59 protein-coding genes and 1 riboswitch (2 of these 60 running past the window's edge) are annotated in these 56,738 nt (G+C 61.3%); of the genes, 3 read left to right on the forward strand and 56 right to left on the reverse strand.

The window, feature by feature from the left end; all coding sequences use genetic code 11:
• The 24 genes from ffh to GTO89_RS10905 all read right to left on the reverse strand — a co-directional run.
• Positions 1–695, reverse strand: the 5' portion of a protein-coding gene (ffh, locus tag GTO89_RS10790; protein WP_161262162.1) for a signal recognition particle protein. It extends 670 nt beyond the left edge of the window; the window shows 695 of its 1,365 coding nt (coding positions 1–695); the start codon lies at positions 693–695; the stop codon falls past the left edge of the window.
• A complete protein-coding gene (gene ylxM / locus GTO89_RS10795; protein ID WP_235920404.1) occupies positions 688–1,071 on the reverse strand; it encodes a YlxM family DNA-binding protein in 384 nt (127 codons plus the stop codon). The genes ffh and ylxM overlap by 8 nt, the downstream gene beginning before the upstream one ends.
• A 209-nt stretch (positions 1,072–1,280) precedes the next feature.
• Positions 1,281–2,549 (reverse strand): GGDEF domain-containing protein, encoded by a 1,269-nt coding sequence (locus GTO89_RS10800; RefSeq protein WP_161262089.1) that lies wholly within the window; start codon positions 2,547–2,549, stop codon positions 1,281–1,283.
• 73 nt (positions 2,550–2,622) lie between these two features.
• Complete coding sequence (locus tag GTO89_RS10805) at positions 2,623–3,936, reverse strand: amidohydrolase (protein ID WP_161262090.1); 1,314 nt, start codon at positions 3,934–3,936, stop codon at positions 2,623–2,625.
• Between the two features lie 55 nt (positions 3,937–3,991).
• Positions 3,992–5,029, reverse strand: a complete 1,038-nt coding sequence (gene mtnA, locus GTO89_RS10810) for an S-methyl-5-thioribose-1-phosphate isomerase (RefSeq protein WP_161262091.1) — start codon at positions 5,027–5,029, stop codon at positions 3,992–3,994.
• A 17-nt stretch (positions 5,030–5,046) separates the two neighbouring features.
• Complete coding sequence (mtnP, locus tag GTO89_RS10815; RefSeq protein WP_161262092.1) at positions 5,047–5,844, reverse strand: S-methyl-5'-thioadenosine phosphorylase; 798 nt, start codon at positions 5,842–5,844, stop codon at positions 5,047–5,049.
• Positions 5,841–6,041: a tautomerase family protein gene (locus GTO89_RS10820; RefSeq protein ID WP_161262093.1), complete on the reverse strand. Its 201-nt coding sequence runs from the start codon at positions 6,039–6,041 to the stop codon at positions 5,841–5,843. The genes mtnP and GTO89_RS10820 overlap by 4 nt, the downstream gene beginning before the upstream one ends.
• A gap of 105 nt (positions 6,042–6,146) precedes the next feature.
• Entirely contained in the window at positions 6,147–7,058 is a 912-nt protein-coding gene (ftsY, locus tag GTO89_RS10825) for a signal recognition particle-docking protein FtsY (RefSeq protein ID WP_328793905.1), read from the reverse strand.
• Positions 7,059–7,154: 96 nt separating this feature from the next.
• Positions 7,155–10,727, reverse strand: coding sequence for a chromosome segregation protein SMC (gene smc, locus GTO89_RS10830; protein ID WP_161262095.1), 3,573 nt, complete (start codon positions 10,725–10,727; stop codon positions 7,155–7,157).
• A gap of 145 nt (positions 10,728–10,872) precedes the next feature.
• Positions 10,873–11,133, reverse strand: a complete 261-nt coding sequence (locus GTO89_RS10835) for a stage V sporulation protein S (protein WP_012283228.1) — start codon at positions 11,131–11,133, stop codon at positions 10,873–10,875.
• A gap of 481 nt (positions 11,134–11,614) precedes the next feature.
• A complete protein-coding gene (locus tag GTO89_RS10840; protein ID WP_161262096.1) occupies positions 11,615–12,736 on the reverse strand; it encodes an elongator complex protein 3 in 1,122 nt (373 codons plus the stop codon).
• Between the two features lie 4 nt (positions 12,737–12,740).
• Positions 12,741–13,448: a ribonuclease III gene (rnc, locus tag GTO89_RS10845; RefSeq protein ID WP_161262097.1), complete on the reverse strand. Its 708-nt coding sequence runs from the start codon at positions 13,446–13,448 to the stop codon at positions 12,741–12,743.
• A gap of 99 nt (positions 13,449–13,547) precedes the next feature.
• Positions 13,548–14,795: a beta-ketoacyl-ACP synthase II gene (gene fabF, locus GTO89_RS10850; protein WP_161262098.1), complete on the reverse strand. Its 1,248-nt coding sequence runs from the start codon at positions 14,793–14,795 to the stop codon at positions 13,548–13,550.
• Between the two features lie 18 nt (positions 14,796–14,813).
• Positions 14,814–15,758 carry an NAD(P)H-dependent flavin oxidoreductase gene (locus GTO89_RS10855; RefSeq protein ID WP_161262099.1) on the reverse strand — a complete coding sequence of 315 codons (945 nt, stop codon included), beginning with the start codon at positions 15,756–15,758 and terminating at the stop codon, positions 14,814–14,816.
• Between the two features lie 148 nt (positions 15,759–15,906).
• Positions 15,907–16,137, reverse strand: coding sequence for an acyl carrier protein (gene acpP, locus GTO89_RS10860; RefSeq protein ID WP_161262100.1), 231 nt, complete (start codon positions 16,135–16,137; stop codon positions 15,907–15,909).
• A gap of 21 nt (positions 16,138–16,158) precedes the next feature.
• A complete protein-coding gene (fabG, locus tag GTO89_RS10865; RefSeq protein ID WP_161262101.1) occupies positions 16,159–16,905 on the reverse strand; it encodes a 3-oxoacyl-[acyl-carrier-protein] reductase in 747 nt (248 codons plus the stop codon).
• Positions 16,906–16,953: 48 nt separating this feature from the next.
• Entirely contained in the window at positions 16,954–17,865 is a 912-nt protein-coding gene (fabD, locus tag GTO89_RS10870) for an ACP S-malonyltransferase (protein ID WP_161262102.1), read from the reverse strand.
• Entirely contained in the window at positions 17,866–18,765 is a 900-nt protein-coding gene (fabK, locus tag GTO89_RS10875; RefSeq protein ID WP_235920413.1) for an enoyl-[acyl-carrier-protein] reductase FabK, read from the reverse strand.
• Positions 18,766–18,875: 110 nt separating this feature from the next.
• A complete protein-coding gene (locus tag GTO89_RS10880; RefSeq protein ID WP_170294477.1) occupies positions 18,876–19,871 on the reverse strand; it encodes a beta-ketoacyl-ACP synthase III in 996 nt (331 codons plus the stop codon).
• A complete protein-coding gene (gene plsX, locus GTO89_RS10885; RefSeq protein ID WP_204758216.1) occupies positions 19,865–20,872 on the reverse strand; it encodes a phosphate acyltransferase PlsX in 1,008 nt (335 codons plus the stop codon). Before plsX ends, GTO89_RS10880 begins: the two co-directional genes overlap by 7 nt.
• Positions 20,873–20,885: 13 nt before the next feature.
• Complete coding sequence (gene fapR, locus GTO89_RS10890; RefSeq protein ID WP_161262105.1) at positions 20,886–21,458, reverse strand: transcription factor FapR; 573 nt, start codon at positions 21,456–21,458, stop codon at positions 20,886–20,888.
• Positions 21,459–21,638: 180 nt separating this feature from the next.
• A complete protein-coding gene (gene rpmF / locus GTO89_RS10895) occupies positions 21,639–21,818 on the reverse strand; it encodes a 50S ribosomal protein L32 (protein ID WP_161262106.1) in 180 nt (59 codons plus the stop codon).
• Between the two features lie 15 nt (positions 21,819–21,833).
• Positions 21,834–22,379 (reverse strand): YceD family protein, encoded by a 546-nt coding sequence (locus GTO89_RS17685; protein WP_161262107.1) that lies wholly within the window; start codon positions 22,377–22,379, stop codon positions 21,834–21,836.
• Between the two features lie 79 nt (positions 22,380–22,458).
• The gene (locus GTO89_RS10905) at positions 22,459–23,649 is read right to left on the reverse strand and encodes an acetate/propionate family kinase (RefSeq protein WP_161262108.1); all 1,191 of its coding nucleotides are present in this window, start codon (positions 23,647–23,649) and stop codon (positions 22,459–22,461) included.
• Positions 23,650–23,787: 138 nt separating this feature from the next.
• Between GTO89_RS10905 and GTO89_RS10910 the strand changes: the two genes are divergently transcribed.
• Positions 23,788–24,972 (forward strand): nucleoside recognition domain-containing protein, encoded by a 1,185-nt coding sequence (locus GTO89_RS10910; RefSeq protein WP_161262109.1) that lies wholly within the window; start codon positions 23,788–23,790, stop codon positions 24,970–24,972.
• 72 nt (positions 24,973–25,044) lie between these two features.
• On the opposite strand, the gene GTO89_RS10915 is transcribed toward GTO89_RS10910, so the two are convergent.
• The 3 genes from GTO89_RS10915 to rsmD are packed head-to-tail and all read right to left on the reverse strand — an operon-like array spanning position 25,045 to position 26,677.
• Entirely contained in the window at positions 25,045–25,563 is a 519-nt protein-coding gene (locus GTO89_RS10915) for an ATPase (protein ID WP_161262110.1), read from the reverse strand.
• Positions 25,564–25,580: 17 nt separating this feature from the next.
• Entirely contained in the window at positions 25,581–26,087 is a 507-nt protein-coding gene (gene coaD / locus GTO89_RS10920) for a pantetheine-phosphate adenylyltransferase (protein ID WP_161262111.1), read from the reverse strand.
• The gene (gene rsmD, locus GTO89_RS10925; RefSeq protein WP_161262112.1) at positions 26,084–26,677 is read right to left on the reverse strand and encodes a 16S rRNA (guanine(966)-N(2))-methyltransferase RsmD; all 594 of its coding nucleotides are present in this window, start codon (positions 26,675–26,677) and stop codon (positions 26,084–26,086) included. The genes coaD and rsmD overlap by 4 nt, the downstream gene beginning before the upstream one ends.
• 124 nt (positions 26,678–26,801) lie before the next feature.
• On the opposite strand from rsmD, the gene gpr reads away from it, so the two are divergent.
• Positions 26,802–27,791, forward strand: coding sequence for a GPR endopeptidase (gene gpr, locus GTO89_RS10930; RefSeq protein ID WP_161262113.1), 990 nt, complete (start codon positions 26,802–26,804; stop codon positions 27,789–27,791).
• 102 nt (positions 27,792–27,893) lie between these two features.
• Here the strand turns inward: gpr and GTO89_RS10935 are convergent, their stop codons facing one another.
• The 5 genes from GTO89_RS10935 to GTO89_RS10955 are packed head-to-tail and all read right to left on the reverse strand — an operon-like array spanning position 27,894 to position 32,852.
• Entirely contained in the window at positions 27,894–28,034 is a 141-nt protein-coding gene (locus GTO89_RS10935; RefSeq protein WP_161262114.1) for a small, acid-soluble spore protein, alpha/beta type, read from the reverse strand.
• A 33-nt stretch (positions 28,035–28,067) separates the two neighbouring features.
• Positions 28,068–30,587 carry an ATP-dependent DNA helicase RecG gene (gene recG / locus GTO89_RS10940; protein ID WP_161262115.1) on the reverse strand — a complete coding sequence of 840 codons (2,520 nt, stop codon included), beginning with the start codon at positions 30,585–30,587 and terminating at the stop codon, positions 28,068–28,070.
• A 4-nt stretch (positions 30,588–30,591) separates the two neighbouring features.
• The gene (locus GTO89_RS10945) at positions 30,592–32,271 is read right to left on the reverse strand and encodes a DAK2 domain-containing protein (RefSeq protein WP_161262116.1); all 1,680 of its coding nucleotides are present in this window, start codon (positions 32,269–32,271) and stop codon (positions 30,592–30,594) included.
• Entirely contained in the window at positions 32,249–32,608 is a 360-nt protein-coding gene (locus tag GTO89_RS10950; RefSeq protein ID WP_161262117.1) for an Asp23/Gls24 family envelope stress response protein, read from the reverse strand. Before GTO89_RS10950 ends, GTO89_RS10945 begins: the two co-directional genes overlap by 23 nt.
• Positions 32,609–32,642: 34 nt before the next feature.
• The gene (locus GTO89_RS10955; RefSeq protein WP_235920405.1) at positions 32,643–32,852 is read right to left on the reverse strand and encodes a DUF1858 domain-containing protein; all 210 of its coding nucleotides are present in this window, start codon (positions 32,850–32,852) and stop codon (positions 32,643–32,645) included.
• Positions 32,853–33,004: 152 nt separating this feature from the next.
• Here GTO89_RS10955 and rpmB point away from each other — a divergent pair, with 152 nt between their 5' ends.
• Positions 33,005–33,196 carry a 50S ribosomal protein L28 gene (rpmB, locus tag GTO89_RS10960; protein WP_161262118.1) on the forward strand — a complete coding sequence of 64 codons (192 nt, stop codon included), beginning with the start codon at positions 33,005–33,007 and terminating at the stop codon, positions 33,194–33,196.
• A 135-nt stretch (positions 33,197–33,331) separates the two neighbouring features.
• Here the strand turns inward: rpmB and hslO are convergent, their stop codons facing one another.
• The 24 genes from hslO to dapF form a co-directional block, all read right to left on the reverse strand.
• The gene (hslO, locus tag GTO89_RS10965; RefSeq protein WP_161262119.1) at positions 33,332–34,237 is read right to left on the reverse strand and encodes an Hsp33 family molecular chaperone HslO; all 906 of its coding nucleotides are present in this window, start codon (positions 34,235–34,237) and stop codon (positions 33,332–33,334) included.
• A 36-nt stretch (positions 34,238–34,273) separates the two neighbouring features.
• Positions 34,274–35,209 carry a bifunctional hydroxymethylpyrimidine kinase/phosphomethylpyrimidine kinase gene (locus GTO89_RS10970; RefSeq protein ID WP_161262120.1) on the reverse strand — a complete coding sequence of 312 codons (936 nt, stop codon included), beginning with the start codon at positions 35,207–35,209 and terminating at the stop codon, positions 34,274–34,276.
• A 4-nt stretch (positions 35,210–35,213) separates the two neighbouring features.
• Positions 35,214–35,684 carry a 6,7-dimethyl-8-ribityllumazine synthase gene (gene ribH, locus GTO89_RS10975; protein ID WP_161262121.1) on the reverse strand — a complete coding sequence of 157 codons (471 nt, stop codon included), beginning with the start codon at positions 35,682–35,684 and terminating at the stop codon, positions 35,214–35,216.
• Between the two features lie 49 nt (positions 35,685–35,733).
• A complete protein-coding gene (locus GTO89_RS10980; RefSeq protein ID WP_161262122.1) occupies positions 35,734–36,927 on the reverse strand; it encodes a bifunctional 3,4-dihydroxy-2-butanone-4-phosphate synthase/GTP cyclohydrolase II in 1,194 nt (397 codons plus the stop codon).
• A 12-nt stretch (positions 36,928–36,939) separates the two neighbouring features.
• The gene (locus GTO89_RS10985; RefSeq protein ID WP_161262123.1) at positions 36,940–37,614 is read right to left on the reverse strand and encodes a riboflavin synthase; all 675 of its coding nucleotides are present in this window, start codon (positions 37,612–37,614) and stop codon (positions 36,940–36,942) included.
• Complete coding sequence (gene ribD / locus GTO89_RS10990) at positions 37,596–38,774, reverse strand: bifunctional diaminohydroxyphosphoribosylaminopyrimidine deaminase/5-amino-6-(5-phosphoribosylamino)uracil reductase RibD (RefSeq protein ID WP_328793906.1); 1,179 nt, start codon at positions 38,772–38,774, stop codon at positions 37,596–37,598. The genes GTO89_RS10985 and ribD overlap by 19 nt, the downstream gene beginning before the upstream one ends.
• A gap of 134 nt (positions 38,775–38,908) precedes the next feature.
• Positions 38,909–39,024: riboswitch (FMN riboswitch) on the reverse strand.
• Between the two features lie 57 nt (positions 39,025–39,081).
• Complete coding sequence (gene rpe, locus GTO89_RS10995) at positions 39,082–39,744, reverse strand: ribulose-phosphate 3-epimerase (RefSeq protein ID WP_161262124.1); 663 nt, start codon at positions 39,742–39,744, stop codon at positions 39,082–39,084.
• Positions 39,741–40,652, reverse strand: a complete 912-nt coding sequence (gene rsgA, locus GTO89_RS11000) for a ribosome small subunit-dependent GTPase A (protein ID WP_161262125.1) — start codon at positions 40,650–40,652, stop codon at positions 39,741–39,743. The genes rpe and rsgA overlap by 4 nt, the downstream gene beginning before the upstream one ends.
• Before the next feature lie 73 nt (positions 40,653–40,725).
• The gene (gene pknB, locus GTO89_RS11005) at positions 40,726–42,639 is read right to left on the reverse strand and encodes a Stk1 family PASTA domain-containing Ser/Thr kinase (protein ID WP_235920416.1); all 1,914 of its coding nucleotides are present in this window, start codon (positions 42,637–42,639) and stop codon (positions 40,726–40,728) included.
• Complete coding sequence (locus tag GTO89_RS11010; RefSeq protein ID WP_161262127.1) at positions 42,636–43,391, reverse strand: Stp1/IreP family PP2C-type Ser/Thr phosphatase; 756 nt, start codon at positions 43,389–43,391, stop codon at positions 42,636–42,638. Before GTO89_RS11010 ends, pknB begins: the two co-directional genes overlap by 4 nt.
• Entirely contained in the window at positions 43,388–44,494 is a 1,107-nt protein-coding gene (gene rlmN / locus GTO89_RS11015; protein WP_161262128.1) for a 23S rRNA (adenine(2503)-C(2))-methyltransferase RlmN, read from the reverse strand. The genes GTO89_RS11010 and rlmN overlap by 4 nt, the downstream gene beginning before the upstream one ends.
• Positions 44,491–45,849, reverse strand: coding sequence for a 16S rRNA (cytosine(967)-C(5))-methyltransferase RsmB (rsmB, locus tag GTO89_RS11020; protein WP_161262129.1), 1,359 nt, complete (start codon positions 45,847–45,849; stop codon positions 44,491–44,493). Before rsmB ends, rlmN begins: the two co-directional genes overlap by 4 nt.
• Positions 45,849–46,682, reverse strand: coding sequence for a DUF116 domain-containing protein (locus GTO89_RS11025; protein WP_161262130.1), 834 nt, complete (start codon positions 46,680–46,682; stop codon positions 45,849–45,851). Before GTO89_RS11025 ends, rsmB begins: the two co-directional genes overlap by 1 nt.
• A gap of 31 nt (positions 46,683–46,713) precedes the next feature.
• Positions 46,714–47,655 carry a methionyl-tRNA formyltransferase gene (fmt, locus tag GTO89_RS11030; RefSeq protein WP_161262131.1) on the reverse strand — a complete coding sequence of 314 codons (942 nt, stop codon included), beginning with the start codon at positions 47,653–47,655 and terminating at the stop codon, positions 46,714–46,716.
• A 4-nt stretch (positions 47,656–47,659) separates the two neighbouring features.
• Complete coding sequence (gene def, locus GTO89_RS11035; protein ID WP_161262132.1) at positions 47,660–48,118, reverse strand: peptide deformylase; 459 nt, start codon at positions 48,116–48,118, stop codon at positions 47,660–47,662.
• 156 nt (positions 48,119–48,274) lie between these two features.
• The gene (gene priA, locus GTO89_RS11040; RefSeq protein WP_161262133.1) at positions 48,275–50,671 is read right to left on the reverse strand and encodes a replication restart helicase PriA; all 2,397 of its coding nucleotides are present in this window, start codon (positions 50,669–50,671) and stop codon (positions 48,275–48,277) included.
• Between the two features lie 130 nt (positions 50,672–50,801).
• Entirely contained in the window at positions 50,802–51,995 is a 1,194-nt protein-coding gene (metK, locus tag GTO89_RS11045) for a methionine adenosyltransferase (RefSeq protein WP_161262134.1), read from the reverse strand.
• Positions 51,996–52,107: 112 nt separating this feature from the next.
• A complete protein-coding gene (gene coaBC / locus GTO89_RS11050; protein WP_328793907.1) occupies positions 52,108–53,514 on the reverse strand; it encodes a bifunctional phosphopantothenoylcysteine decarboxylase/phosphopantothenate--cysteine ligase CoaBC in 1,407 nt (468 codons plus the stop codon).
• Positions 53,511–53,720 carry a DNA-directed RNA polymerase subunit omega gene (gene rpoZ, locus GTO89_RS11055; RefSeq protein ID WP_161262135.1) on the reverse strand — a complete coding sequence of 70 codons (210 nt, stop codon included), beginning with the start codon at positions 53,718–53,720 and terminating at the stop codon, positions 53,511–53,513. Before rpoZ ends, coaBC begins: the two co-directional genes overlap by 4 nt.
• Positions 53,721–53,761: 41 nt before the next feature.
• Entirely contained in the window at positions 53,762–54,343 is a 582-nt protein-coding gene (gene gmk / locus GTO89_RS11060) for a guanylate kinase (RefSeq protein ID WP_161262167.1), read from the reverse strand.
• Between the two features lie 34 nt (positions 54,344–54,377).
• A complete protein-coding gene (gene remA / locus GTO89_RS11065; RefSeq protein ID WP_161262136.1) occupies positions 54,378–54,653 on the reverse strand; it encodes an extracellular matrix/biofilm regulator RemA in 276 nt (91 codons plus the stop codon).
• Between the two features lie 13 nt (positions 54,654–54,666).
• Positions 54,667–54,975: an integration host factor, actinobacterial type gene (mihF, locus tag GTO89_RS11070; protein WP_161262137.1), complete on the reverse strand. Its 309-nt coding sequence runs from the start codon at positions 54,973–54,975 to the stop codon at positions 54,667–54,669.
• 30 nt (positions 54,976–55,005) lie between these two features.
• On the reverse strand, positions 55,006–55,884 hold the full coding sequence (locus GTO89_RS11075) for a YicC/YloC family endoribonuclease (RefSeq protein ID WP_161262138.1): 879 nt from the start codon (positions 55,882–55,884) through the stop codon (positions 55,006–55,008).
• Between the two features lie 296 nt (positions 55,885–56,180).
• Positions 56,181–56,738: the 3' portion of a diaminopimelate epimerase gene (dapF, locus tag GTO89_RS11080; RefSeq protein WP_161262139.1), read on the reverse strand. It continues 288 nt past the right edge of the window; the window shows 558 of its 846 coding nt (coding positions 289–846); its start codon lies beyond the right edge, outside the window; the stop codon is at positions 56,181–56,183.

Here is a 56,738-nt window from a genome sequence, read left to right on the forward strand (position 1 = left end):
GCCACATTGACGGCATCCTGACCGGTCATGGCGTCGACGACGAGAAGGATCTCATGAGGCCGCACAGAGGACTTGATCGACTTCAGTTCATCCATCAACTCTTCATTGATGTGCAAACGGCCGGCTGTGTCCAGCAGGACGATGTCTCGGCCATGGGCCACCGCATGCTCCACAGCGCCTTTGGCGATATCGACGGGGCTGATTCCCGTGCCCATCGAGAAAACCGGCAGGTCCAACTGGTTGCCGAGAACCTGCAGCTGTTTGACCGCCGCCGGGCGGTAGATGTCACAGGCCGCCAGGAGGGGACGCCGCCCCTGCTTGCGCAAAAAAAGACCCAGTTTGGACACGGTCGTCGTCTTACCGGCGCCTTGCAGGCCGACGAGCATGACCACGGTTGGCGGTTTCGGCGACAAGGTCAACTTGGACGTGGTGCCTCCCATCAGGGAGACCAGTTCCTCATAGACCACCTTGACGACCTGCTGTCCCGGCGTCAGGCTCTCCAGCACTTCCTGGCCGATCGCCCGTTCCTTGACGCGGGCCACAAAATCCTTGACCACTTTTAGACTGACGTCCGCCGCCAAGAGGGCCATGCGGACCTCACGCATCGCCTCGGCCACATCGGCCTCAGACACCTTCCCCTTGCCACGCAGCTTTTTGAAGGTGTTTTGCAGTTTTTCCGCCAGCCCCTCAAACATGGCCATCGGTGGCTCCCCCGCTTTCATCGAGCATTTCCTTCAGACGGAGGATGGCCGCTTCCAACCGTCCCCAATCGCCGCCATCATGGCAGCGCTCCAGTTGCGTCAATATTTCCGACAGTTGGAACCGTTCCTCCTGCCATCGCTTAACCAATCCCAGTTTCTCTTCATAGCCCAGCAGGATTTTTTCGGCCCGCTTGAGCAGGTCAAAAACAGCTTGGCGTGTGACAGAGAACTCCTCGGCGATCTCCGCCAGGGAAAAATTATCCTCATAATAAAGGGACAGAACCTGCCGCTGACGTTCTGTCAGCAATTGACCGTAGAAGTCATGGAGCAGGGCCATCCGCGTCAGCTTTTCCAGCGGTCTTTCTTCCATCACAAAACCCTTCTGTAAAGGGAGGAGACTTGACACTTTCTAGATTCTACTATACCGGCGGCAGCCCTGTCAAGGTCTTTTCCTTCACGCAACGAAAGGAAGGCGACAGCCTTCCTTTCGTTCATCTCTCGATCGCTTTTATGGGCCGGCGTCCCGGTTTCGCCAGAAAACTGCAGCGCTTGTCAGCAGGGATTCTGCTTGACGCCGGCTCACCCGGCCTCCTCGGTTATCTCCGATTCGAAGGCCGCACAGACGCGGTTGCGTCCCTGCCCCTTCGCCCGGTAGAGCGCGCGGTCGGCCGCTTCAATCAACTGCGATTTTCCCCAGCCCGTCAGCTTTTCGGCGGCGCCGATGCTGACGGTCATGTTCAGGCAGAGGGTCCGGTCGGGGTTTTGAAAACAAAAGTTCGCCACAGCCAGCCGGATCTGTTCTCCCCGTTCCATCCCCCGATGGAGATCCATCGCCGGAAGGATCACGGCAAATTCCTCACCGCCATACCGTGCGGCCACCTCCTGCGGTCCCAGGTGCCCCCGCAGGATGCTGGCGATCTGGCGGAGGATCTCGTCACCACAAGGATGTCCATAGGTATCGTTGCATCGTTTGAAATGATCGATGTCCAGGAGCAACAGCGTGAGCGGCCTTTCCTGGGCCACGCTTTCCTCCAACAGTTCCTGCAGACGCTGTTGAAAAAAGCGGTGATTGTGCAAGCCTGTCAAACCGTCTGTCACAGCCTGTTTGGCGAAGTATTCGTTCTGCCGTCTCAGTTGGTGGTACATGCTGGCGTTTTTCAAGGCCAACGCCGCCTGACCGCCCAGGATCTGCAGGATCTCCGCCTTCGAAGGGGTGAGCAGGTAACGAGGCCCCATCGAGTGGATATTGATGCACCCGATAACCTCCTTGATGAAGGTCAGCGGGATCGATGCCACATAGTGAGTCAGCGACGGTTGGTACCGGCGGTATTCCGCGGGGTCGTTGTGGATAAAGGGCTGACCGGACGTGAGCACCTGCCAGGCAATGCTGTCGCGAAAACCCTCGGGCGGGCGTTCAGGGAGGCATGCCGTTCCGTCACCGAAACCGCAGTGGCTGACGATCCGCAGATCCTCCTCTTCAAAAAGGATGATCGAGGCCGATTCGGCGCCGGTCAGCGTCACCATCGCCTGCAAGATGATGGTGACGATCTCTCCCTCATCGACGGTGGTGTTGATGGCTCGGTTGATCTCATGGAGGATGTAATTCTGGCGCGTCAACTCGTCCAGTTCTTCCTGAGCCATTCGCTGAGACTCAATAGTCCGCAGGGCGTCATCCCGCTCGGTTGTCAGAGTGGCGACCTGCCCTTCCAGAACGGCAAGCCGTTGTTCCAACGACGCAGTCTGTTGTCGTCTATCCATGGGATGTACCGATTGTCGCCGCCCCTCAAGCCACTGGTAGGTCAAAAAAAGAAGGAGGACGGCGCTCGTTCCGATGATGAAGTATTCCATCGCCTGGCTCCTTCCAAAAGGAGTAAGAACCCCATGAGGGTTATATTCTCCTTTCAGAGCAGGATTCCTGCTGTTACGACTGCGGCGTCGTCAAACGAATTGCCCGGGCGCGCGCTTCCTCCATGATTTGCTTTTCATTCAATTGGGTCAATTTACCCTCTTGCACGAGGATCTTGCCGTCGACAAGCACCGTTTCCACATCAGAACCGCGCGCCGAGTAGACCAGGTGGGCTACGGGGTCAAAGTCGGGACACAGGTGCGGCTGATCCATGTTGACAATGACAATGTCAGCCCGCTTGCCGGTCTCCAGGGAACCGATGGCGTCGTCCCATCCCAGCGCGCGGGCGCCGCCGATGGTGGCCATCTCCAGCACAGCATAGGCTGGCATGGCCGTGGGATCAAAGAGGTTGACCTTCTGCAAGAAGGCGGCCTGGCGCATCTCCTCGATCAGATCCAGGTTGTTATTGCTCGACGCGCCATCGGTGCCCAGACCGATCACCGCCTGCCGCCGGCGCAGGCTCTCGATGGGCGCGATGCCGGAGGCGAGCTTCATGTTGCTCTCCGGGTTGTGGGCGACGCCGACTTTTTTGGCGACCAGGATCTCCTCTTCCGCCTCGCTCAGGTGAACACAGTGGGCCGCCAGGACGGGGCGCTCGAAGAACCCGATGCTGTCCATCAGTTCGATGGGCGATTTGCCGTACTGCTTCTTCATATCCTCCACTTCGGTCCGTGTTTCCGCCAAGTGGATGTGCAAGCCGGTCCCCAGCCGGTCAGCCAGGGCCATCACCTTTTTCAGGTAATCAGGATTGCAGGTGTAAGGGGCATGGGGACCGAGCCAGACACGGACCCGTCCGCCGGCGCCATTGTTCCAGTCAGAAAAGAGGGCTTCCGATTCGGTCATGCCCTTGTTGCCGTTGGCCTCGCCGGCCACGCTGATCATGCCCCGGCTGAGATGGCCCCGCATGCCGCTTTCAGCAACAGCTTCAGCAACGCGGTCCATGAAAAAGTACATATCGGCAAAGACAGTCGTGCCTGACTTCAACATCTCGGCGGCAGCCAGCAGGGTGCCCCAGTAGACGTCATCACCGGTCAGGTTCGCTTCCGCCGGCCAGATTTTTTCATTGAGCCAGCGCATCAAGGGCAGGTCGTCGGCATAACTGCGGAAGAGGGTCATGGCCGCATGGGTATGGGCATTGACCAAACCCGGCAATACCGCCTTGTTGCGGGCGTCGATCACCTGCAGATCAGGCCCCTGGATCGATTCAGGAGCGCCTCCCGGGAAAATGCCGGCGATGATGCCGTCTTCCACATAGACATCGCCTCGCCCGATCGCCGAACGAGAGGTCATCGGCAGCACGACGCCGCCTTGGATCAGGATTCTGGTCACAAACATCCTCCCTCTTCATGCCACGTTGCCGCAGGGGGCAACGGAAACCATCGTGTTACTTCGTTTCCACCATCGCCCGGAGCGACTCCAGGTAGGGGGGACGGAAAACGCCGCGGTCGGTGATAAAAGCCGTCACCAGTTCAGCCGGAGTGACGTCGAAGGCCGGGTTGTAGACAGGCACGCCCGGCGGCGCAGTGATCGACTCGCCGACACGGCGAACCTCTTCGGCGTCGCGCTCCTCGATGGGGATCTCCTGACCCGTGGCGAGACTCAGGTCAAAGGTAGAGGCAGGCGCCGCCACATAAAAGGGGATGCCATGGGCTTTCGCCGCCAAGGCCACCCCGTAGGTGCCGATTTTATTGGCCACATCGCCGTTGGCGGTGATCCGGTCGGCGCCGACGATGACCAGGTCGACCAGTTTCTGTTTCATCACATAGGCGGCCATGGAATCGGTGATCAGGGTGACGGAAATTCCGTCCTGCATCAGTTCCCAGGCGGTCAAGCGCGCCCCTTGCAGGAGGGGCCGCGTCTCGTCAGCGAAGACGGAGATCTCCTTGCCGGCATGGTGAGCCGCCCGGATGACGCCCAGCGCTGTGCCATATCCGGCCGTCGCCAGGGCGCCGGCGTTGCAGTGGGTCAAGATGCCCGCGCTCTCCGGAATCAACTCAAGGCCATACTGACCCATCTGCTCATTCATGGCGCGGTCTTCATCGAAGATCGCCTTGGCCTCGGCCAGGAGGCGCTCCTGTTGTTGCTTGACGCTGTATGTTCGAATGTCTGCGAGGACGGCGGCCATGCGCCGCAAAGCCCAGAAGAGGTTGACCGCCGTCGGGCGCGTCTTCCCCAGATCGATGATGGCCTGTTTTACCTCAGCCTCAAACTCGCCCGGGTCCTCGCCGGTGTAGTTGAGGGCCGCCAGGGCGACGCCGAAGGCGGCGGCAGCGCCGATGGCCGGGGCGCCGCGAACCTTCAGTTTTTTGATGGCGTCACAGAGGATGATGTGATCCCAGCATTCGATATATTCTTCCACGAGAGGGAGTTTGGTCTGATCCAGAAGCAGCAGGTGATCGTCCTGCCAGCGCATCGTATCCAACGGTGATCCCCTTCCCCTTACAGTTTGAATCCGCCGAATTCAGCCAGCGCATGCTGGCACTCGCAGTCGGCTTCCGGTTCCAACATGGCGATGGTCCGCATGGTCATCCGCTTGATGTTCTCGATGTTCGCCTTCATGGCGTCGAGGACTTCCATATGGGTCAGCACCTGCGGCGAGATGCCGGCGGCGAAGTTCGTCACCATGCAGACGGTGGCGTAGCACATCTCCGCTTCCCGGGCCAACACGGCTTCGGGAACGCTCGTCATGCCCACCAGATCGCCGCCCAGGAGCTTGTACATGCGAATCTCGGCGGGCGTTTCAAAGCGCGGTCCGTCGGTGCAGACGTAGACGCCGCCGTCATGGGCGCTCAATTGCTCCGCCTTGGCCGCCTCCAGCATCGCCTGCCGGATCCGCCCGCAGTAGGGGTGGGTCACGTCGGTGTGAATCACGCCGGCGGCGCCGCCCTCAAAAAAGGTGCTCGGCCGCGCCTTCGTGAAGTCGAGGAACTGATCGATGACGACCAGGCTGTTCGTCCCCATCGACTCGTTGAGCGAACCGACGGCGGCTGTGGCGATGATCTGCCGCACGCCAAGCCGCTTCAGCGCCAAAATATTGGCCCGGTAGTTGACGAGATGGGGAGGGACGGAGTGTCCCTCCTCATGGCGATTCATAAAGACGATATCTCTGCCGGCGTAGCTGCCCACTTTGACGGACACCGTCCCATAGGGCGTTTCCACTTTGACATCACGGGGATCGTTCAACATGGACGGATCATAGACACCCGTCCCGCCAATGATGGCGATCGAAGCCTTCAACCGGGATTCCTCCTTCTATCGCTGACAAGCATGCCGTTCATATACACATTGGTCGTGGGCACATCGACAATGGTGATGACCACGTTTTCTGTTTTGGCGCCGCAGTGTTGGACGAGAGCCTCCTTGATGGCCTCCGTGGCTGCGCGCTTCTGATCTTCTGTGCGGCCTTCGAGCATGGTGATGTTGACAATGGGCATGATGACTCCTCCTTCATCGGTTGTCTTTTCATTGGCACGGCCTCTGTTTGGCCCGTTGATCCAATCCGCCGGCGCGCCGGCCGGTCCTTGCCTCCAGGTTCTTCGCTAACCGAACAACGCGCGGGCAAATTCAGGGGGATCAAAGTCGCGCAGGTCGTCCATCTTTTCGCCGATGCCGATGAATTTCACAGGCGCCTGCATCTCCGCCGCAATGGCCAGGATGACACCGCCCTTGGCCGTGCCGTCCAACTTGGTCAAGACCAGACCGGTCAGGCCCACGGCCTCGCTGAAGAGGCGCGCCTGGCTGACGGCGTTCTGTCCCGTCGTCGCGTCGAGGACCAGCAGGGTTTCATGAGGCGCGCCAGGCAAGGCGCGGTCGAGGACCCGGTTGATCTTGCTCAGTTCGTTCATCAGGTGGGATTTGTTGTGCAGGCGGCCGGCTGTGTCGATGATCAACAGGTCGACACCGCGGCTCTTGGCGGCCTGGACAGCATCAAAGGCGACAGCGCTCGGGTCGGCCCCCTCCTGGTGGCGGATGACCTCCACGCCGACACGCTGGCCCCAGATCTCCAACTGATCGATCGCCGCCGCCCGGAAAGTGTCGCCGGCGGCCAGGAGCACCTTGCGGCCTTCCTGCTTCCACCGGTGGGCCAGTTTGGCGATGGTCGTTGTCTTGCCCACGCCGTTGACACCGACGATGAGGACAACCGTGGGCTGATGATCGAGGGCGACTGTCTGAGCCTGGTCACCGAGGATGCGGGCGACCTCTTCCTGGAGCAGATCCTTGATCCGCGACGGATCGCTGATCTTCTGTTCCTTCACCGTCCGGCGCAACCGTTCCACCAGATCAAGGGACGTCTCAGCGCCCACATCAGCGCTGATCAGCGCCTCTTCCAACTCCTCAAAGAGTTCTTCATCGATCTTGGGCCGGCCCGTTACGAGGGCCTCCACTTTATCGACCAGGTTTTGCCGCGTTCGAGTGAGACCTTCTTTCAATCGGCTGAAAAAACCGGTCACCGTTCCACCTCCGTCGAAATCACAAGTAGTATCCGAAATCATCCAATATTTATCCTTAGGTCCGAATCCCTATCCTTTTCGGACGAGGCGACACCCTTAGGCGCTGTTTTCGTCGGGCCGCGTCATGCGCACCGATACCAACTTGGAAACGCCGGCCTCTTGCATTGTCACGCCGTAGAGGTAGTCGGCGCTTTCCATCGTCCCTTTGCGGTGGGAGATGACGATAAACTGACTCTTCTCGGAGAGACTCTGAAGGTACCGGCCGAAGCGGGCCACATTGGCTTCGTCCAGGGCCGCTTCGATCTCATCGAGGACGCAGAAAGGGCTTGGCCGGACTTGGAGCAGCGCAAAGAGCAGAGCGATGGCCGTCAGCGCCCGTTCGCCGCCGGAAAGGAGGGACAGGTTGACCAGTTTTTTTCCGGGCGGCTGGGCGAGGATGTCCACACCGGTGGTCAACAGATCTTCCGGATGGGTGAGCACCAACTCCGCCCTGCCTCCTTGGAAGAGGTCGACAAAAACATCGCCGAAGCGGCTGTTGATTTCCGTAAACGCCTGTCCGAAGCGGCGCACCATGATCCCTTCGATCTCGCCGATCACCTGCTCCAGCGTGGCTTTCGCCGCCATGAGGTCCTCATGCTGTCGGGAGAGGAACTGAGCGCGCTCTTGCAACCGCTCCTCCTCTTCGATGGCCAGGAGGTTGACGGGCCCCATCTCCTTTTGCTGTGCCCGCAGGTGGTTCAACTGCTTTTGGGCCGCCCGGCGGTCTTCAGGCCGGCGCGCCTGCTCGCGCGCCTCTTCAGGCGTCAGTTCCCACTGTTCCGCCAGGCGTTGGGTGAGGGTGACCGTCTCTGCCTCAAAACGAGCCTGTTTCACCTCTTGCTGGTGAACCGTTTCCCACAGGGGTTGCACCTCGGCGGCCACCGCTTTGCGCTGTTCCACCGTCTCTTTATGGCGTCGATCCGCTTCAGCCTGCTCCGCCTGACGCAATCGCACCTGCTCCGAGGCCTCCGCCTCATCGGCGATACGCAGGGCCAGCTCCTTCTGTAACTGTCCCTGGTCGGCGACGGAAGCGGCCATTTCCTCGTTCGCCGTCCGGCAGCGTTGTTCCTTCTCGGCGATTTCTTTTTCGTTCTTGCCGATCTCCATGCGCAGAGCGGCCAGGGACTGGTCCACGCCCCGGATCTCCTCTTCCAGACGGGCGAGGGACAACTGCCACTGGGTCAGGTCGTCGCGGTCCTCTTCCCCCGCTGCGCGCAGGCGAGTCAACTCGCTCTGACGGTCATTCATGGCGGCCTCAAGGGTTCCCCCTTCCGTCTCGCCGGAAAGGAGTTCCCCTTGCAAACGAGCCTTCGCTGCGAGCTGTTGGGTCAGTTCATCGCCCAGGAGGGCCAGTTCCCCCTCGACACCGCGGATCTGGCGCTCTTCCTGGTCGACACTCCGCTGCAAACGGGCGAGTTCAGCCGTATTGGCGGCCTTTTCGGCATCCAAAAGAGCAAGCGCCTTTTCCCGTTCCTGGATCTGCCCTTTGATACGCCCGATCTGCTCAGCCGCTTCCTCCCGCTGCTGTTTGAGATCGCTGACAGCCAAACCTAGGGTCTGTTCCTCCTCGGCCAGGAGCGCCAACTCACGGCGACGCAGAAAGGTCTGACCGCCTCGCTGGCTCTGACTGCCGCCGGTCACACTGCCACCCGGCTGCAAGAGGTCTCCTTCCAGGGTGACGATCCGCCACTGGTGGCGCGTCTGCCGGGCGAATTGAAGAGCCCCTTGCAGGTTTTCCATCACCAGGGTTCTGCCCAAGAGGAATCGCACGGCCGGCATGTGGGCCGCCTCGCAACGGACGAGGTCGGCGGCGCAACCGACCACCCCCGGTTGCTGGAGCACCTCCCGGCTCGGCCCCCCGTATACCTGGAGACTTTTTAAGGGAAGAAAAGTGGCCCGCCCCTTGCGTGTCGCTTTCAGATGCTCAATCGCGCCGCGGGCCCCTTGATCGTCTTCGGTGACGATGTTCTGCATCCCGCCCCCCAAGGCCACTTCCATGGCCGTTTCCAGGCCGGGCGGTACGTCGATCAGATCGCTGAAGACGCCGAGAATCCCTTTCATTTTCGGATTGCCAGCCTTTACCTGAGCCAGCACCTCACGAACGCCGTAGGCAAAGCCCTCATAGGATTTCTCCATGGCTTCGAGGGCTTTGTGACGAGCCGAGACCTCCTGCCAACGCCGCATCGTCTGGCTCAGTTGGTGTTCCAACTCATTCGACTGGCCTTTCCACTGGGCGATCCGGGCGGCGTCAGCGTCCACCTCGGCCTGTCGTTCCGCTCGCTCCTTCGCCCGTCCATCGGCTTCGCGGAGCAGCCGCTCCGCTTCCCCCTTCAATTCGGCGATACGGCCATGGGAACGCTCCCGCTCCTCTTCCAGCCGTCGAACCTGCGCCTCCTGACGGGCAGCGCGCAAGTCCGCCTCGTGCAACTGCGTTCGCAGCCGCGCCAGACCTTGGGCCGAATCAAAGAGCTTACGACGCAGGGCGTCGATCTCCTTTTCCACCGTCGCGACGGCGTCCCGGGCAGCGGCGTTGCGGGTGAGCCGCGCGTCCACCTCCCGCCGGGCGCCGGCCAATTGCTCGGCCACCTGTTCCCGCCGCCCCCGCTGTTCCTCTTCCCGGCGGCGCAGGTCGGCCAGGGCCAACCTCGATTGTTCCGTTTCCCTCATCAACAACTGTTGCTGCGTCTCCAGCCCCTTGATCCGTTCCTGGACCACGTTCAATCGTCCTTGCAACGTGATCACCTGTTCCGAACGGCGGTGGGCCTCCTGCCTGACCGCCATCAGCGCCTCTTCCGACTGCCGGGCGGTCAGGGCAGCGTCGGCCTCTGCGCCTTCCAGCGTAGCCAACTGGGCTTCTTTTTCCCAGAGGAGCGCCGAAAAGCGGTCTAATTCCAGGCGCGTCTGTTCCATCGTCGCCGTCATCTCTTCGAAATCGACGACGAGCAGCCCCAGTTCAACCTCTTTCCGCTCCACCTCAACGGCCTGGTAGCGGCGGGCCAGTTCCGCCTGGCTGCTGATGGCCGCCAACTGCTGTTCCAACTCGGCGATGATATCGCCGAGGCGGATCAGGTGCTGTTGGGTCTCCTCCAGCTTTTTGACGGCCTCCCGCTTGCGGTTGCGGTAGCGGACGATGCCGGCCGCCTCCTCGATCAGGGCGCGCCGATCCTCGGGACGGGACGACAAGACCTCGTCAACCCGCCCCTGACCGATGATCGAGATGCCCTCCCGGCCCAGGCCCGTATCGGAAAAAAGATCCTGCAGGTCCCGCAGGCGGCAGGGACTCCGGTTTAAAAGGTAGTCGCTGTCACCGGAGCGAAAGACGCGCCGCGTCACCGTCACCTCGCGGAAGTCGACTGGGAGCATCCCTTTTTCATTGTCCAAGGTGAGGGAAACCTCAGCCATCCCGACCGGCTTTCGCCGGTCCGAACCGGCGAAGATGACATCTTCCATCTTCGAGCCCCGGAGGGACCGGGGGCTCTGTTCCCCGAGGACCCAGCGAATGGCGTCGGCCACATTCGATTTCCCGGACCCATTGGGGCCGACAACAACGGTCAAGCCGGGGGAAAGCAGGATTTCCGTTTTATCCGCAAAAGATTTAAAACCGTTCAATTCGATGCGTTTTAGAACCAATTCCCGATTCCTCCCGAAAAATTCCTCTTCATTGTAGCATAGGCCTTTAGGGGGAACAAGAAAGGGGCAAAAAAGAAAAACTGCCCGTTGCCGGACAGCCTCTTTGATCTATAGAGCAGCTATGCGGTTTTATGTAGGTTCATGCTTACCGAGGCTCAACGATGAATTTGATGGCCGTCCGTTCTTCCCCGTCGATGGCGATCTCCACAAAGGCAGGGATGGTGATCAGATTGATGCCATTGGGAGCGACAAACCCCCGGGCAATGGCGATGGCCTTGATCGCCTGGTTAACCGCGCCGGCCCCCACCGCTTGAATCTCAGCTCGACCTTTCTCACGGAGGATGGCGGCCAATGCTCCTGCTACCGATTTGGGATTTGATTGTGCCGATACCTTTAGCCCTTCCATTTAGACAGTTCCCTCCTAGCCATGTTCGTTATCTTCGTCCTATGGGTCCAAGGTGTGGGGTTGCCTTTTGCTGGCTTGACTTGCCATCGCTTAACTCTTTTCTCTATAGGCAAGGAAATATCCTGCATTTTCCTTCCACATTGCCTATACATTTTTCAAGCATTTCTTTTCCTTGGAATTCCACTTTGTCGACGCTTGTCCGAGGAGATCGATAAATTTAGCCAAATAACTTACTTTTTTCGGATTTATCTTTCGCAGTTAAACAGTCAGGTCGATATTATCATCAACATGAAACATATTATGTCGAAAGAGACTGTCACATTTAATCGATTTTCACGGAACAATGTCGATAAGTAGATTTTAGATCAAGCACAACAGGCTACATAACGCCTTTCGGTAGCAGAAAAAGCAAAGACTCCCGCCCTTTTCTCGATCGGCGAGAGTCTTTCGGCTGTAAGGGCTTTCAGCCCCGCCTCTTCATTCAATCGTATTCGCCCACGCAAAACCGGCGAATAAACTCCTTTTGCGCTAACCGGCATGCTGTTCGTCCATCGCAGGCCAACTGCCAATCGCCATGAAAGGGGGGCTCCCCGCCCGTCTGGACCGTTGAAGCGACGGTCACACCCGAAATCGGCAAGGGGGCGGCGGCATTCACCTGACGCAGCAACCACTGCCGGTGACCGGTGACAAGGGAACGCGCCTGCACGGGAACGATCAACTCATAGGCCGCCGCCTCGGCACTGGCCGGCCTTTCCCTGTGATGGGCGAGAAAACGGCTGATCAACGCCAGGCTATAGCGGTAGGCGAGATACCGGCTGACCCACTCACCGAGACTGGGCGACAGAGGTCCGGCCAGGGTCGATTGGTCACATTGCTCTCCCGGCATCAACCCCCAGCGGATCACAGGAACGCCATGGAAGGCGCAGAGAGCCGCCATGCGCGACAAGAGTCGCAATGTCCGCCCCCATCCCCAGGGTTGATACTTCCCCTTCATCCACAGTTGCGCCAGTGGGCTGTCTTTGAGCACAAGGGTGGGATGGATGCGCAAGAAGTCAGCCTTTACCCAGAGACACTCCTGCAACGACGACAAGGCGCCCCGTTCATCATCCCCCGGCAAGCCGGTCATCAGATGGATGCCGACACGCAGACCGGCTTGCTTCAAGAGCCGGACAGCCCGAACCGTATTGCCGGGTCCATGCCGCCTGCCGGCTTTCTCCAGAACCGACGGATCCATCGACTGTGCCCCCACCTCGACGATGGACACGCCATACCGGAGCAAGCGTTCCACCGTGGCATCATCAATGCCGTCCGGCCGGGTGGACAGCCGCAGATGGCTGACGCCCTCCTTGCCGATCCAACGCCCGGCTGCCGCCAGCAAGCGCTCCTGGGCATCATAAGGGAGCATAGTAAAGGAGCCGCCGTAAAAAGCGATTTCATGCTCGGCTTCTCTCATCACCCCCTTCCGGCTGCTTAGATACCGGCGAACCGTATCGTCGACAGCCTCCGGCTCCGGCAGTCCCTGTTCCCCTGTCAACCCCTCCTGGTTGCAGTAGAGGCAGCGACCGGGACAGCCCAACTGGGGGATAAAAATAGGGATGATCATGCCATCATCCCTTTCTTCCGGCCCATTCCCGCATCGCCCGGCCTGCCGCTTGTTGTTCCGCTTCTTTTTTCGTGCGACCTTGGCCGTCAGCGATCACAGTGCCGTTGACCATGACTGCCGCCACAAAACGCTTGTCATGATCAGGGCCGCTCTCGTCAAGGATGCAGTAGCGAATGTCGGCAGGGCCGCTGCGCTGCACCCACTCCTGAAAGGCCGTCTTGTTGTCGCCGCTGACCAGGTTCTGGGGATTCTCCAGAGCGTCGCCGAAGAGGTCCAGGATGAAGCGTCGAGCCGCCTCGATGCCGCCGGCCAGGAAGAGCGCGCCGATCACCGCCTCCAGGGCGTCCGCCAGGATCGATGGCTTCTCCCGCCCGCCGCTGGTCTCCTCGCCCCGGCCGAGTTTCAGCCAAGCGCCGAGGCCCAGCCGTCGCGCCCCCTCGGCCAGGTTGGCCTCACAGACGACAGCCGCCCGGCGGCGAGACAGTTCTCCCTCTGTCCAGTTGGGATAGCGGGCGAACAACCGCTCTCCGATCACCAACCCCAGCACGGCGTCGCCCAAGAACTCCAACCGCTGGTTGTGCTCCTGCGGCGCCTGGGGGTTCTCATAGGCGAAGGAGGGATGAGTCAGGGCCATCTCCAATGTAGTCAGGTGTTCTCCGGCGATGCCGATCCGCCGGGCAAATTCGGACGGGTGATTGGGTGCTTTTTTCATGAGTTCACCTCAGACAAAAGATCCCCGTGGCCATACGGACACGGGGAGTCTCGAAAAAATCTTCCGCATAACACAGAGCGGATAAGGGCGCAGGTTACTTTACTCCCCGGGGCGGTACTTGCGAATCGCCATGGTGGCGTTGTGACCGCCAAATCCAAAGGTGTTGGAGATGGCCGTGTTCACAACTATTTTGCGCGCCTCGTGGGGAACATAATCAAGATCACAGCCCTCACCTGGGTTATCCAGGTTGATCGTCGGGGGAATGATGTCGTCATGGACAGCCAAGGCGGAGGCGATCAACTCGATCCCGCCGGCGGCGCCGAGCAGGTGGCCGGTCATGGACTTGGTCGAGCTGATGGCCACTTTGTGGGCCGCATCGCCAAAAACCGACTTGATGGCCAGCGTTTCGTAGTAATCGTTTTTCTCCGTCGCCGTGCCATGGGCGTTGATGTAGCTGATATCCTCCGGCTTCAGGCCCGCATCGTTCAATGCAGCCTGCATCGAACGGGCGGCGCCTTCGCCGTTCGGCGCCGGGTCAGTGATGTGGTAGGCGTCACAGGAAGAACCGTAGCCGACCACTTCCGCATAGATGCGAGCGCCGCGGGCGAGGGCGTGTTCCAGTTCCTCAAAGACGAGAATGCCCGAGCCTTCGCCCATGACGAAACCGCTGCGGTCACGATCAAAGGGGCGGCTGGCTTTGGCCGGCTCGTCGTTGAGCGTCGACATGGCCTTCATGGAACAGAAGCCGGCAAAGGCGAGCCGGACGATGGACGCCTCGGTCCCACCGGTCAACACGGCCTTGCAGTCGCCACGCTGGACGAGCCGGAAAGCGCTGCCACAAGCGTTTGTCGCCGAGGCGCAGGCCGTCACCACCGTCTCGCTCGGTCCGCGCAGGTTCAAATGCATGGAGATATAACCGGCGGCCATGTTGGAAATCATCATGGGCACGAAGAAGGGGCTGATCCGGCCGACGCCTTTTTGCATCATCACCTTGGCCTGGTCCTCAAAGGTTTCCATGCCGCCGATGCCACAACCGAGAACGACGCCGAAACGGTCCCGGTCCACCGTATCGAGATCAAAACCGGCATCCTCGATGGCCATCTTGGCCGCGGCGACGCCAAATTGAGAGAAACGATCCATCCGCCGCGCTTCCTTGCGGTCGAGAAACTGAGTGGGTTCAAAATCTTTTACTTCACCGGCAACCTGAGTCGGAAGATCGCTGGCGTCAAAACGGGTGACAGGGCCGATGCCGGATACGCCGTTGGTCAGAGCAGACCAGAACTTCTCCTTGCCTGTCCCTACGGGCGATACCACGCCGACACCCGTGATGACTACGCGCTTGTTCATGATGTGTGCACACACTCCTTAATACGCTTCCACTTCCTGCAAGAGGTTCTGAATGATCTGGCGAACGGGCAGGATCTCCTTGATCCGCTCCACATGCTCGCCCGAAAAAACAAGACCTGTCTCCATATCGCCTTTTTGGGCCTTGTCGAGGGCGTCAACAATACAGAACCATCTCGAACAGTGCTTTAAGCACCCCACGCAGTTTTTCGGCGAAACATCCACACCGTCCGTCAGCTTGTGCCAGAAGGGATTTTTCAGTCCCCTGCCCGGCAATCCAACAGGACTGTCGATCAGAACCACATCGTCATGGTTGGAACGCAGGTACAGTTCTTTAAATTCCGGCGCGGCTGCCGATTCCTCGCTGGCAGCGAAACGGGTGCCCATCTGGACACCGCTGGCGCCCATTTTTAGGACCTCGACGATGTCATGCCCGTCGATAACACCGCCGGCAGCGATGACCGGGATGGTAACGGCCTCCACCACTTCCGGCAGTATCTTTTTCATCGGTTCATCGGTGCCCAAGTGCCCGCCGGCTTCCTTGCCTTCGACAACGACAGCGGCGGCGCCTAGTTTTTGAGCCATTCTCGCCAAACGGGCCGAGGAAACGATGGGGACGATCGGTGTGCCCGATTCCTTCCCCCACTGGAACATATCGCGGGAAAATCCAGCTCCGGATACGACAAGATCGATACCTTCATCGATCGCCGTCTTCACCAGACTGGGAAACTCGCGTGCTGCAAAGAGACAGTTGATGCCAATGATCCCTTTGGTCCGTCTCCGGGCCTCTCGGATCTCTTCCCTCAGTTCCTCCAGCGACATGCCTGTCACTGCGATGAGGCCGATCCCGCCTTCATTGGCAACGGCCGCCGCCAGGGGCGCCGTCGATATACGAATGGCCATACCGCCTTGCATGATGGGCAACTTGGCCACGTGATGGCCGATCTTCAACTCCGGAAGCTTCACCGATTATACTCCCCCAAAATGTCCTTTGGTCTGCGCCAAGGATAAATCGCTGCATATGTTGCGAAGAAAAGGGGCCTATCCTCTATAGGCAGGAAGCCCCGTAACGATACGGGACTTCCGAATTGCACTTTGTTTTATCGGTTTTTGCTTACTGATTTTCCTTGATGTAATCGACAGCCGCCCCAATGGTCTTGATCTTCTCCGCATCCTCGTCGGGAATCTCGATATCGAATTCTTCTTCCAACGCCATAACCAGTTCAACAATATCCAAAGAGTCAGCGTTCAGATCCTCAAAAGAAGTCTCCATGGTGACTTCTTCATCTTCAACTCCTAATTGTTCCACCACGATGGCTTTGACCTTTTCTAAAATGGATGACACGTCTTTCACCTCCTTTAAATACTAGGCCATGACCAATCCGCCGTCGACGTTGATCGTCTGGCCGGTGATGTATGCCGCATCTTCAGAAGCCAGGAAAGTGACCACTTTCGCGACATCTTCCGGTTGCCCCATCCGCCCCAAGGGAATGGACTGGACAAAGGTTTCCCGCACCTCAGCTGACAATTTTTCTGTCATGTCTGTCTGGATGTAGCCAGGGGCCACAGCGTTGACCGTGACGTTGCGGGAGCCCACTTCTTTCGCGACCGTCTTTGTAAAAGCGATCACGCCGGCTTTGGCAGCGGCGTAGTTGGCTTGACCGGCATTGCCCGTCTGACCCACAACGGAAGTAATGTTGACAATGCGCCCATATCGCTGTTTGATCATCGTTTTGATGACAGCCTTGGTGCAAAGATAGACGCCTTTTAAATTGGTGTCCAAAACCTTGTCCCAATCGTCTTCTTTCAGGCGCATTAACAGATTATCCCGGGTGATGCCCGCGTTATTCACCAGCACATCGAGCCGTCCGAAGGCGTCCAGCGCCTTCTGAATCATGGCGTCCACCTGATCCGGCTGGGATACGTCTGCCTGTACGGCAAAGGCCTTGCCTCCCGCCGCAATGATCTCGTCGACAACAGCATTCGCCTTGTCGGCGCTCCCGGCATAGTTGACGGCGACGGCATAGCCCTTGGCCGCCAGTTGGAGGGCGATGGCTCGTCCGATCCCGCGCGATCCGCCGGTGATCAAGGCCGCCCGCATGTCTACACCCATTTTATCCACTCTCCCCCTAAGATGCAAGAACCTTTTGGCAGGCCCATCCTAGGCCTGGATATCGCCTGCCGATAGGACATCGGCGCCTTTGATGATCTTGCGGGCCAGCCCGGCGAGCACCTTCCCCGGACCGACTTCGACAAAGCGGGCGACGCCCTGATCGGCCAAGAACCGGATCGATTGCTCCCACCGGACGGGATGGTCCACCTGGAGGATCAGGTTTTCCCGCACGGCCTCTTTGTCGCGAACAGGCGCCGCCGTCACGTTGGCCACCAGGGGGACTACCGGATCGGCGATGGCCGCCGCCCGGAGCACCTCAGCCATCCGCTCCGCCGCCGGCTCCATAAGGGAGCAGTGAAAGGGGGCGCTCACATTCAAGGGAATGGCGCGCTTGGCGCCAGCCGCTTTGGCCAGTTCCATCGCCTTCTCCACCGCCAGGTTGTCACCAGCGATGACCACCTGGCCGGCGCCGTTGAAGTTGGCCGGTTCGACGACAGCCGACGCAGCGGATGACGCCTGACGGCAAACAGCCTCGACGGCATCCGCCTCTAAACCCATGATGGCCGCCATGGTTCCGCGACCGGCGGGCACCGCCTCCTGCATGAAGAGCCCCCGCTGGCGCACGAGACGCAACCCCTCGGCCAGGGTCAGGCTGCCTGCCGCCACGAGCGCCGAATACTCGCCCAGGCTGTGGCCGGCCATCCAGTCAGCTGTCATCCCCTTCGCCGCCGCCACGCGGTAATAGGCGATCGACGTGGCCAGGAGGGCCGGCTGGGTGTTCGCCGTCAGGCGAAGTTCCTCTTCCGGGCCTTCAAAGCAGAGTTTGCTGAGGGAAAAACCGAGCGTGTCGTCGGCTTCGGCGAAAACCTCCCGGGCTTCCGCATAATCGCGAACCAGATCGGCGCCCATGCCGACAAACTGGGAGCCCTGCCCGGGAAACATAAACAATGTCTGTGCCATTTACGCCTCCTGTGTTCCTGCCGCCAGGCCGCCCATGCGGGCGAGCACCTTTTGGGTTTCGGCCATAATTTCCTCGATGATCTCGCCGGCCTTTTGTTCCCGGCAGACCATGGAGGCCACCTGACCGGCCATGACCGAGCCCATCTCCACATCGCCATCCACCATGGCCATGCGCAGCTTGCCGACGCCAAGGGCTTCCAACTCCTCGGCCGAGGCAGACCGCCGTTCCAACTCTTCAAACTGGCGAACGAGCTTGTTCTTGAGCACTCGAACGGGATGGCCTGTCGGACGTCCGGTCACGACAGAGTCGCGGTCTTTCGCCTTGAGCACCATCGTCTTCACGTTCGGGTGGATCGTGCACTCGCTGGCGCACATGAACCGGGTGCCCATCTGCACGCCCACAGCGCCCAGGCCGAGGGCCGCCGCAAACTGGCGCCCATCGGCAATGCCGCCGGCGGCGATGACCGGGAGTTTGACCGCATCGACGATCTGGGGAACGAGGGCCATCGTCGTCAGTTCACCGACGTGGCCGCCCGACTCCATCCCTTCGGCGATCAAGGCGTCGACGCCGGACTTCTCCAACCGCTGGGCCAGCGCCACAGCGGAGACGACGGGAATAACCTTGGTGCCGATTTCCTTCAGGCGAGGGATGTACTTGCCGGGGTTGCCGGCGCCGGTGGTGATCACCGGAACGCGGTGCTCAATGATCCGATCGATGATGGCGTCCACATGGGGAGACATGAGCATCACATTGACGCCAAAGGGCTTCGATGTGCGGGCTTTGATTTTTTTGATCTCATTGTCCAGCCACTCGGCCGGCGCCTGTCCGGCGCCGACAATGCCCAAGCCGCCGGCCTCCGAAACTGCTGCAGCCAGTTCTGCTGTGGCCACCCACGCCATCCCGCCCTGGAGGATGGGATAGCGAATGCCCAAAAGCTCACACAAAACGGTTTTCACGAGATTCCTCCTAAGCCAAACTCAACAACGACTGTGATAATGAATGATAAAGCCTACTGTTGCCGCCGATTCCATTCAATGGCCATGCTCCCCCAGGTCAACCCGGAACCGAAGCCGACCAGCAACAGGCGATCGCCTGCCTGCACCTTCCCTGCGCGCACGACCTCATCAAGGGCCACCGGGATGGACGCCGCCGACATGTTGCCGCAGCGGTCCAGATTGACGGCCACTTTTTCCATCGACAGGCCAAGCTTCTTGGCCGCCGATTCGATGATGCGCAGGTTGGCCTGGTGCGGAATCAGCATATCGATCTCTTCCTGCTGCCAGCCGGCGGTGTCAAGGGACTTCTGAGAGGCTTCGCCGATGACGCGGACGGCGAATTTGTAGACCTCTTTGCCGTTCATCTTGACAAAATGGTCACCGGCTTCGATGGTCGCTGCCGATGCGGGCCGGCGGCTGCCGCCGGCGGGGACGGTGATCAGTTCACCGCCGGAACCGTCGGCGCCCAGATGAAAGGCCTGGAATCCGCCCTCCTCGACAGGTCCGAGCAGCGCCGCGCCGGCGCCGTCGCCAAAGAGCACACAGGTGTTCCGATCGCCGTAATTCATAAATTTCGATAAGACCTCGGCGCCGATGACAAGAACATGGCGGTACATGCCGGTGGCGATAAACTGGGCGCCGACAGCGCAGCCGTAAATAAAGCTGGTGCAAGCCGTCTCCAAGTCGAAGGCGGCAGCCTTGCGGGCGCCCATCTTCTCAGCGGCGAGACAGGCCGACGCCGGCAGGAAGGCGTCAAAGGTGCAACTGCCGACAATGACCAGATCGACGTCCTCAGGCGCTACACCGGCCGCTTCCAAGGCGCGGGCGCCGGCGACAGCGGCGAGGTCGCTCACAGCCTCCTCGGGAGCGGCCACATGGCGCTCTCGAATCCCTGTCCGCGTGACGATCCACTCGTCGTTCGTCTCCACCATGGACTCAAATTCCTTGTTCGTCATGATCCGCTCCGGGAGATAGGAACCAGTGCCCAAGATACCTACTTTTTTCAACATACCGGCTCCGCCTTTCCGGGGATATGTTCCTGTATGGCCGCGATGAAGTTCTGCTGCACACCCTGACGAGCTACCCGCAGGGCATTTTTGATCGCTTTGGCCTTCGACGATCCATGACAGATAATCGACACCCCATTGACCCCCAACAGGGGCGCGCCGCCGTATTCGGCGTAATCGAGGCGCTTGCCCATGCCCCGCAGGGCCGGTGTGGCCAAAAAGGCGCCCACCTGGGCCATGCGACTGTTTTTCAACTCATCCTTGATCATCGTCTTCAAGGCGCTGACCATGCCCTCGCCAAACTTCAACACCACGTTGCCCACAAATCCGTCGCAGACGATCACATCAGCGCGGCCGAAAAAGAGATCGCGACCTTCCACATTGCCGATAAAACGCAAGGGCGCTTCTCGAAGCATCCCATAGGCGCCGAGGACCAGTTCGTTCCCCTTCGTCTCCTCCTCGCCGATGTTGAGCAAGGCGACACGGGGGTTGGCGATCCCCATCACCCTTTCGGCATAGACACTGCCCATATGGGCGAACTGCAGCAGGTTCTTCGGCTTGGCCTCCGAGTTGGCGCCCACGTCGAGCAGCAGTTTGCCGCCCTCCAGCGTGGGCAGGATCGTGGCGATGGCCGGCCGGTCGATGCCGCTGATGCGCCCCAAGCCAAGGAGGGACGCCGCCATTTGAGCGCCTGTCGAACCGGCAGATACAAGGGCCTGGGCGCGCCCCTCCTTGACGAGTCTCGTCGCCACGACGATCGAGGCGTCTTTTTTCTTGCGGAGGGCGGTGGCCGGCGATTCATCCATGGCGATGACTTCCGACGCAGCGACAACCTCGATGCGCGAACGGGCACCGGCGGAGGCTTCTGCGAGCAGCGGCTCGATGGCGTCGGGACGCCCTACGAGCAGGATCTGCAGGTTCAGTTCCTCTGCCGCCTCGATCGCGCCTTTGACGATCTCTCCCGGTGCATGATCACCGCCCATGGCGTCCAGCGCAATGCGCAATCCCATTTCCCCCTTAGGTCCCAGCGATTTTATCGCGTGCGGTCACATAGAATTTACCGGAAAAAACAACTTCATTGTTTACCGTGCTGACGATGCGGATGATATTGCGGGCGCCGACGACGCGGACCGCCTCTGCCCTGGCGACGACAGTTTCGCCGAAACGGACAGGGCGCCGGTAACGGACCCGGGAAAGGCCGGTCACCGCCACCGTGGCGTCGACAACGGCCACAGCCAACGAGTTGGCCTGAGCGAAGAGATAATGCCCCCTGGCGATCGCGGAGTTTTGCAGGAGCATCGCTTCCGTAACGAGGAGCCGCGATTCCGCCTCCCGGCCGAGCTGCAGGTGGGTGAGTTCACCGACGATCTCTTCACTGCTGAGAGAGCGGACCTCTTTCAACTTCTCGGCGGCCACCTGGCGTGTCCGTTCCCGCACCTCGGGAATGCCGATCTGCTGGCGATCCAGACGGATCGTCTGGATGCTCACCCCCAGCCGGCGCGCCAGTTCCCCGTCGGTGTAGAAGGGGTTTTCCTGCACGATCTGTTCCAGCGCAGCCAGACGGGCTTCTTTTTTCTCCCGCCCCCCCATGGCAATTCCCCCTGTACTCCACGGCAAGAAAAATCTTAGCACCTGCTAACAATTCAAAAGTATAGCGAAAGAGGGCCGATCGCGCAAGCCCCCGGCGCCAATTCGTTACCTATTATTCCCTTTTGCCCCAAAAGAAAAAGGCCTATACGCGATAGGCCTTTTTCAACAATGCATGATTGCTTATTCGGCTTTTTTGCCGACCTCCCGGTCGCGGTAAAAACCGCAGCTGGGGCAGACATGGTGGGGCATTTTCGGTTCATGGCACTGCGGGCAGGGACCAAAAGAAACCAATTCCAGTTTCTGGGTCGCCCGGCGCTGCCGGTTGCGCGATTTCGATCGCCGGTGCTGAGGAACACCCATCTCCTACACCTCCTTTTACGTCTCGGAACGCCCTTTGCCACTTAACAAGGCCTGGAGAGGGGATAACCGGGGATCGACCGGTTCATCCGAGCAGCCACAGGGTCCCTGCGCCAGCAATGCGCCGCATCGCGGACAGAGTCCGAGGCAATCCTCCTGACACAACACCTTCATCGGCAAGGCAAAGATGAGGCTTTCATGAAAAGCGGGGCTCAAATCCAGTTCCCCGTCTTTTTCCAAGGGATAGTTGGGGACTTCGCCCACTGGTTCCGCTTCTTCCGAGGCATCCGTCTCCGGGGCCGTCGTGAAGGTCGCTTCAACGGGAACGTGAAGTTCCATGTTCACCGGTGTCATACAGCGGTCACAGGCGCCAACCACCCGGGTCGTGAGACTGCCGCGGAAGCGGTATCCGCCTTCTTCCCGGGAGAGAAGCCCGTCCACATCGACAGCGCCCTCTAGGCGAAGGTCGCCGCCCAGGTCGGTCTCGTCCCGCCATTGACCAGTGAGGGGAACCGTCAGATTCCGTTCGCGGACTTTGAGCAACAAACCCCGATCAACTTGCACGAAGCTCACCTCTTTAGAAAACAACCAGCCATTATTATACAAAGGCACAGGGAGGATGTCAATGCTTCTGTCCCGGCTTTTATTTGAGGAGCCGGTAGGTGTCGCGAGCGATCATCAGTTCTTCATCCGTCGGCACGACCATGACACGGCAGGTGGCGCCGGCGGCGGACACATCGGCTTCGCCCCGTCCCTTGTTTTTCTCCTCGTCCAGTTGAACGCCCAGGTAGCCAAGGCCGCCGCAGATAGACCGGCGCATGGAGGCCGAGTTCTCGCCAAGACCGGCTGTAAAGACGATGACGTCGACACCGTTCATGACAGCAGCATAGGCGCCAATATATTTTTTAACACGATAGGCGAACATGTCAAGGGCCAGTCGGCACCGCTCGTCCCCCTTGGCGGCTCCTTCCTCCAAATCCCGGAAATCGCTGGAGACGCCAGAAACGCCGAGGACGCCGCTCTTTTTGTTCAGCAGATCATTGAGCTGGCCCGTCGTCAGTCCCTCTTTTTCCATCAGGAAGGGAACAGCGGCTGGATCCATATCACCGACACGGGTGCCCATGATTAGGCCTTCGAGGGGTGTAAAGCCCATCGAGGTGTCGACAGAACGTCCGCCGTCGACGGCGGTGATGGAGGCGCCGTTGCCGAGGTGGCAGGTGATGATCTTCAGGTCTTCCAGCGGCCGGCCGGCCATGGTCGCAGCCCGTTCGGCCACATACTTGTGGGAGGTGCCGTGGAAACCGTAGCGGCGAAGGGAATACTTCTGCGCCAGTTCGTAAGGGAGGGCGTAGTTGTAGGCGTAGTTGGGAAGGGTTTGGTGAAAGGCCGTGTCAAAGACGGCTGCCTGGGAAACGCCGGGCAGCATGTGCGAGCAGGCTTCAATCCCCATCACCGCCGGGGGGTTGTGCAGGGGCGCCACTTCAAAGAGGGCGCAGATTTCGGCCAGCGACTTCTCGTTGATGACAACCGAGTCGGAAAATCTATCTCCACCATGAACGACGCGATGGCCGACAGCGTTGATCTCACTCAACGACGAGACAACGCCATGGTCCTCATGGGTCAAGGCTTCGACGGTCAGTTGGATCGCCCGGTCATGGTTCGGGATCTCCGTCTCGATGACGACCTGGTCTTTGCCGGTCGGCCGATGCGTCAAGATCGAACCGTTCAGGCCGATCCGTTCAACCAGGCCCTTGGCGAGCAGCGCCTCTTTCTGCATATCAAAAACCTGGTACTTGAGCGAAGAACTACCAGAGTTGATAACCAAAACGATCATGAGGATCCTCCTTATATTTGTGACATTTTTCTTTAATATACCCTAATGGTCCACGGTTGTCACTTAAGCAGAAGATTTCGTCAAGATAATTATCTCGAAATCTTCAGAATTTTACAGTTCGTCGGGGGGATGTTGTCGATGGTCTCACTGGTCCCGCTCGTCCCCGGACCGCTTATCCTGACGGTTTTCTTTCTGCTCTTGACCCCGTTCATGGTCTTTTACCCGGCCGTGTCACTCTCCGCGGCGCGGGAGGGTTTACAACTCTGGTTGACCGTCTTGTTGCCGGCCCTCTTTCCCTTTCTGGTGGTCGCCGAACTGATCCTGGCGTTGGGATTGCCCCGGTTGGTCGGCGCAGTCTTGGAACCGCTGATGCGGCCCCTTTTTCGCCTGCCTGGCGCCGCCGCCGTCGTCGTCGCTGTAGGGTTTACCACAGGCTTTCCCGTCGGCGCGATCATGACAGCCCAGCTGATCCGCGAGGGCATGCTCACGGCTGCCGAAGGCGAGCGGCTCGTCCTGTTCACCAACAACGCCAGTCCGCTGTTCATGCTGGGCGCCGTCGGCGCCGGCATGTACGGATCGGCCGAGGTGGGACTGCTGCTGGCGGTCTCCCACTACGGCGCCAACCTGCTCGTCGGCCTGATCAGCGCCCGCCTCTCTCCGGAAGGGCGCTCCTCGGTTTCCTTGCCCTTCCGATACCGCTGGAAAGCGGAATGGCGCATCTTTTTGACCCAGTCCGTCCCCGCCGGGGAAACGCTGGGAGCGGCAATCGGCAAAGGGATGCACAGCATCCTGATCATTGGCGGTTATGCGATATTTTTCGTCGTTGCCTTCCGGCTTCTCTCGGCCGGCGGCCTATTGGCGCCTGCGCTGGCGCTGCTGGAAAGGGCGCTCCCCGCGCTTCAAGCGAGCCCGGAACTGGCGCCGGGTCTCCTGTCGGGGACGCTGGAGATGAGCATCGGCTGTCAACAGATTGCGGTGGCTCAAGCCCCCCTTTCCCAACGTCTTTGCACAACCGCCCTGATTCTGTCCTGGAGCGGACTCTCCATCTTGTCCCAGGTGGCGGCTTGTCTGGCCGGAACGGGCGTTCGCATGAGCCGCTATATCCTGGCTAGGCTGGCGCAAAGCCTTCTCTCCATGGCGATAGTCAGCCTGTGGCTGCCCTATATACCCACTTCGCTCGCCTCCGCCAACATCCCTCCCATCCTTGGTATCCGGCTCTGGCCTTTCTGGCCCGGTTTCTCCGGAACCGTTTATCTGATCCTAGCGTGCCTGCTCGCATTGTGGACGTTCGCCTTGAGACAAAAAGGTTGGCGACAAAAATAAAAAAGGGCGTCCCCAGACACCCTGCTGAAAACCGCTGCGTTGAAACAGGTAGCTCTTCACCCTGGCGCGAGGCTAAAACTCTTCCTCTCCCCGCTCCCACTGGGCTTGCAGTTCTTCCCGTCCTTTACGGACCGTGCTGACAGACTTGGTCAGGGTATGTTCGATTTGGCGAAGGACATCATCGGCATACTGGCGAGCGTCAGTATGGAGTTCAACGGCCTGGCGGCGCGCCTCGGCCAGAATCTCCTCCGACTTCTGTTGGGCCAGGCGGACGATCTCCGTCTCACCGGCCAGCTTGGCTACATACACCTTTGTCTCTTCAATCATCTGCTGGCACTCGGCTTCCGCTTCCTGGATCACCCGCTGCCGTTCCTTCGTCAACCATTTGGCCTGGCGCAGTTCCTCCGGCAGCCCTGTACGGATGCGATCAAGGAAATCCAGAAGGACGTGATCATCCACGAGCACCTTGCCGGTGATCGGGATGCGCGTCGATGTCTCAATCAATTCTTCCAGTTCATCAAGGATGCGCAAAACGCTCCTGCCTTCACCAAAGCGGGACGAATTCCCTTCCAATGCCTGTGCTCGCTCCATCGAACAGGTTCCCCTTTCTATCTGGCCGACGCCTTACCCCATACGGTATCACCGAATTTTTCCGCCATTTTCTTCAGCACCGCCGGCGGCAGGTAATCCGATACCTCTCCACCGAAGGAGGCGACTTCTTTGACCATGGAACTGCTTAAAAAGGCGTAATCGGTGTGGGTGGCCATAAACACCGTCTCCGCCTCCGGATACAGGCGCTTGTTCATCAAGGCCATCTGAAACTCCACTTCAAAGTCAGATACAGCGCGCAACCCCCGCACGATGGCTTGGGCCCCTTGCTTGCGCGTAAAATCCACGAGCAACCCTGAAAAAGATTCCACACGCACATTCGGGATATGGGAAGACGCCATTCGGATCATCTCAACACGCTCATCCATCGTAAAGAGCGGTTTCTTGTTGGGATTGATGGCGACAGCGACGATCACTTCATTAAAAATCTGAGCGGCCCGCTCCACAATATCCAAGTGACCTTTGGTGATAGGGTCAAAACTGCCCGGATAGACGGCAACAGTCACGAGTCGGCCTCCTCACAGCGCTCTTCCGGATCCGGTTCCGGGGACCGCTCCCACTGGTAGTAATGAATCATGGTGTCTCCGTAGCGGTCCTGTTTCCTCCGGCTCAAGGAACCGAACTGTTCGGGAAGCCCCTCGTCACGGCTGCTTTCCATGATCAAGACGCCCTCCGGCGCCAGAAGCCCGGCGGCAGCCATCTCCAGCACGGGGAGCCAGAGTTCCCGTTTATAGGGCGGGTCGGCAAAGATCAGATCAAATCGCTTTCCCTCGGCGAGCAGTCGCTGACAGGCCTGCCGGACATCCTGTTTCAGCACTTTTCCTCGATCCAGTCTTGTCGACTGGATGTTTTTGACAATCGTCGCACAGGCCGCCGGATTTTTTTCCACCCAATATACGAACGCGGCGCCACGGCTCAAGGCCTCCAGGCCCAGGGCGCCCGTTCCCGCAAACAGGTCCAGGCATTGCGCTTCAAGGCAACGCCCGGCCAGCACATTGAACAACGCTTCTTTTACGCGATCGGCCGTCGGCCGCGTCTCCCACCCCTTGACGGAGACCAACCGGTGGCCTCGGGCTTGGCCGGATATGATCCGCACATCCAATCCCCCTTCACCGCATTACCCAGATTATAGCACGGCCTCCCTCTTTCGACAATTCCCGCAACAGAGGAATGAGCCTGCTGTCCCACAGGGCACATTGAGGAAAGAAGGAGGAATGGCCGTGAATCGCTCCGCACTCTACAGCAATCTCGGCATCCGACTGGACATGGCCCTTGAGGCCCATGACATCATCCGCCGGGAGATGGGCTCCGATGTGCCCGGCGTGCGCGTCTTCCGCAGCGAACACCCGCAATCGGTCGTCGTCACCACCGTTGTCGTCGATTCGGAACAGGGCGAACAGGCGATGGGCAAGCCACGGGGGACCTATGTGACCATCGACGCGCCCCCCTTGCGGGAGAACAATCGAGAATCGCACCAAGCCATCTCGACCATCCTGGCTCGCGAACTGGCCGGGCTCTTGCCCATCGGCCCTGACAGTTCTGTCCTCGTCGTCGGCCTGGGCAACTGGAACGCCACCCCCGACGCCCTGGGACCCAAGGTGGTCGAATCCACCCTGGTCACCCGCCACCTCCATCACTACGCTCCGGAAGAGCTCTCGGGCAACTTGCGCCCCGTCAGCGCCATCGCCCCCGGTGTCCTCGGCTTGACAGGCATCGAGACGGCGGAGATCATCAAAGGGATCGTCGAGAAAACCCGCCCCGACCTGGTCATTGCCATCGACGCCCTGGCCACCAGTTCCGTCGATCGCATCGCCACCAGCATCCAACTGGCCAACACAGGGATCCAACCGGGATCGGGCGTGGGCAACCGGCGAGCCGGGATCAACCAGGCGACAATGGGCTGCCCCGTCATCGCCCTTGGTGTTCCAACGGTCTGTCATGCCGGCGTCATCGCCCACGAGGCCATCGAAAAACTGATGCAGCAGTTTCAGACGAGCCCCACCCTCTACCGGCTCTACAAAGGACTCAACCCCGAGGCGATGCAACAGATCATCGAAGAGGTGCTCGGCCCCTTTCAGCGAGACCTGATCATGACCCCCAAAGAGATCGATCAACTGATCCAGCAGACCTCCCGTGTCGTCTCAGCCGGCATCGCCCAGGCGCTCCATCCAGCCATCACACCGGACCAGTGGACCCAATACCTGCAATAAAAACGGCGAAGAGCGTCCCTTGCGGAGCGCTCTTTGCTTTCGCTACTTCCTGTTGCCCGGCCCGCCGGGCCGGGGGACGACAGCGTCCTTGCCGCTGTTAGGTCACTTCGCCGGCGGCGCCCCGGCAGACCTGTCCTGCTTTTTCACATCCTGAAAACGGTGGCCCAGACCGATCTCCTGGGCCACTTCCATTTTAAAATCTTCCAATTGGGGCGACAGTTCGTCGCGATCCCGTTCTGGCAAGGCGATCACCTCCTCGCCTGTTAGGATCGCCCGTCAGAACAGATCCAATCCATGAAAAGTCTCCCTCACCCGTTGCGCCAGTTCGCGGCTCTCCGGCAACTGAAGCTCGGGATCATGGGCAGACCAGCGGCGGGCCCACTCCTTCGCCGACTCGATCAGTTCGGCGTCCCGGACCAGATCAGCCGCCTTAAAGGCGGGGATGCCGCTCTGGCGTGTGCCGAGAAACTCGCCGGGACCGCGCAGCTTAAGGTCCTCTTCGGCGAGGCGGAACCCGTCGTCGCTGGCCTCCATGGCCTGCATCCGCTGCCGTCCCTCTTCGGAGAGCTTGTCAGCCACCAGGATGCAGTAGGATTGGGCGTCACCCCGGCCCACCCGTCCCCGGAGTTGGTGCAACTGAGCCAAACCGAATCGCTCGGCTCCTTCGATGACCATCACCGTCGCCGCAGGCACATCGACACCGACTTCAATCACCGTCGTCGCCACCAGGATGTGCAACTGGCCCCGGTAAAAGCGCTCCATCACAGCCGCCTTGTCGTCTTTCTTCAGCCGCCCGTGGAGGATGCCCACCTCCAGGTCGGGGAAAACATCGCGAGACAGGGTGGCGAAGCGCTCTTCCACGGCGGCCAGATCAGACTCCTCGGAATCCTCGATGGCCGGACAGACCACATAGGCCTGCCGCCCTGCAGCGACCTCCCGGCGGATCAGCCGGTAGATGCGCGGCCAGGCGTCGGCGCCCACATGGTGGGTCTTCACCTGGCGCCGCCCCGGCGGTCGCTCGTCAAGGATGGATACGTCAAGGTCGCCATAAACCGTCATGGCCAGTGTGCGCGGGATGGGCGTCGCCGTCATCACCAACAGGTCTGCCGCCTCGCTCTTTCCTTTCAGAATCGCCCGCTGCCGCACGCCGAAGCGGTGCTGCTCGTCGATGATCACCAGGCCGAGCCTCCGAAAAGCCACCTCTTTTTGCAACAGCGCATGGGTGCCCACGACGACCGGGATCGAGCCGTCGGCCAGTCCGCGCAAGATCTCCTCGCGGCGGCGACGCCCTATGGAGCCGGTCAGGTGAGCCACCGGCATGGCCATGTTGGCCAGCAGACTCTGCCAGTTGATGGCATGTTGATCCGCCAGGACCTCTGTGGGCGCCATCAATGCCGCCTGGTATCCCGAGGCGACGGCCTTGACGACGGCCGAGGCGGCTACTACCGTTTTGCCGGCGCCCACATCGCCTTGAAGCAGCCGGTGCATCGGTCGCTCCGCTTCCATATCGGCCTCGATCTCGGCGATCACCCGCTTCTGGGCTCCCGTCAGTTCATAGGGGAGGAGCGACCAAAACCGCGCCAGTTCCTCCCCTGTCGGCTGGTGCCGGATCCCCTGGAGCGGCCCCTGCTTCTGCCGGCGCACATAGCGCCAAGCCGTGGACAGCAAAAAGATCTCGTTGAAGGCGATCTTGCGCCGTCCCGCTTCCGCCGCTTCCAGGCTCTCGGGAAAATGGAGGTGGCGCACCGCTTCTACAAGGCCAGGCAGTTTCAGTTTCGCCGTTACCGGCGGCGGGAGCGGATCGATCAGCGACGGCGCGTACCTGTCCAACACCTGTTCAAAAAGACCCCGCAGGAACCGCTGGTTCAATCCCTCTGTGGCCGGGTAGACGGGAACGATCCGGTTGGTGTGCAAGCCCGCCTCCGCCTGATTTTCCATCTCCTCCACATGCAGTTCCGCCTTGCCATAGCGGAACTCGGCCTTGCCGGAGACGACGACAGCCGTGCCAGGCGGATACTTGGCCGGCAAGTGCTTGCGGTTGAAGAGCACGATCGGCAAGAGGCCGCTGCCGTCATCGATCTGACCCTTGATCACCGACAGGCCGCGCCGCGGGGTCCACTGCTGGTAAGCCCGGATCACGCCGGCCACCGTCACATCGCCAGGGTAGCGAATCTGGGCGATGCTCATCAGTTGGCTGCGGTCGATATAGCGGTGGGGCAGGTGGAAGATCAGGTCCCGCACCGTCGCGATGCCCAGTTTTTTCAGCGTTGTCGCCCGCTGGGGCCCTACGCCCCGCAGGAACTGGATCTCCGTGCCCGGCCCCTGACCGCCGCGGGAAAAGGAGCGCTCCGGAGCCATTGACGGGGCGTCCGGCGACGCGGTCTTTGACGGCGCCCTTGACCTTTGCCGGGTCTCCGATGGCTCAGTGACGGAGGTCCGACTGCCGGGCAGCGCCGTACCCGGCGCCGCCAAGACCTGTTCGGTCGCCAGAGGTTGGGCTACCGGCAAGTGGGCCGACAGTTCCATCTCCAAAACAGCCAGGTTTTGAGAGATCTGTTCCACGAGGAGACGTCGCTCTGCGACCGGCTGACGCTGGTAATGCTGCAGTTGCCCCTCCCACAGGGTCAACCGCGCCCCCCAGGGACCGGGAGCGTTTACGGCTTCCCGCCGCAAAGCGGCGAGGGCGGAACGGGCGAAGGCGGAAAAACCGCCGATAACGCCGCCGTCGGTGTACCCGCAATGGCGTTCGGCGTCGACAGCCCGCCGCAGATTCTGCCACAACAATTGCCATTTCATGCCCTTACTCCAGTCCGATGATGTACGGGTAGAGCGGTTGCCCCGTTGTCACCGCTTCCACCTCCGCGTCCGGGCAAGCCGCCTCGATCACCTCGATCAGCCTTTCCACCTCCGATGGGTCGACCGCTTCTCCCTGATAGAGGGTGACCAGTTCCCATCGGCCGCCTGCCACAGTCAACGCCTCCCGGACCACACCGCTCAACTCCACGCCGCCGGCGATGAGGCTGTCGTCAAGGAGACCGATCAGATCGCCCTCCCGAACAGCGACACCATTGACAGTGGCATCGCGAACAGCCCTGGTGATCTCCAAGCAGCGAATATCCCGGCCGGCCTTTTCCATCCCGGCCTGAAGATCCCGAACGTCTTTTCCAGGGTCAAAGGCCAACATGGCCGCCAGACCGCCGGGAAGGTGGCGCGTTGCCACTACGGCGGCCCGGTCCTCGCCATAGATCTGCACCGCCTGGCGAGCCGCCATAATCAGGTTCGGGTGATTGGGCAGGAGCAGGCAGAAGTCGGCTGACGCCTTCTCTAAAGCGGCCAGCCAATCGTTGGCGCTGGGGTTGCGGCTCGTCCCGCCGTCGACGACGGCGACAGCCCCCTGTTCCTGAAACAAGCGCGCCCACCCTGCCGACGGCGCAGCAGCGATCACCGCGACCGGCGTTCGCGTCCCTTCGTCTTTCACCGCTTCTCCGGAGATGACGGCGGCCCTGGCCTTGGCCTGTTCAACCATGTTGTTGATGTGGATGTCATGGAGGGTGCCGCACTGGAGGGCTTGTTCTAAAACCAGGCCCGGGTGATCCGTATGTATGTGGATCTTGGCCGCATCGGGATCCCCCACGACGAGCAGGCAGTCTCCCATGTCTACCAGTCGCTTCCGCAAACCGTCGAGGGGCAGTTGGCGCCCTTTCAGGATGAATTCAGTGCAGTAGCAAAACCGTTCCGGCGCCGCCTCAGCCGGTTCTCGTTCTGAGGAAGGGCCGCCTGGCGCCGTCGCTTCAGCAGGGACCGCCTCTGGAACAGGCGTCATTGCATCCGAGTCGATCGGTTCGCCCGACTCGCCGCGCAAGGCCTGGAGGCATCCCTCCAAGAAAAACACATACCCCTGACCGCCGGCGTCGACGACACCGGCCTCTTTCAAGAGGGACAACTGGTCCGGCGTCTTGTCAAGGGCGCGCTGGGCCGCGGTGACGGCCGCGGTCAGGATCCGGTCCAGATCGCTCCCTGGTCGCGCCGCCGCCAGGGCTTCCTTCGCTGCCGCCCGGGCAACCGTCAGGATTGTTCCCTCCACCGGCTTCATGACCGCCTTATAGGCCATCTCAACGCCCTTTTCCATGGCCCTAGCCCAATCGAGGGGCGTTACCGTGTCCTTGTCTTCCAGCGCCTTGGCCCAGCCCCGGAACAACTGGGAAAAAATCACGCCCGAATTGCCGCGGGCGCCGAGCAAGGCCCCCTTCGCCGCCGCCATCGTCACTTTACCTGCCCGGACTTCACCGCCGGGGATCGCCTCGGCGCAGGCGCGCAGCGTCAAGGACAGGTTGGTGCCGGTGTCGCCGTCTGGCACAGGGAATACGTTCAACTGATCGATCCGCTGCCGGTTCGCCTCGACACGCCCTGCGCCGCCCTGGATCAATGCGGCTACGGCAGGCCCGTCCAAGCGTTCTCTAATCGGGAATCTTGAGTCCATGGACATGAACGTTCACCTCACGAACAGACAACCCCAGTTGGGTTTCTATGGCCAGCTTCACCCGTTCCATCACGGTTCGGGCGACTTCGGGAATGCGAACGCCGTAGGCCATGATCACATGCAGATCCAGCGATACAGAAAAATCACCATACGAGTTCACTTGTATGCCCCGCGCGGCATGTTCAGCCCGTTTATTGACGCCGATGCCTGCGAAGAGGTGTTTGGGCGCCGTGCCCACCAGGCCGTAGCATTCGGCCGCCGCCTGTCCGGCGATATTAGCGATCACTTCGTCCGCGATCGATACACTGCCCATCTCAGAGGGATTTTTTACAGTCATTGTCGGCCATCTCCTTCCTATAAAAAAAGGCCCCTCAAGCGGGCCCTTGCTTTTCCAACCGCTGCAATTCCGCCAGGAGGACACGGAGGTTAATGTCATGCATCCGGGCGCCGCCTTCAATCGTCTCTGTGGCGGAACCCATGCATCCGAGGCAGCCCATCCCGTGGCGGGCCAGGATCTCGCCCGCTTCGGGGTATTCCTGAAGCAATGCCATCAACGACATGTCCTTGGTTATCTTTCCCAAGTCGTCCCCCCCTTAACATCATTTGCTTCCTGCCATCTTATTCTCCAATGGCGGCAAGAATTCCTTTTTCATCGCGTCCAAGATCTTGCCAAAGGGCAATCTATCTGTTAGACTGTAATAGTGATTTTTTTCAAGCCCAAGGAGGTGGAATCATGTCACGGAAATGCGCCATTTGTGGCAAAGGGGTTCAAACAGGGATGCAAGTCAGTCACTCCCACATCCGCACCAAACGCACCTGGTCCCCTAACCTCCAGCGCGTTCGCGCGGTTGTCAAGGGTGCGCCCGTTCGTCTGAATGTTTGTACCCGCTGCCTCCGTTCGGGCAAAGTTCAGCGTTCCGTCTAACCAACCGCAACGCCTGTGGTTGCTGATAACCCCGAAGCGTCAAGTCCTTTGACCATCAGGTCAAAGGACTTTTTGCGTTTTCGCGGCGCTCTGGCCTTTATCCCCTTGTTCAAAGGCAGGTTGCGGGCAGGCGGACTACTCCGCCTTGCACCGCAGTTCCTGTTCCCAAGCCTGCAACTCATCAGGCCCAAAATAGTGAGCCTGGCTGCAAAAATGGCAGCATACCTCGGCGCCCCCTTGGGTCTCGCGCATATCAGCCAACTCATCAGCGCCCAAGCTCTTCAGGAGCACAGCCACCCGCTCGCGGTCACAGCCGCAGAAATACTCCGGCTGATAGGAGGCGAGCACCTTCGGCTCCATACCCTCCAGCAAATCCTCCATCAGATCGCAGGCGTTCTTTCCCGTCGACCAGTACTGGCTGATCGGACCGATCCGGGCGATCCGCGCCTCTAACTGATCGATCATGGTGTCATCAGCGCCAGGCATCAGTTGGAGCATAAAGCCGCCGGCCGACATGACCGATCCGTCCACATCGACGAGGACCCCCAGGGCGACGGCGCTCGGCGTCTGTTCAGAGATGAGGAAGTAGCGCGTAAGATCCTCGGCGATCTCTCCCGAGACGAGTTCCGCCGAACCGGTGTAGGCTTCTTTCAGCCCCATGTCCCGCGTGACATGGATATGGCCTTGACGGCCCACAGCGCCGCCCACGTCCAGCTTCCCTTCCGCTGTCGGCGGCAGTTCCAGTTCGGGATGCTGCACATAGCCACGCACCCGCCCCTTGGCGTCCCCTTGCGCGACCACCGCCCCGAGGGGGCCGTCGCCGAGGATGCGCAAGGTCATCTTCTCATCGTTTTTTTGCAGCGCCCCCAACAAGGCCGCCGCTGTCAAGGCCCGGCCCAGAGCAGCGGTCGGAACCGGCCAGGTTCCGTGCAGTTCGCGAGCCCTGCCGGCCAGCTCTGTCGTCCGGGCGCAGATCAAGCGCACCATGCCCTCCTGGGCCGTCGCCCGGATCAGTTCATCACCCTTCGTCGTGACACCCATCGTCGTGCTCTGTCTTCCTTTCCAACCCTTGCAGGTCTACATACTTTCAGTGAGCCCAATCTGCTCCAGGGTTACGCCCCAGCCGCCTGTGCGAACAGAGACGTCCCGCTCAACCGCCGAGGCTGGATAAACATCGGGAAGCCCCACCGGCAACACCGTATCGGCGCCGCTCTTCTGAGACTGTTCGAGGGCCGCTGCCACAGCGCTCGCCGCCGCGACGCAGGCCGCCGGGACAGGCCGTCCATGGCAGATCCCCGCCGCCACGACAGCAGCGAAGAGATCGCCCGTTCCGTAAGCGGACCAGGGGATGGCGTCGACGCCGACCTCCCAGGCCTCGTCCCGTCCGAGGGCAAGGGCGTAGATGCGACTGTTTTTTCGCCGCCAACCGGTGACGATCACCCACTGGGGCCCAGGCGCCGGTGACGGGGAGCCCAAGGCTGGCGTGGCGGTCAACAATCGACGAGCCGCCGCCATGATCACCTCTTCGCTGCGATCGGTTGCCGCCGGATCCATCCCGGCCAGCTTCAACGCCTCGAAAGGATTCGGCGTGACCACCTGGGCCAGCGGCAGCAGGCGCTCTCGCACGATGTCGGTGACTTCCGGTGTGACATAGAGTCCGTGGGGATCATCGCCCAGCACCGGATCAAGCAGATAGGGGAGCGATCCTCGCGCCGCCATCCGGCGAGCAAGCCAATCAGCCAGAATCTCTCCCTGACCGGCCGAACCGAGATACCCGCTCAGGATGAGGTCGGCCTCTGTCTCCTCCAGGGAACGCAACAGGCCATAGAAAAGGGGCGATGGCACGACGCCGCCCCGCCGGGGGCGGACAGCGCCGTGAGCGCCCAGCATGACCGTATGGACCGGATAAGGCTCTACCCGGCAGGCGAGGAGTCCGGCGATGACAGCCGAATTGCCGACAAACCCCCGGGCCACCATGCTCTGCACGGTGATGGTTGCAGGAACCCGTTGCATCGGATCAGCCACCGATGTTGCGCATCAGGTTCGCCATCTCGATGGCCGACATGGCGGCGTCCCATCCCTTGTTGCCGGCCTTTGTGCCCGCCCGCTCGATGGCCTGCTCGATCGTGTCCGTCGTGACCACCCCGAAGATGGTGGGAACGCCCGATTGGAGGCCCACCTGGGCGACCCCTTTGGACACCTCGCTGCAGACATAGTCGAAATGGGGTGTGGCGCCTCGGATCACAGCGCCGAGACAGATGACGGCGTCATAGCCCTTGGCGGTGAGCTTTTTGGCCACCAGGGGGATCTCAAAAGCGCCGGGCACCCAGGCGACATGGACATCCTGCTCCGCTACACCGTGGCGTTGCAAGGCGTCCTGAGCGCCGGAAAGCAGCTTGGAGGAGATGAATTCGTTGAAGCGGGATACGACGATGGCGAATTTCAATCCCTGGCCGATCAGATGACCTTCATAGACAGTGCCTGCCATGGATGGATCGACTCCTTCTCTTCTAAAATCATGGGATGAGTCTGCTGGTTTAGAGCATATGACCCAATTTTTCTTCCTTTGTCTTCAGGTAGCGCTCGTTTTCGGGCACACAGTCGATGACGATCGGCACCCGTTCGACGACGGAGAGACCATAGCCTTCCAGCCCTTTGATCTTGCGCGGGTTGTTGGTCATGAGCCGGATCTTGTTCAGCCCCAGGTCGGCGAGGATCTGGGCGCCGGTGCCGTAATCGCGCAGGTCGGCGGGGAAACCGAGCATCTCATTGGCCTGAACGGTGTCGGCGCCCATATCCTGGAGTTTGTAGGCGCGGATCTTATTGACCAGGCCGATGCCGCGGCCCTCCTGGCGCATGTAGAGGACGACGCCGCGGCCCTCCTCTTCAATCCGCCGCAGCGCGCTGGCCAACTGGTCGCCGCAGTCGCAGCGTTTGGAGCCGAGCACATCGCCGGTGAGGCATTCCGAGTGGACCCGGACGAGAACAGGTTTCTCGTCGTCTTGCCGTTCCCCTTTGACGATGGCCAGGTGGCCTTCGCCGTCGAGGAGGCTCTCATAGGCGACGGCCGTAAAATCGCCGTACTTGGTGGGCAGCTTGATCGTCTCCACCCGCCGGATCAGTTTTTCCGTCCGGCGACGGTATTCGATCAGATCGGCGATGGTGATGATCTTGATGTTATGTTTTTCGGCAAAGGGAAGCAGTTCGGGAACACGGGCCATCGTGCCGTCATCGGCCATGACCTCACAGATCACGCCGGCCGGATAGAGACCGGCCATCCGCGCCAGGTCGACAGCGGCTTCCGTGTGTCCCGCCCGCACCAGCACGCCGCCTTCCCGGGCGCGCAAGGGGAAGATATGGCCCGGTTTGCGCAGGTCTTCGGGCTTTGTCTTGGCGTCGAGGAGGATTTGAACCGTCTGGTGGCGCTCAAAAGCCGAGATGCCGGTGGTGCACGATGTGGCGTCGACGGAAACGGTAAAGGCCGTCTGCATGCGGTCCGTATTGTCCCGCACCATCGGGTGGATCTCCAGCGCATCGAGCCGTTCTCCCGTCATGGGAACGCAGATCAAGCCCCGGCCATAGGTCGCCATAAAATTGATCGCTTCCGGCGTGGCTTTTTCGGATGCCATCAACAGGTCGCCTTCATTCTCCCGGTCCTCGTCGTCGACGACGATGATCATGCGGCCGTCGCGAATGTCCTGAATGGCTTCCTCGATCGTGCTGAATGCCATGGGACTCACCTCTCAATATCCATTTTCCAGCAAAAACTCACGGGTCAGAGGGGATGCTTTCCCCCCCGCCCCGGCGCCGCCCGATTCGGCCGAGGGAATCCGGCCTGTGAGCAGTCGTTCCACATACTTGCCGATCACGTCGGCCTCCAGGTTGACCTTCTGTCCGGGCTTCTTCAGCCCCAGCGTCGTCAGCCCCGCCGTATGGGGGATCAACGATACAGTGAAGGCCGCGTCAAAGACATCGACGACAGTCAAACTGATGCCGTCAATGGCGATGGAACCCTTCGGGATGACATAGCGCAGCAGTTCCGGCGGCGCGGCGATCTCCGTGACGACGGCGATGTCGACGCGCTCCTGACCGCCGATGACGCCGACGGCGTCGACATGGCCCGAGACGATATGTCCGCCCAGTCGATCGCCGGCGCGGACAGCCCGCTCCAGGTTGACCCGGTGTCCCGGTCGAAGCTCGGCCAGGGCGGTGCGATCGAGCGTCTCGGCCATCACATCGGCCGTAAAACCGTTCCCGTCAAAACGGACGACGGTCAGGCAAATGCCGTTGACAGCGATGGAATCACCCAGTTTGACATCTCCGACGACTGTTTTCGCTTCGATTTCAAGCTTGGCTGAGCGCGCGCCCCGGGCGATGGCCCGAACGACGCCCAGTTCCTCTACGATTCCGGTAAACACGGCCTCACCTCCTGCAACACCCCTTCAAGCAGCCAGTCGTCACCGACAGGGGTCATGGCGCATTTTTGCAAAGGGCGAGCCCCCGCCATGAGGGCCGCTCCAGTCCCGCCCACAGGCGATGGCGCCCCTTCTCCGCCGACGATCTTCGGCGCGAGGAAGACAGCCACCTGATCAGCCAGGTTTGCGTCCAAAAAGGCGCCGTGGACGCAGGCGCCGCCTTCTACCAGCAGCGAGGTGACGCCATCACAGGCCAGCCGGTTCAACAGATAGGTCAAGTCGACTCGACCAGCGACGTCAGCGGGACAGGACAAGACCGATGCGCCCGCCTGCTCCAGCGCTGACACCCGCTCCCCCGGCGCCGCCTCGGTGACGGCGATGATGGTCTTCGCCTCCGGCGAGAGGACCTTTGCCGTCACCGGCGTCCGGGCGGCGCTGTCGACGATGACGCGGAGGGGGTTCCGCCGCAGCGATGCCTTCCCCGCCGCTTCCACCGGGCCATCGTTCGAATCGGCCCTTTCCGACAGGCGAACGGTCAACTGGGGATCATCGGCCAGCACCGTGCCGATGCCGACCAGGATGGCATCCAGTCGCTGGCGCCACTCGTGGACCTTGCCCCGCGCCGCTGCGCCGCTGACCCAGCGGCTGTCGCCGGAAGCGGCCGCGATCTTTCCATCGGCCGTCATGGCCCACTTGAGCAGGACCCAGGGGCGCTTGCGCGTCACCCAGGTGAAAAAGGACTGGTTGATGGCCGTGGCCGCATCAGCCATCACCCCCACCTCCACCTCAATCCCGGCCTCCCGCAGCCTGGCAAAGCCCGTGCCCGCCACCTGGGGGTTGGGGTCGGGCACAGCGGCGACGACCCGCGTGACGCCGGCAGCGATGATCGCTTCGGTGCAAGGGGGGGTTCGGCCATGATGGTTGCACGGTTCGAGGGTGACGTAAAGGGTCCCGCCGCGGGCAGCCTCACCGGCCTGGCGCAAGGCGTGGACCTCCGCATGGGGCGTGCCGGCTTTCTGGTGATATCCTTCTCCGACAATGCGCCCTCCCTGGGTGATCACCGAACCGACGACGGGATTGGGACTCGTCCGCCCCAAGGCCAGGGCGGCCAGTTCCAGCGCGCGGCCCATAAAGGCCTGATCTTCGATCATCAATACAATCACCACCACTCTCCAAGAAAACGAAAAACCCCGGGGTTAGTTTCCCCGGGGATACAGAAACAACACTTTGACCGAAACCTTAGCAATGGCAGGACAAAGTAAGGACAAGCTGCCTGATCCACCGACAGCCGCCTTTTTGTTTCCCTTTCCCATCCAGACTGTACTGTCGGCCCCGGAATCACACCGGATCTGCCCCGAAGGGCTCGCGGGCTTTACCGCCGGTAGGGAATTGCACCCCTCCCCAAGGAAAACACTGATTCAATTGTGATTGGGATGTTGTGATTGATTATACCAATGGACGCGAATCCTGTCAAAGGGTGAGCGCCGCCGCCCGCAGACATGCCACCTCGGCTTGCGGAGCAGGGGCGCCAAAGAGGGCTGAACCGGCCACCAAAACATCGGCGCCCGCCTGGACGACCTGAGGCGCTGTCGTCCTGTTGACGCCGCCGTCAACCTGAATCTCAAAGGCCAGACCCCGTTCCTGGCGGCATCGGGCCAAGTCTTCGATCTTGGTCAGGGCGCTGTTGATGAATTTCTGACCGCCAAAGCCCGGGTTGACCGACATGACCAGGACGAGATCGACCATATCGAGGACACAGGCCAGGCTCTGCCAGGGCGTCGCCGGGTTGAGGGCCACACCGGCCCGGGCGCCCTTTTCCTTGATCAGCGACAGGGTGCGGTGCAGGTGGGCGCAGGCCTCCTGATGGACCGTGATCAGGTCGGAACCGGCGCGAATAAAATCGGGGATGTACCGGTCGGGATTCTCAATCATCAGGTGGGTGTCAAAGACCATCTGGCTGCGCTCGCGCAGGGCGGCGACAACGAGGGGGCCGATGGTGATGTTGGGCACGAAGTGACCGTCCATCACATCGATGTGCAGGTACTCGGCGCCGCCCGCTTCAACGGCGGCCACCTGGGCGCCCAGGTGGGCAAAGTCGGCCGACAGGATCGACGGCGCAATCTTGATCGTCATGATTTTCTTCCTTTCGGGGCTTGCCGTTCCCGCTCGATCAACTCATTCAGGAACATCAGGTAGTGGTTGTAGCGTTGCCGGTGAATCCGGCCCGCTTCAAGCGCCTCGATGACGGCGCAATCGGGCTCTGTCCGGTGGAGACAGTCGGCGAAGCGGCAATGGCCCAGATGGGTTGCCATCTCCGGGAAAAACTCGGCCAAATCCTGAGCCGGCAGATCGGGCAGATAGAGGGTGGAAAAGCCCGGCGTATCGGCGACCAGGGCGTCTGAGGCCAGTTGGATCAGTTCCACATGGCGGGTGGTGTGACGTCCACGGCCGATCTTGACGCTCACATCGCCCGTCTTGAGGGAAAGGCCCGGCGCAAGGGCATTGAGCAGGGTCGACTTGCCCGCCCCCGACGGTCCCGCCACAACGGAGATCCGGTCTTCCAGAAGATCTTTCAGCCCTTCCAAATGGTCACCCTGGCGAGCCGAGAGCACAAACTGATCGATCGAGAGTGCCTTGTAGAGGGCCTGAACCTGGGCGACCCGTTCCGGCGGCGCGATGTCCGCCTTGTTCCAGACGAGGACGGGCCGGATGCCGGCATGAGCGGCCAGGAGGAGCAACCGGTCGACGAGGACAAAATCGGGGTCGGGCGACGCCAGGGCGAAGACCAGCAGCACCTGGTCCACATTGGCCACCGGCGGTCGCAGCAGTTCGTTCCGCCGGGGGAGGGTCCTTTCAATGACCCCTTTTTCCCCCTCGATCACGCAAAGGCGCACTCGATCGCCAGGCAAAAAGACGCGGTCATCGCCTTTCAGCCGGTGCTTTCCCCGCAAGGAGCAGGTGTACAGCCTGCCGTCGGCGAGGACATAGTAAAAACCGCTGTATCCTTTGATGATCGTTCCTTCCGTCTCCCTTTGGTTCAAACGAGGCTCCTCCATTACTCCACCTTACTCTTGGACCTTACTTGTGCCCTGACTAAACCTTTATCTATGACCCTTACTCCACCCTGCGCTCCCAGGCGACCGTCGTGTCAACAAGCGCTTGCACCGTCCCCTTGCCCGAGGTGGTGACCTCCTGGCTGACGACCTCGCCGGCCTTGTGGCGCTGGCTGTAAAGTTCCTTCTGGGCGCCCCGATCGTCGAGGAAGACGATGCGCACCCCATGGTCCTTGCCGTCATTGGGAACATAGACCCGCACCGACGATTTGACCGGACTGGCCGGCGGGGTGTTGGAGGGCGGGATGCTGTAGGTCAGTGTGACCGTATCGCCCGGCTTGATCGCCCCATTGGGCGGCGGATCCTGGGCGAGAATCGTCCAAGCGGCCAAGGTGGCGTTCTCCTGAAGCTTCAACTTCAGATCGATCTTCAGCGGCTCCAGCTTCTCCTGGGCCTCTTGCAGCTTGCTGCCCACCAGGGATGGCATGGTGGCCGCTTTCGTCTCCGCCCCTTTGCTGACGCGCAGTTGAACGATCGTGTCGGGAGGCTGTTCCGAGTTGGCTGCCGGCGACTGGTTGATCACCGTCCCGGCAGGGCTGTCATCAAAGACCTCTTCCACATTGGCCTTAAAGTTCGCCTCTTTGATGGCGACCTGGGCGTCACGAATCGGTTTGCCGGTCACACTGGGAATCCGGTTGAGTTTCGGACCCTGGCTCACCGTCAGTTTGATGGTCCGGTTTTGCTTCACCACCTGATTTTCATCAGGGTCCTGGGCGATGACGATGTTGGCGTTGGCGTTGTCATTGACATAAGAAGGCTCGGCATGCAAGCCCAACTTTTCCAGCCGCTCAATCGCGTCGGTGACACGCATCCCTTTGACCTTCGGCACCGGCACATCGGGCACGCTCATGTAGTGGGTCCAGGCAAAGCTCAGCGTCGCCAGCAGCAACACAACCGCGAACAGTCCGGCCGCCCAAGCCGCCCATTGCCGCTTGCTTCGCTTTTTCCCGACTGGAGGGGCGGCTTTCTTTTCCTCTTCACGCTGACTGACCACGTTTTCAGCCTCTTGCCAGGCGGCGTCCAACTGGGCCGCAGCCGATCCGTCGAGGCGCACCGTCGGACTATCGTCATCGGACTCAGGCAAACGTCCCGACACCTGGCCTGTAAAGACCCGATCCAAATCCTGTCGAAGAGCCTGGGCGTTGCGGTAACGCCGGGCCGGCTCCTTTTCCATCGCCCGCAAGACCACCTGCTCCAGCGACGGAGGGATGCGGGCGTTGAGGTTGGACAAAGCCGGCGGTTGCTGCTGGATCTGCTGCAGCGCCACCGCGATCGGCGTCTCCCCTTGAAAAGGGACCTGTCCGCTCAACAACTCGTACATGACCACGCCGAGGGCGTAGATATCGGACTTGTCGTCAACGGGGAGCCCCCGCGCCTGTTCCGGCGATAAGTAGTGGACCGACCCGACGATGGAACGATCCATGGTCATCGTGCTCTGGGTGACAGAGCGGGCGATGCCAAAATCGGTCACCTTCACCCGTCCCGTCCGGGTCAGCAGGATGTTGTGGGGCTTGATGTCCCGGTGGACGATCCCCCGCTCATGGGCATGTTCGAGGGCGTCACAGATCTGTTTGGCCAGTTCAACAGTCTCCTCTGGAGGCAGCGGCGCCCGGCTGCGGATGACTTCCTTCAAGGTCGGCCCGTCGATGAACTCCATCACTATGTAGTCGATCTCGCCCTCACGGCCCACATCGTAGACGTTGACGATATTGGGATGGGACAAACCGGCCACCGCCTGGGCTTCCCGATGGAAGCGGCGGACAAACTCTTCGTCAGAGCAGAGATTTTCGCGCAGGATTTTGACAGTGACGGCCCGCTGAAGCAGCCGGTCCCACCCTTTAAAGACCTGGGCCATGCCGCCGCCACCCAAAAGTTCGACGATTTCGTAGCGATTGCCGAAGATGCGTCCGATCATGCTTGCCACCCCTCACCTTCCTCTTGCCATATGATCAGGAAAGTGACATTGTCATAGCCGCCTCGTTCCAGCGCCAGGTTCATCATGGCGTCGGCAACCTGTTCCAGCGCCTCGCGCCGGTACGGAAAAGGGGCGTTCGGGTCAAAGAGCCGGTTGATCTCGTCGGCCGTCACCATATTGGTCAGGCCGTCTGTGCACAGGATCAACAGGTCGCGCGGCGTCCAAGGCACGGCCGCCACGTCCACCTGCACATCGTCGCGAGTGCCCAAGGCGCGGGTGATGATGTTGCGCTGGGGGTGGGCCTGGGCCTCCGCTTCGGTGATCTTACCCAGACGCACCATTTCCTCAACGAGGGAGTGATCCCGCGTCAGCAGGCGAACCTGCCCGTTGTGCAACAGGTAGGCCCGGCTGTCGCCCACATGGGCCACGGTGAGCGTTGACGCGGCGAGATGAGCCGCCGTAAGTGTCGTTCCCATACCCGCCCATTTGGGCTGGTTCACCGACTCCCAATAAATGCGGCGGTTCGCCTCCCGGCAGGCCGATTCGAGGCGAATGGCCGGTTCCCTGTCCCCCTCGGTTCCGCGCCATTGGGCGGCAAAGGCCTGCACCGCCAACGCGCTGGCCACCTCTCCCGCCTCATGACCGCCCATCCCATCGGCGACCAGAAAGAGCCCCTGGGCCGCGTCCCACCAGTGGCTGTCCTCATTGGTGGGACGAACTCGCCCTTTGTCGGTGCGAGCGATGACGTTCATGGCTCCTCCTCCCCCCTGACGGCGCCGCGCAGTTGCCCGCAGGCCGCCTCAATATCCTGTCCCCGCTCCTCGCGGATGACGGCGTCGACTCCCCAGCGCCGCAGTTCTGCCAGGAAACGTTCTGTCGGTTCCCGCTCAGGCCGCCGGGCGCCTGTCCCGGCGACGGCGTTGACGGGAATCAGATTCAAGTGGATGGGCCAACCCTTGAACAGGGACCCCAGCCGCCGGGCATCTTCCGGCCGGTCATTGACGCCCGCCATGAGGGCATACTCGACAGAGAGACGCCGCCGTGTCTTCTCCCAGTACCGCCGGCAGGCCTCCAACACCGGAGCCAGCGGAAAACGTTCGTTCACCGGCATCCACTCGCTGCGCTGCCGGTCATCGGCGGCATGGAGGGACAGGGCCAGGTTCACTTCCCAGTCCTCGCCGGCAAAGCGGTCGATGCCCGGCACGATGCCGGCGGTGGAGACGGTGATTCGCCGCTGGCCGATGGCCTGTCCCTCCGGGTGGGTGAAGAGGCCGATGGCCCGGCGCAGGTTGTCATAATTCAAAAAGGGCTCGCCCATCCCCATGAAGACGAGATTGGTCACCTTGAACTCCGGGTCTTTAAGACGCTGTTCATGAGTGATGTCCAGCACCTGGCCCACGATCTCGGCGGCGGTCAGGTTTCGTCGAAACCCCTGCTGGCCGGTGGCGCAAAAGCGGCAGCCCAAAGCACAACCGGCCTGGGTGGACAGGCAGACCGTCACGCGGTCGCGCGTCTGGGCGCGCCGGTAGGGCATGAGCACCGATTCGATCAGTTCGCCGTCGGCCAACCGCCAGAGGTATTTCTCGGTGCCGTCGCGAGCGACCCGTCGCCGCTCCAAGGCCAGCGGTTGCAACCGGTCCGACTCGGCCACCCGGGTCCGCAGCGCCTGCGGCAGATCGGTCATCTCGGCCGCTTCGCGAACAGCCCGGTTCTGGAGCCATTTAAACACCTGCTTGCCCCGGAAGGACGGCTGGCCCCAGGACGTAAAAAGGGCGGCGATCTCTTCGGGGAAGAGGCCCCGCAGGTCTGTCGCCTGGCCCTCCTGCTGTTCGGCAACCGGTTCTCTCACCTTCATGACCGCCTCCTTAACCGGGCTACAAAGAACCCGTCCGTATGAAAGCGATGAGGCAGGATCTGGAAGTATCCCTTCGCCATCTGCCGTTTCTCTTCCTCTGTGAAATCCAGTTCCGGCAAAAAGGGCGACACATCTTCCGCCCCATAATCGGCATGGCGTTGCAGGAAATCTTTCACCTGCTGAAAGTTCTCCTCCGGCTCGATGGTGCAGGTAGAGTAGACCAGGAGCCCGCCCGGCTTGACCAGCGGCGCCACCCCGTCGAGCAACTCCCGCTGCAGTTCCCGCAACCGGACCAGATCGGCTTCTGTGATGCGGTAGCGGAGCTCCGGTTTGCGCCGCAGCACCCCGAGACCGCTGCACGGGGCATCGAGGAGCAGGCGATCGACCTCTCCCCTCAACTCCTCGGCCGGTTGGCGGGCGTCGACGGCCTCGGCGCGGACGCTCGCGATCCCCAGCCGGCTGCAGTTCTCCCGGATCAAGCCCAACTTGTGGGGGTGAATGTCCCAGGAACGGATCGTCGCCTTGTCGCCGCTCAACTCCGCCATATGGGTTGTCTTGCCGCCAGGCGCGGCGCAGGCGTCCACGACGGTCTCGCCCGGCTGCGGGTCCACGACCGGCGCGACAACCATAGAGCTCTCATCCTGCACAGAAAACAGCCCTTCCGAAAACCCGGGCAGATGGGTGACCGCCGAAGCCGACGCCAACCGGATTCCCGCGCGATGCAAGGCCGAAGGATGGGCCTCGACGCCGGCCTCAGCCAGTTGTCGCAAAAAATCCTCCCGCTCGGCGCGCAGTTTATTCACCCGCAGCGACACCGCCGCCGGCCGGTTGTTGACCTGGCAGATCGCCCGGGTCCGTTCGGCGCCGAACTGCTTGATCCAGCGACGGACGAGCCACTCGGGATGGGATTCGACAACAGTGAGATGGGCCACCGGATCGGCTTCCCAACACGGCCAGGGGATTTCGTCCCGTTGCCGGATCAGTTGGCGCAACACGCCGTTGATCAGCGACGTCAACCGGCCCAGGCCGACCTGTTTCGCCAATTCCACCGTCTCATGGCAGGCGACAGCATCAGGGATGCGGTCCAAAAAAAGCACCTGGTAGGCGCCGAGCCGCAAGAGACGACGCGCCTCGGGCGCCACATCGCCGGGCCGTTTCATCAACCGGTCGAGGGCAAAATCGAGGGTGTTTTGACGGCGCAACACACCGAGGACCAATTCGGACACGAGGCCGCGGTCCAGTCGCTGCAAGCCGCTGGCCGACAACGCATGGGCCATCTGCAAATTGGCGTAAGCCTTTCGTTCTTCTACAGCATTCAACACGTCCAGGGCGACGCCTCTCGGCGATGGCTGCATCAGGACACCTCCACCCGGCGTTCAGGGAGCGCCGATTTTTCCAGGACCGATCCGATCACCCCGCTGTTGATCCAATCGGCTCTTTCGTCATAGAGGAAGTAGCGCACCGCCTGTTCGAGACGGCTCATGTTCACCAGCGTGTTGCAGCAGGGTCCCTCCGGCCGGTCGTTCAAAATGCCCAAAATCGGTAGAAAGTCGACATCCTGGATGCCGCTCGTCAAATCCCGTTCACAGGCGATGGCGACGATCGCCTGGGGGCGTATTTCCATGATGGCCTTTCTCGCCCAGGTACCGCCCGTCACGATGGTCAGGTTGACGCCATAGCGATCGGTCAGTTCGATCATATCGTGAACGGGACAACCGCCACAGCGCCGGCAGTTATGGATATCGAGAGTGATCTTATGGGGACAGGTCGTTTTTTGCAGGCAATGGGGCGCCAGGATCATCAACCGCTCCGGCGCCACAGTCACTTTCCGCAAGCGCACCAGTTGATTGCTCACCTCAATGAAACTGCTCTTCAGCCGGTCCGGGCTAATGCCAAAGAAACGGGCGATGACCAAGGCCATGGGAAAGAGGATATTAACTGCCATCCGCGTCCAACGATAGACAGAAGGAATAGCCCGATCCTGCCAGATGGAGAAGATCATCCCGCCGATGCCGAAGGCGATCAAGGCCACAACGGCGAGAAAGGCGACCCCCAAGAGGCCGATCAGGACCTTGTTCCAGGGGTAGTTTTGATACTTGACGAGATACCAGCCCAGGAAGACCAGCGCGATCAGGGCGAGAAAGCTGGCCACCATCAGGCCGATGAACAATCGCTTGCGGATAGGCATGGTTCCAACGCTCCCAATTAAACTTCCAATCTCAACCGAATCGAAACCCCGGTCCTATCCGGCGTCCGCGCGCATAGGCCCCGGCGGCCATCGTCTTGCCGCCGGCAGGGCGCACCTCGGCCAACCAGTACACGCCGGCGCCGGTGGCCACAGCGACCTCATCGCCGGCGATCTGTATTATCTCGCCGGGCTGGGCGAAGGAACTGGACAGCGCCAACCCCTCGCGGCGCAAACGCCCCCGGAGGATCTTGACGATCTTCCCCTCGTCGACGGTAAAAGCGCCGGGCCAGGGATTCATCCCGCGCACCCGGTTGTGGATCGCCTCGGCCGGCGCGTTCCAGTCGACCTGCTCATCGTCGCGCGTTAGCATGGGCGCGTAGGTGGATCGCCCGTGCTCCTGGGGCGTAGCCTGCAGGCAACCCGATTCCAGAGCGGCCAGCGTCTCCACAAGCAGGCTGGCGCCCAGTTCCGCCAAGGCGTCGTGGACCTGCCCCGTCGTGTCGTCAGGGCCGATGGACAGGGCGCCCTTGAGGAGCATGTCCCCCTCATCAAGGCCCTGGCTCATCAGCATTGTCGTGACACCGGTCTCTTTTTCCCCGTCGATGACCGACCGGTGGATCGGCGCCGCGCCGCGGTATTTGGGCAACAAGGAGGCATGGACATTGATCCAGCGCCGGGGAAAGGCGTCCAGGAGCCGCGGCGGCAAGATTCGCCCAAAGGCGGCCACCACCCCGGCCTCGACACGGAGTTCTTTTAGTTTTTGCACAAAATCGTCATCCAAACGGGCCGGATGCTCGACAGGAATGCCCAAGCGCTCGGCCGCCGCCTTGACAGGACTCGGTTGCGCTTTTTGCCCCCGCCCCCGCGGGCGGTCCGGCCGGGTGACGACGAGAGCCACCTCATGGCCGGCCGCGACAATCGCTTCCAAGGTGGGGACGGCAAAATCAGGCGTCCCCATAAAGACCAAACGCATCGGCCTATCGCTCCTCCGGCTCGTCGTTTTCCACGCGGTCGACAAAGAGGATCCCGTCCAGGTGGTCGATCTCGTGTTGGAAGGCCACCGCCAGCAGGTCCGTCCCCTCGACGGTATACTCCTCGCCGTTGCGATCCTGGGCCTTCACGCGGACCCGTTGATACCGCTTCACCTCGCCGGTGTATTCCGGAATGGAGAGACAGCCTTCGGCGTCACACTGTTCGCCTTCCGCCTCGATGATCTCGGGATTGACCATTTCAAAGCGGCGTTTGCCCACCTCGACGACACAGACACGCTTGCTGATGCCGATCTGAGGCGCGGCCAGGCCGACACCGCGAGCCGCTGCCATTGTATCGAACATATCGTCAATCAGCCGGCCCAGGTTGCTGTTGAAGCGGGTGACCGGCTTCGCTTTTTCGCGCAGCACAGGATCACCCATTTTAATAATTTCATAGACGGCCAAAGAAAACCCTCCCCGTCGGCTTTAAATCTATCCAAAATATCATATCGCAAACCCCGGTCCGGTTACACCAAAAAAGTTAACCTATCTTGGGAGTGTTCGCGTTATGGCCTATTGTCATTGAAAACTCTGTGATTGCCAGGGAACTGGGGCCGCACCCTAGGGATTGAGCATGAGACTGATCGTCACGCCAACCGGTCGTCCGCGGCGGCGGTCATAGTCCCTCGCCGCAGCGCTCAGGGCCGAACGCAGGACCTCTGTCCGGTCTCCCTTCACCCGCAACGTGAGCAGCCAGCGAAAGCGGTTTTCCACCTTGGCCACCGGCGCCGGCGCCGGTCCCCACACGTCGAAGCCTTCTGTGTCCACCCGGATCTGGGCCTGCGCAACCGCCAGGTCACGAAGGATCTCGGCCCACGTGTCGGCGGCCAGCCGGACGAGGGGCTCCTCGGGACCGGAAAACAGCACCCGCGCCAGCCGGGCGAAGGGCGGATAACTCAGTTGTTGCCGTAATTCGATTTCCCGGCGAAAAAACCCTTCATAGTCATGGAACTGCACCGCTTGCAGGCAGTAATGCTCGGGACAGTAGGTCTGCAGGATCACCTGGCCCGGATCACGGGCCCGTCCGGCCCGTCCGGCCACCTGGGAGAGCAACTGGAATGTCCGTTCGGCGGCGCGAAAATCGGAGATGTGCAGGGACGCATCTGCGGCGAGAACACCCACCAAGGTCACCCGCGGGAAATCGAGACCTTTGGCGATCATCTGGGTCCCGACGAGGATCGGCGCTTCGCCACGGCCAAAGGCGTCCAGGACCGGCGCAATCCCCTCCCGTTCGGCCACGTCGCGGTCCATGCGCAACACAGGCACGCCGGGGAAGCTGGCCCGCAGCTCCTCTTCGATCCGCTGGGTGCCGGCGCCGAAATAACGAATCGCCCGGCTCCGGCAATGGGGACAGGTCTGGGGCACATCCTGCCGGTAGTTGCAGTAGTGACAGTGCAACTGCTCCCCCTGGCGGTGGTAGACGAGAGAGATGGAACAACGGGGACAGGTCACCACGGTCCCGCACTCGCGACAGATGACAAAAGTAGAAAACCCGCGCCGGTTCAGGTAGAGGATCACCTGCTGCCGCCGCTGCAACCGCTCTTCCACCGCCGCCAAGAGGCTGCGGGAGAGCATCCCCTTGTTCCCGTCGGCCAACTCGCTGCGCATATCGATCACATCGACCGGGGGGAGTTGGCCGCCCGCCGGCCGCTGCCGCAACTGCAAGAGCCGGAAGCGGCCCGAGAGCGCCTGGGCGTATGTTTCCAGGGCCGGTGTGGCCGAACCGAAGACGACGACAGCGCCGCAGTGACGCGCCCGCTCGACGGCCGCCTCCCGGGCGTGGTATTTCAGGTCGTTCTCCTGCTGGTAGGAGGGTTCATGCTCCTCATCGACGATGATCAGGCCCAGCCGGGGCAGCGGCGCAAAGACGGCCGAGCGGGCGCCGACGACGAGGTCGGCGTCACCGCGGTGGATGCGCTGCCATTCCTGCCGCCTGGCCGCGTCGGCGAGGCCGCTGTGCAGGAGGGCCACTGCGTCGCCGAAGCGTTCACGCAAACGACGTTCTGTCTGGGGCGTCAAGGCGATTTCCGGCACCAGCAACAGGGCCTGGCGGCCTTGGGCCAGCGCCTCGCCGATGGCCCGGATGTAGACCTCCGTCTTGCCGCTGCCGGTCACGCCATGGAGCAAAAAGGGGCGCCTGTCAGAGGCGGCGGCGCCCGGGCCGCTCACGGTCATCTCGGCAAGGGCCTTCGTTAAAAAGTGGACCGCCCGCTCTTGATCGGGAGTGAGGATGGGTTCCGCAAAAGCGGGATCGCCGCCGGCCGCCGATTTTGACGGGCTGCCCATCCCTGACTCACCGGCCGTTTTCCCGGCATGTTCCCGCATTGTCGCCGAGTCCTTTTTCTGCGTCGCCTCAGAAGGAATGGCCGCCTTGACCGCTTTGGGCAGCAGTCGACGGACAACAACCAGCCCGGCGGCGACGAGCCGTTCGATCACCGCCGGCGGCACAGCGATCGCCTTTCCCGTCAGGGAGGCGTATTTCATCCGCCGCTGGGGCGCCCGGGCGAGGCGACGGAGCAATCCGGCGCATTCCAGATCGATCCCTTCCCAGAAGGCGATCGTCTCCTCGTCGGGCCGGCTGGCGAGGAACACCCAAGCGGCCGGCCGGACAGGCGGACCGGGCGGCGCCATCAGCCGCAGCACGTCAGCCATCGTCCCCAAGGTTTCCCGGGCCAGCCAGGGCACGAGGGCGATCAGATCGTCCCCCAGCCGGTAGCTGCCGTTGACCGCCTCGACCGGCTGCAGCGCGAAGGCTTTTTCCGTCTCCGCCGTGGCGGCCTCCAGGCCAAGGACCCAGCCACGGATGAGTTTGCCGTGAAAGGCGACCCAGACCTCCCGCCCCGGCAGAACCTCCTCCGCGAGGGCGTCGGGGATGCGGTAATGAAAGACCCGGTCCAGATCCCGGTGCGGGATGTCGACGATCACCTGCGCGAGTTCGGGCCGCTGTCTGGGCTCCATACCGTGACCACCCCTGCCGCTACTGTATTACTCTTGCCAAAAAAGAGGCGTCGCTTACTCCATTATACCAGGGGACGCAAGGGGGGAATAAAAAAGCCCGGAGTCTTGGCTCCGGGCGTCCATGTCGGTCTTACAGGCCGGCCAGTTTCTTCAGCGCCTCTACCTTGTCGAGACGCTCCCAGGGGAGATCCAGGTCGATGCGGCCGAAGTGGCCGTAGGCGGCCGTCTGGCGGTAGATGGGGCGGCGCAGTTGCAGTTCCTTAATGATGCCGGCGGGACGGAGGTCGAAGACCTCTTTGACCCACTTTTCAATGTTCGCTTCGTCCACCTTGGCGGTGCCGAAGGTCTCGACCATGACCGACACAGGGCGGGCGACGCCGATGGCGTAGGCCAACTGGATTTCACAGCGGTCAGCCAGGCCGGCGGCGACGACGTTCTTGGCCACGTGACGGGCGGCATAGGCGGCAGAGCGGTCCACTTTTGTGGGGTCCTTGCCGGAGAAAGCGCCGCCGCCATGACGGGCCATGCCGCCGTAGGTGTCGACGATGATCTTGCGGCCTGTCAGACCGGCGTCGCCTTGAGGCCCGCCGATGACGAAACGGCCGGTGGGGTTGATGAAGTAGCGGGTCTTGTTGTCCAGCAGGCCTTGCGGGATGATGGGCATAATGACGCGCTCGATCAGATCGGTTTTGATGGTCTCGAGGGAGACCTCCGGCGAATGTTGGGCCGAGATGACAACGGTGTCCACACGAACCGGCTTATCGCCGTCATACTCGACAGTGACCTGGGTCTTGCCGTCGGGACGGAGGTATTCCAGTTCCGCCGTCTTGCGAACCTCGGAGAGGCGGCGGGACAGCTTATGGGCCAGGGAGATGGTCATGGGCATGTACTCTTCGGTCTCGTTGGTGGCATAGCCGAACATCATGCCTTGGTCGCCGGCGCCGGTGGCTTCGATTTCGCTTTCGCTCATCTCGCCGTTCCGGGCTTCCAGCGCCTTGTCAACACCCATGGCGATATCGGCTGACTGCTCGTCGATGGAGGTGAGGACGGCGCAGGTTTCACAGTCAAAACCAAACTTCGCGCGGGTGTAGCCGATCTCGCGGATCGTCTGGCGCACGACTTTGGGAATATCGACATAGCACTTGGTGGTGATCTCGCCGGCAACCAGCACCAGGCCAGTCGTCACCGACGTTTCACAGGCCACCCGAGCCATGGGGTCTTGTCCAAGGATCGCGTCGAGTACGGAGTCCGAAATCTGGTCGGCCACCTTATCGGGATGGCCCTCGGTGACAGATTCCGACGTAAAGAGACGTTTACGGCTCAAATCTGTTTCCTCCTTCACGGCTTTCGCTGAAAAATGTAGGGGTCTAGGCAAATATGCCCCTCAATGGCTTTCCTTCCTAGATTAACAAGGACGGTGGAGAAAAACAAGGGCATTAATCACAACTGTTGGCGAAGATTTGAATAACCCGATCAAATATTCGACAAGCCACTTCATCCTTCGTCATCAGGCCCAAGGTCTCCTTGCCGCCTTGACGGTCGAAAAGGGTGACGATGTTCGTATCGACGCTAAAACCGGCCCCCGGCGTTGTCACATCGTTGGCGACCATGAGGTCCAGGTTCTTGCGCCGCAGCTTGTCCAGGGCATGGGCCTCCAGGTCGTTTGTTTCAGCGGCAAAACCGACGAGGACCTGGCCTCGCTTTCGCCGACCCAGCTCCGCCAGGATGTCGGGCGTCCGGACCAGTTCCAAAAAGAGCCGGTCGGCCTGCTTTTTCATCTTCTGTTCCGCCGGCGCCGCCGGACGGTAGTCGGCCACAGCGGCCGCCTTGACGACCACATGGACAGCGTCGAACCGCTCAATGACGGCCTTGTGCATCTCTTCGGCCGACTCGACAGGCACAACCTCAGCGCCCTCCGGCAGGGGCAGTCTCGTCGGCGTCGTCACCAGGGTCACTTCGGCGCCCCGCCGGATCGCCTCCCGGGCCAGGGCATAGCCCATCTTGCCCGAGGAGCGGTTGGAGATGTAGCGGACAGGGTCGATGGCCTCACGGGTCCCGCCGGCGGTGATCAGCACACGGCGGCCAGCCAGATCGCGCCGGGACACGACAGTGCCGCCCTTCTCATCAGGCCCTTCAAGCGTTTCAAGCGCTTCCAGAGAATCCTGTGCTTCTTCAACTTCGAAAAAGGCCGCATCGTTCGTCCCACCGGGTTCGGACGGCGTCGCCCGCCCTGCCAGCGTCTCCTCGATGGCCCCCAGGATCTGCTCCACCTCGGCGAGCCGACCTTTCCCCGTTACGCCGCAGGCGAGCCGTCCCACGCCCGGTTCGACGATGACAGCGCCGCGCGCTTCAAGGACGGCCAGGTTTTCCTGCACCGCCGGGTGGTTGAACATGTTCACATTCATGGCCGGAGCGATGATCAGGGGTGAGCGGATGGCCAAGAGTGTCGTCGATAGAAAATCATCGGCGATGCCGCAGCGCAGCTTGCCGATGATGTTGGCTGTCGCCGGCGCCAACACAAAAAGGTCTGCCGCGTCGGCGACAGACACATGCGCCACGTTCCACTGCTTCGGCTCATCAAACATCTCTGTGATGACAGGCCGGCCCGAAAGGGTTTGAAAAGTCAACGGTCCCACAAAACGGGTCGCCGAAGCCGTCAGGATCACCTGTACCTGGGCGCCGGCCTTGACGAGGCGACTCACCAGGTCACAGGCCTTGTAGGCGGCGATGCCGCCGGAGACGCCGACAACGATCAGCCTGCCCTTCAGGATGTTCTCCTTTGCCAGGTTGGTTTCCCTTGCCGGGATGTTTTCTTGGGAATGCCCTTTTTCCGACTGTCTCACTTGATGCCGCCCTTCGCTTGCCGGTAGGTCACCTTGCCATCGACGATCTCATGCAAGGCAACGCTGACCGGCTTGGCGGACTTGGCCGCACTGACGAGAGGGTCCTGATTTTCCACCAGCGCGCGGGCCCGTTTGGCCGCCAGCACCACCAGGGTGTACTTGCTGTCCACTTTTTCCATCAATTTGTCCAGAGACGGTTGGTTCATGGTCTTCACACCTCCCCAAAGCATTGAGAAAGCTGAAGGCGTTAGTCCAACTTACGGTAGATCCGCGTTTTCTCGGCTTCCACGATCGCCCTCAGGCGGGCAAGCGCCTGTTCCACGTCGTCGTTGATCACGCAGTAGTCGTAGTGGTTGATAAACTCCAACTCCTGCGAGGCCAGGCTCAGCCGTTTTTCGATGACCTCCCGGCTGTCGGTGCCGCGCCCGTAAATCCGGCGCGCCAACTCCTCCAGCGAGGGCGGCGCAATGAAGATCAGCGCCGCTTCGGGGTAGCGCTCCTTGACCTGCAGCGCCCCCTGAATATCGATCTCCAACAGGACGTCTTTTCCGCTGGTCAGCGATGCCTGCACCGGCCCTAGCGGCGTCCCGTAGTAGTTGTCATAGACCTGGGCGAATTCGAGAAAACGGTTTTCCTCGATCTGCCGTTCAAAGTCTGGTTTGCTCAGAAAATAATAATGAATGCCCTCCCGTTCCCCCTCACGGGGCGTACGGGTCGTGGCCGATATGGACAGGGTCAGCTGTGGCAGTTCGCTCAAGAGACGGCGGCTGAGGGTCCCTTTGCCCGCGCCGGAAGGCCCGGACATGACCAGCAGGACGCCGCGGCCCATACGGGCCAGGCAGGATTGGAGGATCTGAACGCCTTTATTCGGCTCCCTCGTCTCCATGTTGGACCGACTCCTTAGCCGACAGGCGGTGCGCCACCGTTTCCGGCTGGACAGCCGACAAGATGACGTGATCGCTGTCAGTGATGATAACGGCCCGGGTGCGCCGCCCGTAGGTGGCGTCGATCAACATCCCCCGATCCCGGGCTTCCTGAATGATGCGCTTGATCGGCGCCGACTCAGGACTGACGATGGCGACAATCCGGCTGGCGGAAACGATGTTGCCAAAACCGATATTGATCAGTTTGATATCCATATCCTGGTTCCTCCTACGTCAGTTTCGCCACCAGCGCGTCCCGCTGCCGGCTGCCGAGCCCCTGCAAGCGCCGTGACTCGTCAATGCCGATGTCGGCCATGATGCGTCGAGCCGTCCGCTTGCCCACCTTCGGCAGCGATTCGAGCAGATAGAGCACTTTCATGCCGCGAACGACCTCGTCGTCCATCCGGTTCAAGACGGTGTCGACCGAGACGGCGCCCGCCTTCAACTGGTTGCGCAATTGGGTGCGCTGGCTGCGCACAGCATGGGCTTTTTTGAGGGCTTCCGATTTTTGTTCCTCCGTGAGCATGGGAACCGCCATCAATGATCCTCCTAAGGTTGCAGGTACGACTCATTCTACGTTTTGCACCTGTTCGCGTATTTTTTCCATTTCGCTCTTCAAATCGACCACATGGCGGGAGATTTCCAGGTCGTTGCTCTTCGATCCGATCGTATTGACTTCGCGGTTCATCTCCTGGACGAGAAAGTCGAGCTTCCGTCCCACCGGTTCGGATGAGGCCAGCGCCTTTTGAAACTGTTCCAGGTGGCTGTTGAGGCGGACGAGTTCCTCGGTGATGTTCGAACGATCGGCAAAAAGGGCCATTTCCATGGCCAGGCGCTGTTCGTCGACAGGTGTCTGCCCGAGCAGTTCCTTGACGCGCTCTTGCAGACGGGCCAGATAGTCTTCGGCGACAAAGGGGGAACGCTCCTCCACCGCTTTGATCCGGTGGCGCAGCGCCGTCAAACGCAAAAAGAGATCCTCCGCCAGGGAGTTCCCTTCCTGGATGCGCATGCCCATCAAGCCTTCGAGGGACTGCCTCGCCGCCGCCTCGACGACGCGCGCCACCTCCTCCATGTCCTCCTCCGGTTCATCGAGGGCGACCACCTCGGGAAGGCTGTAGAGGGCGCTGACACCGACATCGCAAGGCACTTCGAGCTCCTGCGCCAAGTCTTTCAACGATTTATAATATCGAAGGGCCAATTGTTTGTCAACCTTTACCTGCCGGGTCGCTTCCCCGTCAGTTTCCAAGTTGACGAACACATCGACCCTTCCCCGGGAGATGCCCTGAAAAAAGATCTTTTTGATCGCGTCTTCCAGGACCATGTAGGCTTTGGGCAAGCGAACGACCACTTCCGAATAGCGGTGATTCACCGCTTTCGCTTCAACAGTGACGCGCTTTCCCCCGCCACAGGCTTCACCCCGGCCGTAGCCGGTCATGCTCTTGATCACGATGCATCTTCCTTTGCGCGTCGCATGGTCGTCGCTGAACCTCTGAGCCGTCAAGCCGCTAAAAACACCGCTGCGCTGCGCCATCATTTTCGCGTGATAACTTCGACCTGGTTCCGGCAATTCCTTTTTCTGATTGAAAAAAAAGGAGCCGGTCGCCCGGCCCCGCAGGGTTTTTCGGTAATGCAAACATGGCGATGCGGCAATAGCCTTCCCCGGAGGGGCCGCCGCCGATACTCGGCCGCTACGGGCCGTTGTTCGCTAAGCAGCCGAAACCGATGCCCGCGCATTCCCGATGGTTACAGGGGAAAATCGCCGCAAAAGACCTCAACGGCCGGACCGGTCATGTAGACGCGATTGTTCGCTTCACGCCACTCGATGTGCAGCGGGCCGCCAGCCAGGTGAACCGTCACCTGGCGGTCTGTGCAGCCATTGAGGACTGAGCCGACGACGGTGGCGCAGGCGCCGGTGCCGCAGGCCAGCGTGGGACCGGCGCCCCGTTCCCAGACGCGCATCTGCACCTCATCGGGGGCGATGACCTGCACAAATTCGACGTTCGTCTTCTGCGGAAAGGCCGGGTGGATCTCCACCTGGGGACCCAGGGTGGTCACAGGCGCTTCATTGATGTCATTGACGTAAATGAGGCAGTGGGGGTTGCCCATGGAGACGGCCGTCACCCGGACCGCCTCATCGCCGACAGCCAGTTCCTGATTGACGGCAGGTCCTTCGGGACCGACCATGGGGATCTGATGGCGCTGCAGGCGCGGCTCGCCCATATCGACACAGACGCCAGTCACAGCGCCCGTCTCGTCGGTGATGATCTCGGGAACGATGATCCCGGCCAGGGTTTCCACCTC

Source organism: Heliomicrobium gestii, assembly GCF_009877435.1.
Lineage (GTDB): Bacteria > Bacillota > Desulfitobacteriia > Heliobacteriales > Heliobacteriaceae > Heliomicrobium > Heliomicrobium gestii.

What these genes read in the sequence shown, in the direction of transcription:
- ylxM (WP_235920404.1), bottom strand. Translation starts at nt 1,071, where the DNA reads ATGGAAGAAAGACCGCTGGAAAAGCTGACGCGGATGGCCCTGCTCCAT.
- GTO89_RS10800 (WP_161262089.1), bottom strand. Translation starts at nt 2,549, where the DNA reads ATGGAATACTTCATCATCGGAACGAGCGCCGTCCTCCTTCTTTTTTTG.
- GTO89_RS10820 (WP_161262093.1), bottom strand. Translation starts at nt 6,041, where the DNA reads ATGCCCATTGTCAACATCACCATGCTCGAAGGCCGCACAGAAGATCAG.
- GTO89_RS10835 (WP_012283228.1), bottom strand. Translation starts at nt 11,133, where the DNA reads ATGGAAGGGCTAAAGGTATCGGCACAATCAAATCCCAAATCGGTAGCA.
- GTO89_RS10840 (WP_161262096.1), bottom strand. Translation starts at nt 12,736, where the DNA reads ATGATCATCCCTATTTTTATCCCCCAGTTGGGCTGTCCCGGTCGCTGC.
- rnc (WP_161262097.1), bottom strand. Translation starts at nt 13,448, where the DNA reads ATGAAAAAAGCACCCAATCACCCGTCCGAATTTGCCCGGCGGATCGGC.
- fabF (WP_161262098.1), bottom strand. Translation starts at nt 14,795, where the DNA reads ATGAACAAGCGCGTAGTCATCACGGGTGTCGGCGTGGTATCGCCCGTA.
- fabG (WP_161262101.1), bottom strand. Translation starts at nt 16,905, where the DNA reads ATGGGTGTAGACATGCGGGCGGCCTTGATCACCGGCGGATCGCGCGGG.
- fabD (WP_161262102.1), bottom strand. Translation starts at nt 17,865, where the DNA reads ATGGCACAGACATTGTTTATGTTTCCCGGGCAGGGCTCCCAGTTTGTC.
- fabK (WP_235920413.1), bottom strand. Translation starts at nt 18,765, where the DNA reads ATGGCGTGGGTGGCCACAGCAGAACTGGCTGCAGCAGTTTCGGAGGCC.
- GTO89_RS10880 (WP_170294477.1), bottom strand. Translation starts at nt 19,871, where the DNA reads ATGTTGAAAAAAGTAGGTATCTTGGGCACTGGTTCCTATCTCCCGGAG.
- fapR (WP_161262105.1), bottom strand. Translation starts at nt 21,458, where the DNA reads ATGGGGGGGCGGGAGAAAAAAGAAGCCCGTCTGGCTGCGCTGGAACAG.
- rpmF (WP_161262106.1), bottom strand. Translation starts at nt 21,818, where the DNA reads ATGGGTGTTCCTCAGCACCGGCGATCGAAATCGCGCAACCGGCAGCGC.
- GTO89_RS10905 (WP_161262108.1), bottom strand. Translation starts at nt 23,649, where the DNA reads ATGATCGTTTTGGTTATCAACTCTGGTAGTTCTTCGCTCAAGTACCAG.
- GTO89_RS10910 (WP_161262109.1), top strand. Translation starts at nt 23,788, where the DNA reads ATGGTCTCACTGGTCCCGCTCGTCCCCGGACCGCTTATCCTGACGGTT.
- GTO89_RS10915 (WP_161262110.1), bottom strand. Translation starts at nt 25,563, where the DNA reads ATGGAGCGAGCACAGGCATTGGAAGGGAATTCGTCCCGCTTTGGTGAA.
- recG (WP_161262115.1), bottom strand. Translation starts at nt 30,587, where the DNA reads ATGAAATGGCAATTGTTGTGGCAGAATCTGCGGCGGGCTGTCGACGCC.
- GTO89_RS10945 (WP_161262116.1), bottom strand. Translation starts at nt 32,271, where the DNA reads ATGGACTCAAGATTCCCGATTAGAGAACGCTTGGACGGGCCTGCCGTA.
- GTO89_RS10950 (WP_161262117.1), bottom strand. Translation starts at nt 32,608, where the DNA reads ATGACTGTAAAAAATCCCTCTGAGATGGGCAGTGTATCGATCGCGGAC.
- rpmB (WP_161262118.1), top strand. Translation starts at nt 33,005, where the DNA reads ATGTCACGGAAATGCGCCATTTGTGGCAAAGGGGTTCAAACAGGGATG.
- hslO (WP_161262119.1), bottom strand. Translation starts at nt 34,237, where the DNA reads ATGGGTGTCACGACGAAGGGTGATGAACTGATCCGGGCGACGGCCCAG.
- GTO89_RS10970 (WP_161262120.1), bottom strand. Translation starts at nt 35,209, where the DNA reads ATGCAACGGGTTCCTGCAACCATCACCGTGCAGAGCATGGTGGCCCGG.
- ribH (WP_161262121.1), bottom strand. Translation starts at nt 35,684, where the DNA reads ATGGCAGGCACTGTCTATGAAGGTCATCTGATCGGCCAGGGATTGAAA.
- GTO89_RS10980 (WP_161262122.1), bottom strand. Translation starts at nt 36,927, where the DNA reads ATGGCATTCAGCACGATCGAGGAAGCCATTCAGGACATTCGCGACGGC.
- rpe (WP_161262124.1), bottom strand. Translation starts at nt 39,744, where the DNA reads ATGACGATCAAGATTGCGCCGTCGATCCTGTCGGCCGACTTTGCCCAC.
- pknB (WP_235920416.1), bottom strand. Translation starts at nt 42,639, where the DNA reads ATGATCGGACGCATCTTCGGCAATCGCTACGAAATCGTCGAACTTTTG.
- GTO89_RS11010 (WP_161262127.1), bottom strand. Translation starts at nt 43,391, where the DNA reads ATGAACGTCATCGCTCGCACCGACAAAGGGCGAGTTCGTCCCACCAAT.
- rlmN (WP_161262128.1), bottom strand. Translation starts at nt 44,494, where the DNA reads ATGAAGGTGAGAGAACCGGTTGCCGAACAGCAGGAGGGCCAGGCGACA.
- rsmB (WP_161262129.1), bottom strand. Translation starts at nt 45,849, where the DNA reads ATGCAGCCATCGCCGAGAGGCGTCGCCCTGGACGTGTTGAATGCTGTA.
- GTO89_RS11025 (WP_161262130.1), bottom strand. Translation starts at nt 46,682, where the DNA reads ATGCCTATCCGCAAGCGATTGTTCATCGGCCTGATGGTGGCCAGCTTT.
- fmt (WP_161262131.1), bottom strand. Translation starts at nt 47,655, where the DNA reads ATGCGTTTGGTCTTTATGGGGACGCCTGATTTTGCCGTCCCCACCTTG.
- priA (WP_161262133.1), bottom strand. Translation starts at nt 50,671, where the DNA reads ATGGAGCCCAGACAGCGGCCCGAACTCGCGCAGGTGATCGTCGACATC.
- rpoZ (WP_161262135.1), bottom strand. Translation starts at nt 53,720, where the DNA reads ATGAACCAACCGTCTCTGGACAAATTGATGGAAAAAGTGGACAGCAAG.
- gmk (WP_161262167.1), bottom strand. Translation starts at nt 54,343, where the DNA reads ATGGGCCGCGGCGTCCTGCTGGTCATGTCCGGGCCTTCCGGCGCGGGC.
- remA (WP_161262136.1), bottom strand. Translation starts at nt 54,653, where the DNA reads ATGGATATCAAACTGATCAATATCGGTTTTGGCAACATCGTTTCCGCC.
- mihF (WP_161262137.1), bottom strand. Translation starts at nt 54,975, where the DNA reads ATGGCGGTTCCCATGCTCACGGAGGAACAAAAATCGGAAGCCCTCAAA.